General features: G+C 44.7%; 42 protein-coding genes. 15 read left to right on the forward strand and 27 right to left on the reverse strand.

Annotation, left to right across the window (positions count from 1 at the left end):
• Both B2P60_RS08350 and B2P60_RS08355 read right to left on the reverse strand, forming a co-directional pair.
• On the reverse strand, positions 1-898 hold an 898-nt coding region (locus tag B2P60_RS08350), incomplete at its 3' end, for a DUF4910 domain-containing protein (protein WP_286740664.1).
• A gap of 1 nt (position 899) precedes the next feature.
• Positions 900-1673, reverse strand: a complete 774-nt coding sequence (locus B2P60_RS08355) for an AAC(3) family N-acetyltransferase (protein WP_286740667.1) — start codon at positions 1671-1673, stop codon at positions 900-902.
• A 453-nt stretch (positions 1674-2126) separates the two neighbouring features.
• Here B2P60_RS08355 and B2P60_RS08360 point away from each other — a divergent pair, with 453 nt between their 5' ends.
• From B2P60_RS08360 to B2P60_RS08375, 4 genes are all read left to right on the forward strand, one after another.
• Positions 2127-4415 carry a primosomal protein N' gene (locus tag B2P60_RS08360; RefSeq protein ID WP_286740670.1) on the forward strand — a complete coding sequence of 763 codons (2289 nt, stop codon included), beginning with the start codon at positions 2127-2129 and terminating at the stop codon, positions 4413-4415.
• A gap of 182 nt (positions 4416-4597) precedes the next feature.
• Positions 4598-5761, forward strand: a complete 1164-nt coding sequence (locus B2P60_RS08365) for a cation diffusion facilitator family transporter (RefSeq protein ID WP_198333897.1) — start codon at positions 4598-4600, stop codon at positions 5759-5761.
• Between the two features lie 144 nt (positions 5762-5905).
• On the forward strand, positions 5906-6610 hold the full coding sequence (locus tag B2P60_RS08370; RefSeq protein WP_193004763.1) for a hypothetical protein: 705 nt from the start codon (positions 5906-5908) through the stop codon (positions 6608-6610).
• 76 nt (positions 6611-6686) lie between these two features.
• Positions 6687-8579 (forward strand): monovalent cation:proton antiporter-2 (CPA2) family protein, encoded by a 1893-nt coding sequence (locus tag B2P60_RS08375; protein ID WP_286740674.1) that lies wholly within the window; start codon positions 6687-6689, stop codon positions 8577-8579.
• A gap of 3 nt (positions 8580-8582) precedes the next feature.
• Here the strand turns inward: B2P60_RS08375 and B2P60_RS08380 are convergent, their stop codons facing one another.
• On the reverse strand, positions 8583-9518 hold the full coding sequence (locus tag B2P60_RS08380) for a DUF2628 domain-containing protein (protein WP_286740761.1): 936 nt from the start codon (positions 9516-9518) through the stop codon (positions 8583-8585).
• A 195-nt stretch (positions 9519-9713) separates the two neighbouring features.
• Here B2P60_RS08380 and trmB point away from each other — a divergent pair, with 195 nt between their 5' ends.
• The 3 genes from trmB (at position 9714) to B2P60_RS08395 (ending at position 13804) form a co-directional block, all read left to right on the forward strand.
• A complete protein-coding gene (gene trmB / locus B2P60_RS08385; protein ID WP_286740677.1) occupies positions 9714-10553 on the forward strand; it encodes a tRNA (guanosine(46)-N7)-methyltransferase TrmB in 840 nt (279 codons plus the stop codon).
• Positions 10554-11598: 1045 nt separating this feature from the next.
• The gene (gene recA, locus B2P60_RS08390; RefSeq protein ID WP_193004766.1) at positions 11599-12666 is read left to right on the forward strand and encodes a recombinase RecA; all 1068 of its coding nucleotides are present in this window, start codon (positions 11599-11601) and stop codon (positions 12664-12666) included.
• 40 nt (positions 12667-12706) lie between these two features.
• A complete protein-coding gene (locus B2P60_RS08395) occupies positions 12707-13804 on the forward strand; it encodes a regulatory protein RecX (protein ID WP_193004767.1) in 1098 nt (365 codons plus the stop codon).
• 52 nt (positions 13805-13856) lie between these two features.
• On the opposite strand, the gene B2P60_RS08400 is transcribed toward B2P60_RS08395, so the two are convergent.
• The 7 genes from B2P60_RS08400 to B2P60_RS08430 form a co-directional block, all read right to left on the reverse strand.
• A complete protein-coding gene (locus B2P60_RS08400; protein ID WP_193004768.1) occupies positions 13857-15314 on the reverse strand; it encodes an anion permease in 1458 nt (485 codons plus the stop codon).
• A gap of 314 nt (positions 15315-15628) precedes the next feature.
• A complete protein-coding gene (locus B2P60_RS08405; RefSeq protein WP_286740681.1) occupies positions 15629-16345 on the reverse strand; it encodes a YidB family protein in 717 nt (238 codons plus the stop codon).
• A 229-nt stretch (positions 16346-16574) separates the two neighbouring features.
• Positions 16575-17033 (reverse strand): hypothetical protein, encoded by a 459-nt coding sequence (locus tag B2P60_RS08410; RefSeq protein WP_230710869.1) that lies wholly within the window; start codon positions 17031-17033, stop codon positions 16575-16577.
• Positions 17034-17066: 33 nt separating this feature from the next.
• A complete protein-coding gene (locus B2P60_RS08415; RefSeq protein ID WP_230710868.1) occupies positions 17067-17345 on the reverse strand; it encodes a succinate dehydrogenase assembly factor 2 in 279 nt (92 codons plus the stop codon).
• A gap of 140 nt (positions 17346-17485) precedes the next feature.
• Positions 17486-18382 carry a dihydropteroate synthase gene (gene folP / locus B2P60_RS08420; protein WP_198333895.1) on the reverse strand — a complete coding sequence of 299 codons (897 nt, stop codon included), beginning with the start codon at positions 18380-18382 and terminating at the stop codon, positions 17486-17488.
• Positions 18383-18539: 157 nt separating this feature from the next.
• Positions 18540-20435 (reverse strand): ATP-dependent zinc metalloprotease FtsH, encoded by a 1896-nt coding sequence (gene ftsH, locus B2P60_RS08425; RefSeq protein WP_286740686.1) that lies wholly within the window; start codon positions 20433-20435, stop codon positions 18540-18542.
• 365 nt (positions 20436-20800) lie between these two features.
• Positions 20801-21433, reverse strand: coding sequence for an RlmE family RNA methyltransferase (locus tag B2P60_RS08430; RefSeq protein ID WP_193004774.1), 633 nt, complete (start codon positions 21431-21433; stop codon positions 20801-20803).
• 343 nt (positions 21434-21776) lie between these two features.
• Here B2P60_RS08430 and B2P60_RS08435 point away from each other — a divergent pair, with 343 nt between their 5' ends.
• Together B2P60_RS08435 and B2P60_RS08440 are read left to right on the forward strand one after the other, a co-directional pair.
• Entirely contained in the window at positions 21777-22088 is a 312-nt protein-coding gene (locus B2P60_RS08435; protein ID WP_193004775.1) for a YhbY family RNA-binding protein, read from the forward strand.
• Between the two features lie 203 nt (positions 22089-22291).
• Complete coding sequence (locus B2P60_RS08440) at positions 22292-22999, forward strand: hypothetical protein (RefSeq protein WP_286740689.1); 708 nt, start codon at positions 22292-22294, stop codon at positions 22997-22999.
• 174 nt (positions 23000-23173) lie between these two features.
• Here B2P60_RS08440 and B2P60_RS08445 read toward each other — a convergent pair whose 3' ends face one another.
• Entirely contained in the window at positions 23174-23902 is a 729-nt protein-coding gene (locus B2P60_RS08445; protein WP_193004777.1) for a CHAP domain-containing protein, read from the reverse strand.
• A 249-nt stretch (positions 23903-24151) separates the two neighbouring features.
• Here B2P60_RS08445 and B2P60_RS08450 point away from each other — a divergent pair, with 249 nt between their 5' ends.
• Complete coding sequence (locus B2P60_RS08450; protein ID WP_286740702.1) at positions 24152-24667, forward strand: hypothetical protein; 516 nt, start codon at positions 24152-24154, stop codon at positions 24665-24667.
• A 298-nt stretch (positions 24668-24965) separates the two neighbouring features.
• Here B2P60_RS08450 and lpxC read toward each other — a convergent pair whose 3' ends face one another.
• From lpxC to B2P60_RS08515, 13 genes are all read right to left on the reverse strand, one after another.
• Positions 24966-25883 (reverse strand): UDP-3-O-acyl-N-acetylglucosamine deacetylase, encoded by a 918-nt coding sequence (gene lpxC, locus B2P60_RS08455; protein ID WP_193004779.1) that lies wholly within the window; start codon positions 25881-25883, stop codon positions 24966-24968.
• A gap of 198 nt (positions 25884-26081) precedes the next feature.
• A complete protein-coding gene (locus B2P60_RS08460) occupies positions 26082-26210 on the reverse strand; it encodes a hypothetical protein (protein ID WP_265088170.1) in 129 nt (42 codons plus the stop codon).
• Positions 26211-26229: 19 nt separating this feature from the next.
• On the reverse strand, positions 26230-27429 hold the full coding sequence (gene ftsZ / locus B2P60_RS08465) for a cell division protein FtsZ (protein WP_193005334.1): 1200 nt from the start codon (positions 27427-27429) through the stop codon (positions 26230-26232).
• A 287-nt stretch (positions 27430-27716) separates the two neighbouring features.
• The gene (gene ftsA / locus B2P60_RS08470; RefSeq protein WP_286740706.1) at positions 27717-29009 is read right to left on the reverse strand and encodes a cell division protein FtsA; all 1293 of its coding nucleotides are present in this window, start codon (positions 29007-29009) and stop codon (positions 27717-27719) included.
• A 170-nt stretch (positions 29010-29179) separates the two neighbouring features.
• Positions 29180-29971, reverse strand: a complete 792-nt coding sequence (locus B2P60_RS08475; protein ID WP_286740709.1) for a cell division protein FtsQ/DivIB — start codon at positions 29969-29971, stop codon at positions 29180-29182.
• A gap of 618 nt (positions 29972-30589) precedes the next feature.
• Positions 30590-31558, reverse strand: a complete 969-nt coding sequence (locus B2P60_RS08480) for a D-alanine--D-alanine ligase (RefSeq protein ID WP_286740716.1) — start codon at positions 31556-31558, stop codon at positions 30590-30592.
• Between the two features lie 27 nt (positions 31559-31585).
• Positions 31586-33025 carry a UDP-N-acetylmuramate--L-alanine ligase gene (gene murC, locus B2P60_RS08485; protein ID WP_193005330.1) on the reverse strand — a complete coding sequence of 480 codons (1440 nt, stop codon included), beginning with the start codon at positions 33023-33025 and terminating at the stop codon, positions 31586-31588.
• A gap of 106 nt (positions 33026-33131) precedes the next feature.
• Positions 33132-34217: an undecaprenyldiphospho-muramoylpentapeptide beta-N-acetylglucosaminyltransferase gene (gene murG, locus B2P60_RS08490; RefSeq protein ID WP_286740730.1), complete on the reverse strand. Its 1086-nt coding sequence runs from the start codon at positions 34215-34217 to the stop codon at positions 33132-33134.
• Positions 34218-34547: 330 nt separating this feature from the next.
• Entirely contained in the window at positions 34548-35519 is a 972-nt protein-coding gene (gene gshB / locus B2P60_RS08495) for a glutathione synthase (RefSeq protein WP_198333888.1), read from the reverse strand.
• A gap of 111 nt (positions 35520-35630) precedes the next feature.
• On the reverse strand, positions 35631-36335 hold the full coding sequence (pyrE, locus tag B2P60_RS08500; RefSeq protein WP_286740745.1) for an orotate phosphoribosyltransferase: 705 nt from the start codon (positions 36333-36335) through the stop codon (positions 35631-35633).
• Positions 36336-36396: 61 nt separating this feature from the next.
• The gene (locus tag B2P60_RS08505; protein WP_286740748.1) at positions 36397-37395 is read right to left on the reverse strand and encodes a hypothetical protein; all 999 of its coding nucleotides are present in this window, start codon (positions 37393-37395) and stop codon (positions 36397-36399) included.
• Positions 37396-37428: 33 nt separating this feature from the next.
• A complete protein-coding gene (locus B2P60_RS08510; RefSeq protein WP_286740749.1) occupies positions 37429-38286 on the reverse strand; it encodes an SDR family oxidoreductase in 858 nt (285 codons plus the stop codon).
• Positions 38287-38327: 41 nt separating this feature from the next.
• Positions 38328-40496 (reverse strand): DUF4105 domain-containing protein, encoded by a 2169-nt coding sequence (locus B2P60_RS08515; protein WP_286740752.1) that lies wholly within the window; start codon positions 40494-40496, stop codon positions 38328-38330.
• 215 nt (positions 40497-40711) lie between these two features.
• Here B2P60_RS08515 and ampD point away from each other — a divergent pair, with 215 nt between their 5' ends.
• The 4 genes from ampD (at position 40712) to B2P60_RS08535 (ending at position 44323) form a co-directional block, all read left to right on the forward strand.
• On the forward strand, positions 40712-41299 hold the full coding sequence (gene ampD, locus B2P60_RS08520; RefSeq protein ID WP_286740754.1) for a 1,6-anhydro-N-acetylmuramyl-L-alanine amidase AmpD: 588 nt from the start codon (positions 40712-40714) through the stop codon (positions 41297-41299).
• A 45-nt stretch (positions 41300-41344) separates the two neighbouring features.
• Positions 41345-41863: a hypothetical protein gene (locus B2P60_RS08525; RefSeq protein WP_286740756.1), complete on the forward strand. Its 519-nt coding sequence runs from the start codon at positions 41345-41347 to the stop codon at positions 41861-41863.
• A gap of 176 nt (positions 41864-42039) precedes the next feature.
• Positions 42040-43590, forward strand: a complete 1551-nt coding sequence (gene murJ / locus B2P60_RS08530) for a murein biosynthesis integral membrane protein MurJ (RefSeq protein WP_286740758.1) — start codon at positions 42040-42042, stop codon at positions 43588-43590.
• 121 nt (positions 43591-43711) lie between these two features.
• Entirely contained in the window at positions 43712-44323 is a 612-nt protein-coding gene (locus B2P60_RS08535; RefSeq protein WP_286740760.1) for a hypothetical protein, read from the forward strand.
• On the opposite strand, the gene B2P60_RS08540 is transcribed toward B2P60_RS08535, so the two are convergent.
• Positions 44320-44937 (reverse strand): GNAT family N-acetyltransferase, encoded by a 618-nt coding sequence (locus B2P60_RS08540; RefSeq protein ID WP_193005320.1) that lies wholly within the window; start codon positions 44935-44937, stop codon positions 44320-44322. The genes B2P60_RS08535 and B2P60_RS08540 overlap by 4 nt on opposite strands.
• Before the next feature lie 259 nt (positions 44938-45196).
• Between B2P60_RS08540 and ribF the strand changes: the two genes are divergently transcribed.
• Positions 45197-46240: a riboflavin biosynthesis protein RibF gene (gene ribF / locus B2P60_RS08545; RefSeq protein ID WP_414706640.1), complete on the forward strand. Its 1044-nt coding sequence runs from the start codon at positions 45197-45199 to the stop codon at positions 46238-46240.
• Positions 46241-46316: 76 nt separating this feature from the next.
• Here ribF and B2P60_RS08550 read toward each other — a convergent pair whose 3' ends face one another.
• Positions 46317-46562 (reverse strand): DUF2789 domain-containing protein, encoded by a 246-nt coding sequence (locus tag B2P60_RS08550; RefSeq protein WP_193005318.1) that lies wholly within the window; start codon positions 46560-46562, stop codon positions 46317-46319.
• Between the two features lie 222 nt (positions 46563-46784).
• Positions 46785-46885 (reverse strand): IS3 family transposase (locus B2P60_RS08555; protein WP_286740765.1); only part of this gene is annotated, 101 nt, incomplete at its 5' end.

Raw genomic sequence — 46885 nt, forward strand, 5'->3', positions numbered from 1 at the left:
GTCGCCAATGTTCAACACGCCCTAAGAACGAATATCTAACAAAGTCTGGATGAGAGTATTTTAAAACATGAGTTGCTACTAAATCTGCAAGGGTGTCACCTTCTTTAGAAGGTAAATAAGAGTAAGCTCTATCATCGCCAATGCATGACACATTAAAGCCTGCGATAACGTTTTCTTTCATCTGTTTATAGTTGCGACTGAGATAAGTAATTGAGCCTATGGTCTCTGGAATGATAACAATCCGGTAAGTGTACTTTCTAGACGTTAAGCTTAGAAGCCACTTTGCTAAAAAACCCGTTACCACAGGACCCGACAGTTCGTTGTTTGCCATCGAAGGATGACATAAGTAGGTCGATATAAATATCTCTTCTTTGGTTTTACCTGGAATAATTAACTCTCCGTAGGTAAGACTACCGTCCTTTAATTCACTATCTATATAAACCTTATACTGACCAGGAACCAGTTTATCTCTCTCATTTTGAGAGAGACAAAAACCCCAACGTTCTTTATAGTAAGAGGTAATATAAGGTATGGCCGTCGGCTGATCTGGCAGAGAATAAAGATGCTCTTGCAACTCTTCAAGAGAAACCTCTTTATCTATGGGTATGGAATAGTTGAGTACATGAAGGTTAGAGACCTTAAAATCACATATTTTACTCCCATCTGGGGCAATGACATAAGCGTCTTGAATATTCCACTCTTTTGGAACTTCCCAATCAAAACATTTAGTCCCTGTTGGTACCTCAAAAGCTTCTAATTTTTGTAAATCTAGGTCGGTTTTTATAATGTTTAAAGACTTGCGAAAGCCATCTCCCGTTATACTGCGGCAAATAGGAAAAAGCTTGGTACAAAGGTTGTGCATATCGACACCAAGGTCTTCTATACTTAAATTTTCCATTTTATTCTTCACCTTCGATACGATATAGGTTACCTTTAGCTTTACCAGAATTTATAATATTTGCAGTAAACTCATAAGCTTTTTGCGCTGGTATGACTCTTAATCCAGAGCCTTCGCCCGGTCTAAACCCACTATATAGACCTGCGTCCCACATCAGTTCGCCTGTGGGGTTAACATGAGTTTCGACACCTTTTTCAACATTCCTAACAAATAGTCCGTAGTCCTTTGGTGTAGTCTTACCTATGGTATCTGTGTAGGTATTATTAAATACTTTGTGATAACGATAATCCACCTCATGCATCTCTTCTACATGATGATAAAAGGTCATGCTGTCTTGATCCGGTAAATCTAATACAGCTATTTTGCCCCCCATCTCACGTAATACGGCAAATGGAGAATCAGCACCGTACCCACTAAAATTATTAATATCTTTAAACTTATCAGATTGCGCGCCGATGACTGCAAAAGAATATATTGGATGACCAGTTCTTATAGAATTAGGATGTTTCCTTGCGGCTTCAGTCAATGCGCCCATGTGTGAAGGTGTACTATTGATATCGAAACCTTTAGTCGCAAAATCAAAGTTGAACAAAGGCAATAATAAAGTCCCAGATTCTCCAACCGCTTCTAACAACGAATCTAGAATATCTACTGGCGTTAATTTGATTCCTTTTTCTAAATATCTCCTGAAAGTTCTTCTGGTGCTGCTATGAACCAGTACAATATCCCCCTCTTCAATACCAGACTCTCTCCATTCACGCGCTAGATCTTTCATAATAAATTCCTCATATTTTCTGTAAAATGATAATTTTGTTTCTCTATATTATATGGATTGTACCAGACAACATTTTTACCTTGTTAACTCTTACACATTTAAAGACAAAAGTGTAGTGGTCAACAAATTTAAGACGGCTGATAAGAGATTTTTATTGAAGTAAATCCTTTCCTTTTCTGCTAGTGGTAAATAGTCATTAAAGCGGCGCGGTCTCACGTTTGGATAACAGTACGAAATATAATCAATAATGGCCCTCCTAGCTTCAGCAATATTCTCGTAACCACTCTTTACTCTCGTCTTCGGATTTCTTAACAGTAGCAAATAGGCTTATGATATTATATTGTATTTATTCAAACTGTTTTTTACTGAGTTTGGCGTTGTAACTTTACTAGACCCTGATTACTTTTTGTAATTCAACTCCACTTTAAATCAATACGGTTGCAAGCTTCATTTATGTTGGTACAAGTTGCGCTGCCTGTGCCCCTTTATCGGGTGTTTGACTATAGCCTACCGGCAGAAACAAGCGTCTCGCCACATGTGCTGTTACCGCAAATTGGTAGCCGCGTCGAGGTATCGTTTGGTCGCCAAACCTTAATCGGTATTGTCGTTACTCATGTCTCTGAAGCCGACAGTAGCGTACCACTCAATAAGCTTAAGCCCGTTAGTAAATGTCTAGACGCTGAGCCTATTTTAGATGACCGTATGCTAAAACTGGCCGATTGGCTTGCGCGTTATTACCACTACCCACTTGGTGACGTCTTAGCGGTCATCTTGCCAAGCTTGGTTCGTCAAGGCAAACCGTTAGATTTGCTGATTACGCACTGGCGAATTTTGCCACATGTCACTGATGATGACTTTCGCGCCAACGCAAAAAAGCAAAAACAGCAATTTGACATGCTAAAACTACATGGCGAACATGGCGCTAGTGAAGATGTACTGCTGTTAGAAGGCATGGAGCGCAATTTTTTAAAAACGCTTGAAGACAAAGGCCTGATCGAGCGTTATATTCAACCAAAACAAGCGTCCTCGCCTGTGACGTTAGCAAAAATGCCCCTAGATCTCAATGATGAGCAGCAGCTTGCGGTTAACGCTATTGTTGCTGCCCATGACGCTAAACGCTACGCGGGGTTTTTATTAAATGGCATTACCGGCAGTGGTAAGACCGAAGTCTATCTACAAGCGATGCAAGCCGTATTAGAAGCTGGCAAACAAGTGCTGATCTTAGTGCCCGAGATTGGCCTTACACCGCAGACGCGGGCGCGCTTTGCCAGTCGATTTGCCGCCCATATCGTCTTGTTACATTCGGGAATGAACAATACCCATCGCTTACAAGGGTGGCAAGATTGCCGCACTGGACATGCCCAAATCATCATCGGTACACGATCAGCCGTGCTATACCCCTTCGCAGATTTGGGCCTTATCATTGTTGATGAAGCGCATGATGGTTCTTATAAGCAACAAGACACATTGCGCTATCATGCTGCTGATGTCGCCCTTTATCGCGGCTCGCAGTACCGTATTCCTGTCGTGCTAGGTACGGCCACCCCCTCTCTTGAGCATTTAAAGTTAGTCGATGACGGCAAGCTCGTTGAGTACCAACTGCAAACTCGTCCTGGTAATGCTAAGCCTGCATCCATGCAGCTCATTGACGCCCGTCTACAAAGCACCCATCAACAAACCACGAACGATGGCACACGCTATGACACAGGACTGACAGATGCGCTAATCGGAGCAATACGGCAAACGCTCGAGGCAGGCGACCAAGTATTAATTTTCTTAAACCGTCGCGGTTATGCGCCTGTTCTATTATGCGAAGCGTGCGGTTGGCAGGCAGATTGTCCGCGCTGTGATGCTCATCTAACGGTACACTACAACAGCCAAGCGCAGCATCGCCACTACGCAAACAACGCCTATTTAAAATGCCACCATTGCGACTGGCAAGCCTATATTCCGACTGTCTGCCCAGACTGCGGCAGTCAAAATTTAGACGCTAAAGGGATGGGCACCACAAGGCTGAGTGAAAACTTACACGCGATTTTTGCCAATCCGCAAACCAGTAAGGTGCTTTACCCCATTATTCAAATCGATCGCGATACGACAAGGCGTAAAGACAGCTGGGAAAACATTTATCAGCGTATCAATGAAGGCAAGCCTGCGATACTGGTCGGCACGCAAATGGTTGCCAAAGGTCATCACTTTCCCAATGTCACCCTCGTCTGCCTACCCAATGCCGATCGTGGATTTTTATCCGCAGACTTTCGCTCGCCCGAGCATACCGCCCAGCTGATGATTCAGGTGGCAGGCCGCGCGGGCCGCGGTGACAAGGCCGGACGCGTGCTGATTCAAACCTTGCAACCTGACAACGAGCTGTTACTAAAACTGGTCAAAGATGGCTATTTATCCTTTGCTCGTGAGTTGCTGCAAGAACGCAAAATGATGGGCTTACCCCCGCATAGTCATGCCGCGCTGATACGCTGTGAAGGCAAAACGCTTGCGGCCACCACGCAAGCGCTCAAAGATGCGATTGCCATTTTACCAAACGCCCATAAACTGGCCGTACTGGGGCCTATCGATGCGCCTATGAGTAAAAAGAACAGCCGCTACCATGTACAGCTACTGCTCTTAGGCAAAGATCGTCGCCACTTACATCATGTACTCAGCCAATGGTGGCAACCCGTACTTGCCCTGCCAAGCGCTAAATACCTCAAGCTTACTTTGGATATTGACCCTGTGGGTTGGTAGTTAAAGCACTGTAAAGTAATCATCGGGCGCCGCGGTGTTATTTTTACTTCGGGGTAACAGTTTCTCATACTCGACTGTGTTAAATTTATAACAGCTGTTTGGCCTGCTTGATTAGCAGATAGCTTCCGTGTGCCGTACAAGTATGGATTATTTAATGTAACGTCAGAAACTTGAGTGTTGTTATGAAATCAGAAAATTCAAACCCGAGGCAAAATAATCCTGCTCATCAGGGTGCTACTGATACGCACACACATCAAGATAGTGAGTACCCTAACTATACGCATGCAGGGCAAGACAATCATGATCACGATGCCCATTTAGAACAGACAACAGCCCCGAGAGACACTAAAGGCTATCAACGAACGTTACTGATTAGCTTTCTTATCATTACTGGCTACATGTTTATCGAAGCCATCGGTGGCTGGCTCACAGGCAGCTTGGCGCTATTATCAGATGCCGGTCACATGCTAAGCGATGCGATAGCCCTTGGTGCCACCCTAATGGCGTTTAAGATTGGCGAAAAATCAGCCACTCACCAAAAGACCTTTGGTTATAAGCGCTTTGAGATTTTAGTCGCTACCTTAAATGGTGCTACGCTGGTTATCATCGCTCTAATGATTTTTTATGAAGCGATCAAACGTTTCAATTCACCCCCTGAAATTGCGACGCAAGGTATGCTGATCGTTGCGACTATCGGTATGTTGGTCAACATTTTGGTGGCGTGGTTCATGCATCGAGGTAGCCGCAGTAGTAACGCTCACGGGCACAGTCATGGGACAAATGATAGCCAGTCAGCTGACAATAAAGAGCCGGTTAATCTCAACATGCAGAGTGCTTACTTGCACGTATTGAGTGATTTACTAGGGTCAGTCGCCGCTATCATCGCAGCCTTACTGATGATGGGATTTGGTTGGGTATGGGCGGATGCGGTAGCCTCGGTAGTGGTTGCCATCCTGATATTAGTGAGCGGTTACCGTGTGGTCCGTGACTCAGTGCACATCTTAATGGAAGGCACGCCTGCTCATATATCGTTAGTCGATGTCGAACAAAAACTGCTTACTCACCCTCAGGTAAATGCCGTCCACGACCTTCATGTTTGGAGCATTACTAGCGGCTTAAACGCCTTATCTTGTCACATCGTTGTCGACGGCGACATGAGTATTCATAAATCAAGCGTGTTGATTGCCAGTCTAGAACAAAGCTTACTCGATCTTGGTATCCATCACGCCACCATTCAGGTCGAAAGCTTGTCGCACCCACAAACCGAAACACATAGTGATGCCTTAGTTTGTGATATCTCAAAGCAGCCCGCTGACAGTAACAAACACATAGGGCACAATCACTAAGCCATAAAAAAAACGAAAATTAAGCGAGATTATGTGGTTATAATAAAGACTGATTAGTAATAACAAGCAATCAAGCGGAACGTCGTTTGACTTAAGCCACCACATTTATTAGCATTTTTACCTATCTATTGATGATGTATCACTATGTCTAAACGCTCAGCGCCCTTTGTCGCCCCAGATCATATCGAAGACCCTACGTCAAAGGATGGCAAAAAACACGCCAAAGTTTTGCTCTCAACGCTGCAAGAAGACATTGCCAGCTTTCGTAATGAACAGTTTCCGCCGGATATTTTGCGGCAAATTCGTGACATGCCGATTTATGAAGGTAACTTAGCCGAGGTCCAAGCTTATCAACAGCGCTGGCAGCCTTTGCTGGCGCGTGCACTGGCTTTTTATCCGGCTGCCAATCTACCACCTGACTATCTGCCGCTACCTGCCAGCCTTGAGATTCCGCAGTTTATTTATCATGTGCAACGCTTGCATCTGACCAAGACCCGTGCCAAAGAATCCAAAAGCTTTGGCTCGGTAGGCGCGCTTACTGATAAATGTGGTGATTACACGGTTGACGAAGTTGCCCGTATGGCAGCCGTGTTTGATAGTGATGATGAAGCGCGTTTGGTCGCGCACCGTGAATTTATTGATTTACGTGCTTATGTTTTTTGCCGTGATAGTAAAGGCGAGATGCTAGAGCCTGAACGGGTGCGCTTTTATCGTACTGGCCTGATTGTCCATGCCTTGCCTGACTTTAAAATCGTAGACAGTCGGCAGACTCCGCGTAAGCGTCGTAATGATGCGTATAACAACCCAATCGCAGACAACGGCATTTGGAAAATTTACCGCAAAAAATAGTTTACGTCGTCGCCATATCGTTTTTGCTACCACCGCTTTATATTGCTCACTTGATTGCCACCATTAAGGATACAAGATGTTCGCTGCCGCCGCCGGCTCACCAAACTTAATGTTACAAGCTACGATTTTCTTGGGGGCAGCATTACTTTTTGTACCCTTGGGCAAACGCTTTGGGATTGCTACTGTGTTGGGCTATCTCATCACAGGGCTTATATTGGGCCCAAGTGGCTTAGATGTGGCGGGCGATGCAGAGAGCTTATTGCACTTTTCTGAATTTGGCGTGGTCATGCTGCTGTTTATCATCGGGCTTGAGCTACAGCCTTCACGGCTTTGGGCATTACGGCGCTCGATATTCGTGCTAGGTGGCCTACAAGTTGGTCTTACCGGCGCATTATTGATGTGGCTGTTAATACAGTTTTTTACTTTACCACTAGATACGGCTTTTATTGTCGGCTTCGGTCTTGCCCTCTCTTCCACTGCTTTTGTGCTCCAAATACTGACCGAAAAACAGCAGCTTTCAAGCACCCACGGCCGAGAAGCGTTTACGATTTTGTTGTTCCAAGATATTGCAGTTATCCCCCTTCTAGCGGTCATTCCATTCCTATCAGGGGTGCGTGAACAAAGCTACGACTTGATTTACTTTGGTAAGGTTTTTGCTGTTTTTGCCGGCCTCATTTTTGCTAGTCGTTATATTATCCGGCCGTTTTTTAAATTTGTCGCGTCAAGTGGGGCATCTGAATTATTGACTGCCGTGGCACTGTTTATCGTCATGGGTGTGTCTATTTTGATGGGCCAGATTGGTCTGTCGATGGCGCTAGGGGCATTTTTAACAGGCGTGTTGCTGGCCGATTCTGAGTATCGCCATGAGTTAGAAGCCAGTATCGAGCCTTTTAAAGGGTTGCTACTAGGGTTGTTCTTTATGTCGGTCGGTATGCTGACCGATGTCAAACTCATCTTGGCACAACCTCTCTTTATTATTGGCTGTGCGGTGGCATTGATGTTTATCAAATTCGGTGTCATCGCGGCGATTGCAAAAATATCTGGCAATCGCTGGCCGACCAGTATCAGACTAGGCGTCACGCTAGCCCAAGGCGGTGAATTCGCCTTTGTCTTATTCAGTGTCGCGACCGCCCAAAATGTCTTACGACCCGAGCTTGCAAACACGCTTAACCTTATCGTAACCATCTCGATGGCACTCACACCACTGGCATTTTTATTGTTAGAAAAAGTGGGTGAGCCTTTATTTGCCAAAAGCAAACCAAGCCGCGAATACGACACCATTCCAGATCATGAACATCAGGTCATTATTGCCGGTTTTGGCCGCGTCGGACAAATCATCGGTCGTGTGCTGCGTATGCATAATATCGAGTTTACCGCCATTGAGCGCTCGGCAAATCGCGTCGATTTTGTCCGTAAGTTTGGTAACCAAGTCTATTATGGGGATCCAAAAAACCCAGAAATATTACGCGCCGCGGGTATTAAAAAAGCCCGTGTGTTCATTCTTGCTATTGATGATTTAGAGCGTTCTATCACAACGGCGCAGTACTTGCGTAAAAACTATCCTGAGATGATTGTGTTAGCGCGCGCGCGTGACCGCCAGCACTATTACCGTTTACGTGAGGTTGGGGTGCGTCACATCTGGCGTGAGACATATTTGTCTTCTTTAGACATGTCGCGAGAGTCACTACAGCTGCTGGGTATCTCACCCGAAAAAGCTCGCGAAACGGTACAAACATTCCGTGACTACGATGATGACTTGATTGAACGTCAGCAAGCTATTTATGACGATGAAGCCAGCATGATCGAATCAGCACAGTCAGCAATGGCAGAGCTTGAGAGTTTGTTTGATGAAGATATCGATAAAGCTCGAAAGATGGATTTGAGCGATTTTTATGATGCCCTAAAAAGCCAAGCGACACCCGTTGATGATAAAGAGGACATCGCCACTGATTCTAAAAACTCACTGTAATGGCTAGGGCATGTCCTCATTGCAGCTCTTCGGTGCTAGCTTTTTATTCAATGAACTCATGCAGTCCCAGCTATCACCCTCTGGTAGATGATAAAAAACGAGTGTCTGATCATTGAGGTAGCGTATAGGAAACTTGACGTTTCGTATCGTGGCAATCACCGCACAGTCGGTTTCTGCTACGCCAGCCGCTTTGTTATCGATCTCAATGCGTATCTGCTGAGTCTCGGTATTAAGCGGCAGATTCACTGGACACCGTCCTGTTTTCTGATACATCAGTGCCACACGGTTTTGTGTCGTTTTGGCGACATCATAGGTGTCAAACAATACCTCATTGGCTTTTGGCTTAGCGATAATAGGTAAAAACTGCACCTTGATGACCATTAAAGCAAAGGCAAAAAAACCAAATCCTAACGCCAACCCAAATAAACTCACCCCACCCTCTCGGCGTAGATGTGCTTGTTGCGCGGCCTCATCTCGCGGATAGTCATTGATAGCGTCAGCAATCTCACGCCTTGCCATGCGATAATAATAAGCGTCCGTCCAGCGAGCCACCATAAATGACCAAAATAGCCAAATAATGGCCGCAATGCCTATACGTGTCGCCATCTGGTACGCATCAGGAATATAAGACATCGCCGCAAACTCAAATGCCACCAATACAATGGCCACGTTAAGCTGGATAAAAGACCACCCTGCCACACTATAGACAATGGCATCCATGTAACGCTTACGATATAGCAGCCAAGGAAAGGTAATAAAAAATGCAGCCCAGTGCCATTTTGGCGACAGATAACCTTGCTGATCGAATTGCTCAAAGCGTTTAAGATAGTAACGCTGGCTACGATGGCCAATAAACCACTTGTCTAGCTGTTGGCGCTTCGTAGGCGTTAGCTGTTCTTGATAAAACGGTGGCGGCGAATCCGTCTCGATAAATAGCATGGCAGTACACTCTGTTGGACTCAAAAATGACTCTATCAACGACTATTATATGATAATGTCAAAACTCGTGTATAGCATAGAGCAACCATGGAAGTCAGCCAAAAGCCTGCTAAAACAAGATTGTACGTTCACAGTTGTACCGATTTGACTTATAATGAACCAACCTCACCCACCTAACGAAGCCTTATTAATCCTATGAGTCAACATCCTGATATCAACGATAACATCACTAGTAGTAATACAACTGATGAGCAAGCCCTTAATAGCACTGAGCAACATACCCATATCGACAGCAGTGCCGATAGTGAAACAGAGCCAGCCACTGACAAACACCTACGTATTGTCAACACGTTTATGAAGCGGCGTACGCACATGAATAAAAACGCTGAACTGGCACTGACTGCGCCAGAGTTTGCCGATTATCTGGTCAATAACAGTTTCGGTGACGGCAATCTCGATGGTATTGATAACTTGCGTTCACTATTTACCGACAGCCCCAACGGCAGTGAAGCGCCGCTTACGCTAGAGATTGGTTTTGGACTGGGTGATTCTTTCATCGAGATGGCAGCAGCCGAACCGACCCGTAATTTCGTTGGTGTCGAAGTACATGAGCCTGGCATTGGTAAATGCGCTTACATGGCAGGGACTCAAGGTTTGACCAATGTGAAAATTATCAACGGTGATGCCATTCAACTGCTCAAACAATTGCCAGAAAATCATATCGATCGTATTCAACTGTACTTCCCTGATCCATGGCAAAAGAAACGTCATTACAAGCGTCGTTTCGTCAGTCCTGAACGTATGACCATTGTCACTCGTAGCTTAAAACAAGGCGGCTGGTTCCATACCGCCACTGACTGGGAGCACTACGCTTTTTGGATGGTTGACGTTTTAGATAACTTTGCCGGATTAACCAATCAAGCAGGTGCGGGCAATTTCACTGACCGTCCTGACTTTCGTCCAATGACCAAGTTCGAGCGTCGTGGTTTAGAGCGTGGACATGGGGTGTGGGACTTAATCTATATTAAAGATTAACGCGAACGGCTTATCCTCAATAGATTTTCACTCTAGCGGCTAAATTATCTAGCCGCTTTTTTGTACTTGTTCGCCCGCTCTCTACTAAATTACATAAGATTATTGCCTCATTTCTTGGCCATATCCCTTAAACCACCGAGCATAAGAATATTTAGGGAGAAAAATTCATAAAAATGTCATATGTGAAACATCACGACTAGCAGTCCATATATCGATAAAAATACATTTGCATTCGTATAAAAAAATATTATAGACTTATTGCCCTATGTTAATTATCTGCGCAAACATTGGTACTATAAGGGATTCATGAGTTCTCCCCATAAGCTGTGGATAACCCTGTGTATAAGTCACCCCTTGACAGAGACATCCCTAGATAACATAAAGGACAAGGTAAAATCGTTCATTTTTTATACAATAAAAAAATCATTAAAAATCAGATACTTAAATCCAGCGTTTACTCATAAAAAATTATTTTAAATATTTTTAAAAAAAATTTTATAGTCAATAATGTTTCACAACAGGGAAATCTGAGCGTTTTATTTACTGTGGACAACTCATAAAACTATTGACAAACCACCCCCTTTTCCTGTCCAAAACTTCTACTTTCTTCTCAGTCATCTCAAAAATTATAGACCAAACAGTAGCCTTAAGTCATGCGACAGTTATTGTCGTTTAGCGTCGTCTGACCCTCTATGTAATCCTTGGATTTTGTTATAATTGCCATATCTAACCAGTAGCGCTACCGATCTGCGTTAAAAATTAATGCGCATAATGTGACTTAACCTACACTATGACCGCTACTTTTCATGAACTTATTTTTACTTTTCTCGTGATTTAATTTTACTGTATAGTAGAGTGATACATCAGATACGACTGACGACATCACCACTATTATTCCCTATTTATTCTAGCTAGAGCTGGTCGCCTCTTATTGTCTAAGTAGCAATCAGCCCTATTGAACCATCATTTTGAGTAGTACGTATATTTTATAGATAGCATCAAAATTGATCGTTTCACATTCATTATTGCAAACAAGGAATCCAGTATGGACGACAATAAAGCCAAAGCCCTCAAAGCGGCATTAGGTCAAATTGAAAAGCAGTTTGGTAAAAATACCATTATGCAACTAGGTGACGACTCAGCCATTCTTGATGCTGATGTGGTCTCAACAGGCTCTCTTGGTCTCGATATTGCGCTTGGTATCGGCGGTCTGCCTAAAGGGCGTATCGTTGAAATCTATGGTCCTGAAAGCTCAGGTAAAACCACCATGACATTGCAAGCCATTGCCGAATGTCAAAAACAAGGCGGCACTTGTGCCTTTATTGATGCTGAGCATGCCCTCGATCCTGTCTATGCACGCAAGCTTGGCGTGAATACTGACGATTTGTTGCTCTCCCAGCCTGATAATGGTGAACAAGCGCTTGAAATCACCGACATGCTAGTACGGTCAGGAGCGATCGATATGATCGTTATTGACTCGGTTGCTGCCTTAACGCCGCGTGCAGAGATTGAAGGCGAGATGGGCGACTCGCATATGGGACTACAAGCTCGCTTGATGAGCCAAGCATTACGTAAAATCACCGGTAACGCCAAACGTTCTAACTGTATGGTGGTCTTTATTAACCAAATCCGTATGAAAATTGGTGTGATGTTCGGTAGCCCTGAGACGACGACAGGTGGTAATGCACTCAAATTCTATGCCTCAGTACGTATGGACATCCGCCGTATCGGTGCGGTCAAAAACGGTGATGAAATCATCGGTAACCAAACCCGTGTCAAAGTCATCAAAAACAAAATGGCCCCGCCATTCCGCCAAGCTGAGTTTGAGATTACTTACGGTGAAGGAACCAATCACTTAGCCGAAGTCATTGATTTGGGTGTCGAGATTGGTGCGGTCGGAAAAGCGGGCTCTTGGTACAGCTATGGCGACGAAAAAATCGGTCAAGGTAAAGCCAATTCTGTGTTGTTCTTAAAAGAGAACCCTGCCATTGCTAAAGAGATCGAAGACAAAATTCGTGCCGAAAAGCTTGGGGTGAAAAACGACAGTAAAGCCGCAGACAGTGACAAAGCTAATGAAGCCAACGAAGAATTGGTCTCTGACCCTGTACAATAATGGTTTCATCATTAATTGTTAACAGTTCCCATGGTTTATAATGAACATTAAAACCTTAGCTGACATACTCGCTGAATCGGACACCGACTCAGCGAGTACTCCTCGTACCCCGCAAAAAAAGCCTTCTCACTCCTCTAGATCTGTTAAACGTACCGATAAAGACCAACCCATACAGACAGCTAAAGCGAGTAAGCGCTCAATCCATTCGGACAAAAAGCCATCTTTGCCCAGCGATTCTAGTTTTGATGTAGACACTATCGAGACACCCTCCTCGACGGATCAAAAACCCTCCAAATCCAAAAGACGTAAAAAACACTTTCATCCAGCGGCTAACTTTACCCCTGAGCCTAGCGATGCGCCTACTTATCAGCCACCTAAAGCACAGAGCATCAAAGAGATGCTGGCAGAAGTTAAGCATAATGTTCATGGCAATAACGACGATAGTGCCGCCACTACTGACGACCAGCCATATGTAGACAGCTCGCAACACCTACCTGCGCTAACAGCGACTGATGATCGTGCAGCGGACAACCAAACCGACAATCTACCAGCTGCACTAAAAGCCTACTTGCGCACACCCGAACAACGACAGGCCGATATTGATGCCATCAAAGCTGAAAGCCGTTTGCGTTGGTTGGCTTTTTATTATTTGTCGCGCCGTGAGTATGGTAAGGCTGAGCTTAAACAAAAACTGATCGATAAAGAACAAGATCCAGAAAAGGTAGATGCTCTGCTCGATGAGTTTGCAGAAAAAGGCTATCAAAGTGATTACCGTACCACACTGATGCTAATACGTGAAAATATTCGTAAAGGTCGTGGACGCGGACGTATCAAGCAAGAATTTTATCGTAAGAAAATCGCTATGCCAGGCAATATCGATGAGCTCATTGATCTGGCAAATGCAGAGTCTGATGAGTTTAGCGAATTTGTAGAGGATAGCGCGGATACGCCGGTTGACGGGGTCGATTGGCTAAAACTGGCTGTCATAGCGCGTACCAAAAAGTACGGTGCTGACATTCCTACTGAGCAAAAAGACAAAGCACGCCAGCTACGGTTTTTGCAATATAGAGGGTTTAAGACCGATATCTGCTTTGCTGCGCTCAACTATACCTTAGAGACGTTAGATGAGCGCTTTTAGCGGATTGTCTTTAAACTTTTTTATTTTCAGTTACTTAGGGCGTGGTTCTTTATTAATAATAGCCGAGTACTTTCCACCAAATCAAACCGGCACCGATCCAAATAACTAGGTTGACCACACTCATAATCGCACCAATACTCCACCATTCTTTTAACGTCACATAGCCAGAGTTAAAGATAACCGGCGCAGTACCAGTCGCATAATGAGTCAGCGTCATCATAATATTACCTGCTGCGGCCAAAATGAGCGCATACAACATCGGCGGTGCCCCTAAAGTTAGCCCTACTGCATAAAAGGCGGCGAACAGTGCTGTGATATGGGCAGTGGTACTCGCGAAAAAGTAATGTATGTATAAGTATACTAAGGTCAAGATCGTCACCGCCCCTATCCAACCTACGCCAGTTGTGCCAATCAAAGATTCAATATTACCTGAGAACCAGCTGATCAAGCCGAGCTCGTTAAGATAAGCCGCCATCATAATGAGCGCACCAAACCAGACAATGGTATCCCATGCCGATTTCTCTTTTAGAATATCTTCCCAAGTCAGGACGCCAGTCAGTATCAAGGTCGTCAAGCCGATAAAAGCCGTTGTAGTCGCGTCAACGCTATACGGCTCACCTAAAATCAATGCAGGTATGTTCGCCCATAACAGCAGCATTAGACCAAATACACCAAGCATGATTTTTTCTTGAGTATTTATTTGACCCATTTCTGCTAAATTGTCTTTTGCAAAACCTTTGGCATCAGGTGTTACTTTGACATCAGGTGGATAGATCATATAAATGACTAATGGCATAACAACCAGACACAGCATACCTGGCACAAACATCGCCACCGCCCACGTCGTCCATGACAACTGAATGTCACCACCTGTGATTTTATTAACTAAGTCCACGACTAAAGGGTTGGGGGCAGTAGCAGTAATAAACATGCCAGAGGTAATGGGATTGGCGTGGTAGTTAACCATCGCCAAATAGCGACCCATTTTGTTTTGAGTGCCCTCCTCTGGCGTTGAATGAAAGCTGTGCGCAATGGAATTCATAATGGGATGAATAATCCCACCCCCACGAGCCGTATTAGAAGGCGTAATGGGTGCTATCATCAACTCAGCTGCTGTCAAAGAGTAAGCCACGCCAATGGTTTTTTTGCCAAAAATAGAGATAAAATAATAAGCAATACGTCGACCTAAGCCAGTCTTTATCAAGCCACGCGATATCATAACCGCGATACCAATTAGCCAAATCAGTGGACTTGAGTAGCTTGATAATGCGTCGCTAATGGCTTGTTTGGGGCTATCACTTGTCACGCCTGTGAGCGCCACGAGTGTGACTGCAATGATAGCGATCGCACCAATGGGTAGCACTTTACCGATGATGGCGACAATGGTACCAATGAACAATGCCAGCATATGCCACGCGTCAGGTGTAACGCCAGTAGGAACGGGAATAACAAACCAGATAATCAAACCAACTAAGATGGCAATAGCTGCTTGAATAGGTTTAAATGGCATGAGGAAATATCCTTAAAATGTGTTTTTACCCTCAGACAGTTATATTTTACAAACTACCCTTAAGGGTACAAACGTTATAAAACGGCGTTGGATCAATCATACTGAGTGAATAGTACAACCATCTTATAAGATTTATATAACCGTTTTATTATTGTTCACCATTTTTAACATATCTTTTTAGATAATAAGGTAGATAGGCAGCAATAATGCTGTGGAAATGGCTCTGCTGTATTGGCAATAAAAAAAGAGCACGTCATCAGACGCACTCTTTTTAACGAATTTTCGAGCATACGGGCGCTTGTTAAAATAAAAAGTTATTTTAAAGTATTTAGTCGACTAGACAATTGACCCATGATCTGGTCAATCTCTACATTGGCCTCTCTTTCATTATCTAAGTTGCCATTCGGTGTGAGCTGATTCATGACTTCAGGCAGCAATTCAGCCAGCCCCTGACGCACCTCTGCCTCATTCGCACCCGTGTGAGCAGCAACTTGCTGAATCTCACTGTCATCAAACAAACGACTGACCTCATTTGGATCAAGGTTGTCATTATCTTCTTGGTTACTCATCCAAGAGCGGGCTTGTTTTTCATAACCCATGCCAGTAATCTTGGATAACGCTCCGCTGAGGCCGCCGTTACGTTTGATCCAGCTTAACACCATGGGCATAAGGGCCGCGATTAGCATGCCTTTACCACCACCAAATCCACCTCTTGTGCGTTGACCACCCAGTACACCGCCTAAGATATCTCCTAAGCCACCAGCGCCTGAGCTTACACCGCCGCGTTGATTGCCGCCAGCGAGACCACCTATAATATCGTCTAGACCAAAACCACTATCGGGTTGGCGATCATACTGTCTTGGATTGTAGCCCCCTGCTTGACTGCCGCCGCCTAACACACTACCCAATACATCTCCAAGACCACCAGTCCGACGTGGGGTGGTACGTTGGTTCACCGGGTTACGCTGTGCGTCTTCTGGATCCATAGCACTACGCGCCACTTGGCTCACCAAACTTCCTAATAAACTCATAACGCACTCCTTTTTTGTCATATTGTTGGTTATTGTCATCAGCCACTGTTTCTTTCTAACCACACTGATCACTAATCAGCACATGATGAAAAAGACGGTTGGCTGATACGCTTTATCGTTATCTTGCAATATAACAAATCTCTATAACCACCGAGATAGGTGTTTTGTTATGACATGTAGGCATGCGTAAGCTTATAGAGGCAATCGACTATCGGAAAAAAGTCGGTGTTTACCCTGTTTTATCAGCGCTCACACTGGCTAAAACATTCAGCTCTCTCCACTGATCCGCACCCACTTGATCGCGAAACACTGTCACTGATAAAGGCCGCCTATAAGGTTCTACTATAGTAAACTCAAAGCTCATCGCCCACTGATAGCGATGCACATTGATTAGTTGTGCCTGCCATAGCTCATCACCACGTCCAGTACGCATCAGGAGTTGCCACTGTCTGTCGACACGCTGACTAAGCGGTGGCTGACTAAAGTGCAACAGTATCGGTCGTGAGAATGTCAGATAGATAGTCACAGCGGCAGCAACTATTAAGATGACCACATACTGCCACAGAACTAAAGAAGCAAGCCATGCAAGTACAACCATAACGCTGGTTAACCCAATATACAGCACTAAACGTAAGTAGCTGGCCGGCTGGATAGCCGTATCAATACGCAATGGGGCTGTTGAAGTCATGTATGAGCACCAAAGAAAACGTTAACCATTACATTACGTCAAATCTTTGGTATGACGCCACGTTTTAATTTTATTGACCAACGTCCATATTGCTTCATCTTCTGGACGATTTTGATTGGTAAAATAATCCAACAAATCAGGATCTTCATGAGTCAGCATTTGCGCAAACGTTTCTTGCTCGGCAGGATCTGCTGTTAGATACAGCTCTTTGACATAAGGGTCGATATAAAAATCCAATTCCTTTAGTCCGCGACGCGCCTGATAAATAATGCGGCGCTGCTCATTGGTAGGTTCAGGCTGAGTGATATTCATAGAGAGATTCTCGTTCATTTAGAGGGATTCTGTTAGTGTATTTACTGCGGTTGTGAAAACTGATCTTAGTTTTGGATCGGGCTGATACATAGTGATAGCATGAGACAGTAACCTCAAGTGCCAAGCACCGCAAAGCGCTACTAACGACCGTGATAGGTAGATAACTGATGCCACAACGCCACTGCTTGCTGCATCATCGCCACGTTATGGGTACGAATGATACTGGCCCCCTGCTGTAGCGCAAATATGCCAGCAGCAGTCCCGACTGCATCGCGCTCTACTGCTTGAGTGTTAGCGACTGCTTTTACGTCACTTTTACTAAGCACTTCCGCTAAAAAACGCTTACGTGAAATACCAAACATCATTGGTAAACCAAGTACTTTTAACTGTTCAAGTTGACTTAACAAGGCACAATGGTGGTCATAGTTTTTGGCAAAACCAAAGCCTGGGTCAATGATGATTTTCTCCTGCTTGACCCCAAGACTCGTTACCTCCTGAATACGCGCCAAAAGCTCTGTCGTCACGTCACTAACCACCTCATCATACTGCGCAAGATCGTTCATCGTCGTTGGCTCACCGCGCATATGCATGAGCATCACAGGTATATCAAGCTCAGCCGCTACTGCTGTCGCGCCCTCACGTTTTAGGGCACGTACATCGTTCCAAATGTCAGCTCCCGCCTCAAAAGCTGCCTGCATCACGGCTGGATTACTGGTATCAATAGACAACCAGATATCATTCCCGCACTGCTGCCTGATTGCTTGAACCACGGGTACGACACGCTGTATCTCATCATTAGTGGCCACAGTATCCGCATTTGGACGAGTAGATTCGCCGCCAATATCAATAATACTAGCGCCTTCTTCTATCATTTTTTGACAGTGCGTCACCGCCTTATCTACGGCATTAAACTGCCCACCATCCGAGAAAGAATCTGGCGTTACATTCAGAATACCCATAACATGTGGCGACGATAAATCTAAGGTTTTATCACGACTTACTATCTTGTAAGGGGGTAAAGGTTGAAACAAGGACATAATCCATCCATCACAAGTAAATTTTTAAGAAATTTCGGTTTGTTACTATTTTATCTATGATACCAGTAAATCCTACTCTGTCCTAAACCCTTCATAAATGAGACCCACAAAAAAAGCCCTTTATTAAAAAGGGCTTTTTCTATCAACTATCGATTCATTACATCGCTGGTAACGGTGGCGGTGTTGAACCAGACGTCTTGATATCATTTTTTGATAAGTTTACTTCGTTATGCTGATAAACTCTTGGTGGCCGAGGGTCTTCACCTGCTAGGATATCTTGCAGTTGATCTCGATCAATGGTTTCCCACTTCATCAAGGCATCAACCATCGCATGCATTTTTTCTTGATTGCCTTCGATCAATTCACGGGCAATATCATACTGCTCTTCTAGCATACGGCGTACTTCTTCATCGACCTTTTGTTGAGTGGCTTCTGAAATCGTACGGCTACTAGAACCAAAGTAACCTTGCGAGCTGTCATCATCCTCATACACCATGATACCAAGCGCATCTGACATCCCATATTTAGTGACCATTGCGCGTGCCATTTTAGTCGCACGTTCAAAGTCATTAGAGGCACCCGTTGACATTTGATTGATAAAGACCTCTTCAGCAATACGACCGCCAAACAAAATAGCGATATCGCTCAGCATTTTTGTCTTATACATGCTTGTTTGGTCGTGTTCTGGCAGCTGCCAGGTGACACCAAGGGCAAAACCACGAGGCATAATCGTGACTTTATGCACAGGATCTGTACCCGGTAGCAACTCAGCCACTAAGGCATGACCGGCTTCATGATAAGCGGTTGCACGGCGCTCTTCTTCGCGTATCACCATAGATTTACGCTCAGGACCCATATACAGCTTATCTTTCGCATCTTCAAAGTCATTCATATCGACGCTAGTCTTGTTACGACGGGCAGCAAACAGCGCCGCTTCGTTGACCAAGTTAGCAAGCTGGGCACCACTAAAGCCAGGCGTACCACGGGCAAGAGAGCCTGCATCGACAGCAATGGTATTTGGCAGTTTTTTCAAATGCACTTTTAAGATCTGCTCGCGACCTTTGATATCTGGCAAACCCACTTGTACCTGACGGTCAAAACGACCTGGACGTAACAACGCCTTATCAAGCACGTCAGCACGGTTGGTGGCAGCAATAACGATCACCCCTTCATTGCCTTCAAAACCATCCATTTCCACCAACAACTGGTTCAAGGTCTGCTCACGCTCATCATTACCGCCGCCCATACCAGAACCACGGTGACGTCCGACCGCATCAATCTCATCAATAAAGATGATGCAAGGCGCGCTTTTCTTCGCTTGTTCAAACATGTCACGGACACGTGAGGCACCGACACCAACGAACATCTCAACAAAGTCAGAACCTGAGATTGAGAAGAAAGGCACCTTAGCTTCACCCGCAATGGCTCTTGCCAATAGCGTTTTACCTGTACCCGGTGGACCGACCATCAAGATACCGCGAGGAATCGTTGCCCCAAGTTTGGTAAACTTATCTGGGTCGCGTAAGAAATCGACCACTTCGACCACTTCTTCTTTGGCTTCTTCACAGCCAGCCACGTCTTCAAAATTGACGTTGATTTGATCTTCAGTTAGCATTTTGGCTTTTGATTTACCAAAGCTCATAGGGCCGCCGCCTTTACCGCCAGCACCACCTTGCATATTACGCATAAAGAATAAAAACAAACCAATAATCAAGAGTATTGGGAAACTGGCTATCAGTAATTGCATCAATACGCTTTGACGCTTTGGTGCAGTCCCTTGGACTTCGACTTGGTTCTCACGCAGCATTGGCATCAGCTCATCATCTGACACAGCTGGTCTAATGGTCTCAAAAGAGGAGCCATTTTTCTTCTCGCCGGTGATCTGCTCGCCATCGATTTCAACACTGGCTACTTGGTTTTCTGACACAGCGGTCACAAACTCAGAGTAGTTAAGGCTATCCGGCTCAGATGACTGATCAAAACCGCTAAACACCAGCACTAAAACGCCGATTACCACCAGCCACAATAAGGTATTTTTTACCATGTCGCTCACTAGTTATTCCCATCCCTTACTTATTGGTGTGTTTACTAAACACGTGACGTCTATAAACGCATTGCTCATCTTACTAAATATCCTGATATCAAAACTTCTGACTCAGACTTGTACAACAAAAATGTTGCAATAGATCTAACTTAATAAAAAACGAGCACATTAAGCGGTTATTATCAGACGACTTTGCCTAAAACGTATGCTTAAACAAAGTTAATATACCATGATATGTGGTGCTGACCTGCATAATTCAAGCAAGTTTCGCTTTTATTCAGTTAACGATTGTAGCGCTTTTCATTTTCTAATTAGGGTACTGTATGGTGGTTCAATATTGCACTTGCAAGACCAGTAACTCATTGATGTTAAAACTATTTAATAGCAATCCAAAACATCTCTTTCGAACGTGGCCGTGACGCGCCAGGTTTAATACTACGAATTTTACTAAAATCATGCTGCATCTGCTTGCGTAATTCTTGCGTACCTTCCCCTTGAAACACTTTCATAATAAGCGCGCCACCTTCTGGTAAGGTTGCCAAAGCAAAGTCCACTGCCAGCTCGCACAAGTACATCATGCGTGGCTGATCGATAGCGCTATTGCCCGCTGTATTGGGCGCCATGTCGGAGAGCACCACATCGACTTGTCTGTCGCCAACCTCGGCCATAATCGACTCAAACACTTCTGTTTCGCGAAAATCGCCTTGAATAAAGGTGACATCGGCAAGCGCATCCATAGGTAGGATATCAGAAGCAATCAAAATCCCTTTTTCACCCACCAGTTGGCTGGCTACTTGCGACCAACTACCGGGAGCGCTGCCTAAATCTACGACCGTCATGCCTTTTTTGATAAGATTGGTTTTTTCATTAATTTCTAATAGCTTATAAGCCGCACGAGCACGGTAGCCGTCTTTTTGGGCCTTTTGCACATAATGATCGTCAATATGCTCTTTCATCCAAGCACTACTGCTTTTTGACAATTTTTTGTTTTCAATACGCGTGGCCAAAATACCTGCTCCTCTCACTTTGCAAAACACGAATACACACCTGTTAAATCGCTACTACACTTTAGAAATATTTTCCCTATGAGTGCGATTCTTGTAGATAGGTGTTCAATCAGGCTATTAATTTGTTTTATGGTCTTAAACTGACCAAATCTATTGGTTAAAACACTGTTTTATAAGACAGTAGCGTTTATAATGTGACTAAACATTCAGTTTAACATTTTCATCACGTAAAATCGTGCAAAATCCTGCTGATCTCATGCAAGATGACCACAGATTATCTATAATGGTCATTAACTGCTCTCAATAGCACTGTCTTTTATTTTTATCAACACTTAGGAATTCTATGGAACTCGATAACGCTACAATTAAACGCCTAAGAGGCATTGGTCACGAGCTAAAACCGATTGTCATGATTGGCAACAAAGGCGTGACCCCAACCATCATTGAGGAGATTGATCGTGCTTTATCAGATCATGAACTCATCAAAGTGAAGCTGCCTGCGGGCACAAAAGAAGAGCGTGATGTCATCGGTGCTGAGCTTGCTGCGGCTGCAAATGCCTCTTTGGTTCATTCTATTGGCCGCATGGCACTCTTGCTGCGTCAAAACCCAAACGCCAATCCAAAGCTGTCTAACTTAGCACGTCACGCGCAGTAGTTCGTAGTGATAAGCGTATTGTTAATCACGGTAGCTGCTTATATCATAAGCAAATAGTGATGATAAAACCTAAAAGCCGCGATGCAACTTGCTCGCGGCTTTTATATTGCCTACTTGTCATGGACTGCCTTGTTTTTTAGTATTGAATCACATGACAAGTAACCTTTTCTCTCGTTATTGTTATCTTTGAGTCTTATCCGCTTATGAGCCAAATCTTTCCCCTCTGCATCGCCACTGAGACGATAGGCAGTGATGCCCAACAGCTGGGGTCATCCATAGAGGACTTAAAACGTATCTGTGTTCGGGTCAGTGCTCATGTTGTGCGACAGCCCGCATTACATTTACAGCTAACCTATCACGTCACCCTACCAAGCCAGTCTTTGGCCAATCAACTCACCTGGCCGATATGGCAAGCCGCAAAAGTCGGCTTTTTTGACTACTTATGGGAAGACACCTGCCTTGAGTGCTTTATCGCGGGTAGCTTACTGGGCAACGACGGCGTTGCTTGTGCTGTCAGTACAGAGTCTTACATTGAAATGAACGCCAGCCCAGATGGACGTTATGCCCTTTATCAGTTTGAGCGCTATCGTCACCCTGCGGCCTTACCGCCAACACCTTTGTATCAAACAGATGGCCGCACGCTTGCACGTATTGATTGGATCGACGACGTTGAATTGCCTTTATATAGCGAACCACCAACCGCCTCTAAGCTTGTAAGCTACAAGCGACGTATTGGTCTGCCTTTGACCCAACTACCCAATCAACAGTACGCTATCGCAAATACTACAATTGAGCACATACATCCTTGCGTAATCTTGAAATTTGGTAAGACAACTTTGTATTTTGCCCCAAGCCATGCCTCGCCGCCTGACTTTCACAATCGCCAGCACTGGTCAAAATTTAAGCTATAACCTCATGGGGTGACATACCTGCTCTAAATAATGACCAAAACGAAGCACATGAGCCAATCAAAGCCCTTTTTTTGATGAAATCTCAAAATCTAGCACACAAAAAAAACCAGCAATGTCATAAAGAGCATTACTGGGTTTGGAGAAAACTGTTCGCTTAGTTTTTCTAACGGATGTTTATTTATCCGCCATTGCAAGGTAGATACCACGGTCTGAGGCATCATCTACGTACTGCGAATCACGCCACGTGGTGTAACTATGTACCCCACTGTACGGGCTAATGCTGTTTTGACGGAAGTCAGATACCCAGCCATTACCATCAAAGATTTGAATGTGACCATGTGGACGGTTTGAGCTACGATCATAAACCACAACGTCACCCACTTGAGGGGCCATATCATTACTAATTTTAGTAAAGCCTGCTTGGGCAAGGGTGCCGCGCGAGGCGTACTGGTAAGCTGAAGGATTAGGAGTAAACTCGTAACCGGCTGATTGTAGCGCTTTACGGACATAGCGGGCACAGTAGCCAGAGCTTCTAGACAGCGCCACTCGTGAGGCACGTGCTGCTGCAATAGCAGGCGCAGAGTTACTATCAGGCACACGGCTGGCTTGCTGCTGACGTTGCTCATAAGATAAGCGACTGGTTAGTGACGCAAGCTGATATTCTTTTTGCTTGGCGTGGGCGCTTAAATTGTCAATGGCTTGACTGATCTCATCGTTACTATATACATGAGCGCCACTGTTGGTGCTATAGATGTTGCGACTAGAACCGTAGTTCGCAGAAGTAGAAATATTTGTGATGGTATGACTCAAGGTATTATTTGGTTGTAAAGTCGTTTCGGCAGCACCACTCGTCTGTGCGATACCCATTCCCAATACTGACAAAATTAATAAAGCTTGTTTCATAAATTTACTACCTATTGTTAATACAAGAGCGCTCGTCATCCATGACAAAGCATCAATTAATTTAGAGGATATAATCATCAAACAAACATGATAAAATCCTTGTTACAACAGTTCGCTCTCTCTACAGAGTGACTAGTGCCAGTATCATCGTGCGTCTAGTCAACTGCCCCATAAATCGTTTGCTATATGTCGCTTTTCGCATGCCTGTTCTAAGTATCGAGTTTGTCACCTATTAGATGAGTCATTACGATGTCAAAAAAACAGCCTAATCGGCTTGCCCAGCTTATAGATCATCAAGCTTTTGCTGGTAGCGCACTACCTCAAACACTTGCTGATAACATGCGGCTATATATAGAAGCGACCAATGAAGTAAAAGAGCTATTGGTAGATTGTCTACCTGAGGAAATCCTCAATACCTGTTGGGTCGTAGGCTTAACCTCTGAGCAGTTAACACTCAGTGTCGGTTCGATGACTGCTGCGAATCACATCCGCTATTTACAAAGCGCTTATTTGCAAGTGTTAACAGAGCACTCAATTACATTTAAACAACTCAAGCAAATTCGCGTCGTAGTAGCGAGAACATCGGCTGATAATTATTCATCTAAACAATCAACAGCGTTATCAGCAAGCTTATCGAAGCCTTGTAAAGCCAATGAAAATCAGGCCCTTAGCCAAAACACAAAGCGGACTATATCACAGGCCGCAGAGCATGTCACCACTGACGAAAACCTCAAAAAAGCCCTTTTGCGCTTGGTCAATCATTAGAAAACTTCGTATTACTATGTAAAGTTATGTAATTAAAAACCCAAAATGGCGCTACCAACGCTGGGTTTTTGTAATAGCGCAAACAAAAAAAATCATCTGTGGGTGCCATTCATATCATGAACAGCACCCACAGATGATTTATAAATCGCCTATAGCTTTTGCACTCTCTACCCTAACGCATGATGGTTAAGATTAACTAAACAATATATTCATAATATTGAATATTATGAGAATGTAATTATCGCCTGATTATGTAATATTGCGTAAATGTTTCGATACTTCCTGTATATTCCTGTATTTATCCCTCAACAGCCAAACCTTCCATAGGCAAATACTGAATCGGACAGGTTACATTGTCATCAAAAGTTACAATTTCAAAATTATCAGGGTCAGATAATATCTCACGCACCAATAAATTATTTAAGGCATGTCCAGATTTGTAAGCGTTAAAACGGCCTAAAATTGGATAACCAATCAGATATAAATCTCCTAGCGCATCTAAAATTTTATGACGAACGAACTCATCGTTGAAACGCAAGCCCTCTTCGTTAAGAATATTGGCTTCATCGATGACGATAGCATTGTCCATACTGCCACCTAACGCTAAATTATTCTGACGTAAGGCTTCAATATCGCGTAAAAAACCGAAAGTACGAGCGGAACTCAACTGTTCAATGAAATTTTGCGTCGAGAACTGTAATTGGGCGTGTTGAAAGTTTTTATCGATGGCCGGATGATTAAAATCAATTTCGAAATTCAACTCAAACCCTTCGTAAGGGCGCAGTTCTGCCCATTTATCCTCTACTTTTACACGTACTGGTCGTACAATTTTTATAAACTTTTTTAAGGCATCCTGTTCACAGAACCCTGCGTCAAGTAACAGCGCAACAAACGGTGCAGCACTACCATCCATAATAGGGATCTCTGACGCCGATACTCGAATCAAGAGGTTGTCTACTCCAAGTCCGGCAATTGCACTGAGTAGATGCTCAACCGTACCAACACGTGTGCCGCCAAACACTAGGTTTGATGACATCATAGTGTCTTGTACTAAAAAGGCACTGGCTGGAATAGGCTTACTGCCTTCGATATCGGAGCGCTCGAAGACAATACCCGTATCAACGGGCTGCGGATGAAACTCTAAGTCAACAGGCTGACCACTATGAAGACCAATACCTGTAACAGCTATCGCAGTTTTTATGGTTCTTTGGTTCATGGCTGTTTTCTCACATATTTTGTTACAATTGCCATAGTGTACCATTACCTACCCTTAGTTCGCCATAGTTAAAACTCAATAATTTTCTTATCTCCTTGATTGATAACACTTATCGCCTATAACCCTTGATATTTTTTACCTTTTATTAACCTAATAATCGCTATGTAAACGGCTAAATTTACGCAAATATTTACAATTCTAAGTTGCCTTACCCCATGACTTGTTACAAGTGGCAGTAGCGCCGCCTACATAACCAAACGCCTTGTCAGTATAAAACGGATCGATCGGGCACAAAAAAGCCAGCGACTCAGCGCTGGCTTTTTGCATGCAAAAACACCTCAAACCATTATTTATTCTGTTGGCGCTTGAGATAGTCTTGAATACTGTTGGTTTTCGTTTTAGGCTGCTCTTGAGGCGCACTTGGGCGTACCGTACTGTCTTGATACATCTGCGCTTGCGACTGCTTTTGACTGTTTAGCGCACTGGTATGCACATTCGGATCGACAGGCTGAGTACTGTTTACAGAAGGAACTGGCTGCTCCACTACTTCAGGCTCTTGACCCGCATTTTCATCTAACGTCAAACCAGTTGCGATCACGGTTACATGCAAGTCGTCACCCATTTTTTCATCGATCACAGAACCATAGAAAATATGAGCTTCATCGATATCAGTGATTTCTTCCACTATTGCACTGATTTTACTCATCTCATCCAATGATAAAGATTCAGAAGAAATCACGTTGACCAATAAGCCTTTAGCATTTTCTAAACGTAAATCGTCCAGTAGTGGTGATCTAATGGCTTTTTCAGTTGCTTGACGCGCACGATCATCACCGCTAGCACGACCAATACCCATCATTGCATGACCTTTGGCTGTCATCGCGGTACGAATGTCGTTAAAATCGATATTGATCATACCTTCACTGGCGATCGTCTCAGCAATGCCCTGAACGGCATGTAGCAACACATCATCTGCCTTTTTAAAAGCATCTTGCATAGAGATGTTGCCGTAGACACTCATTAATTTATCATTTGGAATAGTAATGATAGAGTCCACGAAGTTGGTCAACTGCTCGATACCAGCTTTAGCCGCCTTGATACGTTTACCACCTTCAAACTTAAATGGAGTGGTGACGACCGCGACTGTCAGTACTTCCATTTCTTTGGCAATACGAGCAACCACTGGCGCTGCACCCGTACCCGTGCCACCGCCCATGCCAGCAGTAATGAACACCATGTCAGAGTGTTCAAGCAGGGCGCGAATGGCTTCTTCTTCGCTTTCTGCTGCTTCACGTCCAACTTCTGGATTAGCACCTGCACCTAGACCACGATTTGTTTTTGCGCCAAGTTGTAGTTTATGCGGAGCGGTTAAACGATCAAGCGCTTGTTTATCCGTGTTAGCACAGACGAACGTTACACCTCTAATTCCTTGTTGTACCATATGTTCAACCGCATTACCGCCGCCACCACCCACACCGAATACAGTGAAGCTCGCTTGGCCGTTATTTTGAAGCTGGTTATCATCTGGCATGGTGTATTTTGACATAAAAAAGATTCTCCAGTTGCAGATAGCGTAATGGTCGATACGTGGTAACGCACACATACGGCGCGCTATCGACACACTATATATAAATGTATTTAAATAAAACAGGACTATGGCTTAAATGATTCAGTGTAGACAAAATCTGTCGTCACCAATCAGGGTATTACTTCGAATGTTACTTAATTTTTTGCGCAAACCATTTGAGCGTACCTTGCAAGATACGATCTTTTTCAAGATTTACCTTTCTCAAGATTTACGTCCTAAAGACTTAGGTATCTAATGCCGCAAAACTACAGTATCTTTTTTAGCACGCTTGCAAACCGCTGTCCTGCACTTTGAAAAACACCCGTGACTCGATTTTTTTGAATCGCTTCAGGTTCACTTTTTTCACTACGGCGGAACTGCTCGCTTTGGCTGTATAATAGTGTACCAAATGCTGTCTGATAAGCGCGATCATTGACCTGAATATTCAGCTGCTTAAATGACTCGTCATTGTCAAAGTGGTTATAAGCACTGATTGCAGGGTGAGTATTGGTTAGTACCACGGGCATTTTGAGCAATTTTTTAGCAAAAGGTATCATGCCTTTGATGACGCTACCGCCGCCAGTAAGCACGATACCTTTATCAATGTATCCTATCAGATCAGCGTCATGCAATTGACGGGCAACTTCCGTAAATATCTGGATATAACGGGCTTCAATAATACGTGCTAGATTATAGACGCCAATATTGATCTCATCATTTGTACCTTGGGGCCTAAATATAAAAAACGAGCTGGGATCAACACTGTTGACATCGACAGTGCCATGCGTCTTTTTCAGCTTTTCAGCTTCGATCATTGAGATACCAAAGTCGGCTGAGATATCCATCGTCACTTCATGGCTACCCGTCGCTATACAATGGGTAAAAATCAGCTTATTTTCTTTATAAACGCAAATACTGGTGGTACTGGCACCAATGTCTACCAAACAAACCCCTTGCTGGCGCTCGTCGCTCATTAAACTGTACTCGGCACTGGTCACCGCATCAAACACGATATGATCAATGCCAACATCACAGCTTTGCAATAGTTTTTGGATGTTTTGGCGGCTGGAGACAGGCATCATCATCATGTGATACATCACAGTGATATTATGCGCCATCATCTCGATCGCATCATCCACCATAAAGTCTTGCTCATCGACATAGATACCTTGCTGGCAACAGTGCATCAAATAGTAATCAGATGACAGGTCACGTGACTTGGCATTGGACAACGCCTGCACCATGTCTTTGGCACGTACAACGTCATCTTCTACTCGCACGTCGCCTGCACTGTTTTTGCTCGATAATTCAGGTGTTGCTAAGGTCAACCACACACTGTGGACGCGACAATTAGCCGTATCTTCTGCTTCTTGGATGGCTTGTTTGATAGCACCTTGCAGACGTTCACGATGTTTTATTTGACCTTGGTAAAAATCGCTGTTTTTAACTTGCCCTACGCCCAAAATACGAATGTCTTTTGCAGAGACAACGTTGCCAATGACGACATAAACTGCCGTGGCACTTAGATGGACAACAACCAGATTTTCAGTATTTTTCATGGTACCAGACAAATTATTGCTAAACAGGAAGTCCGAAGAGCTCCCCATTAGATCATTAAAAAAAGCGCTATCAATACGCTATGATGTTGTACATTCACTATTGTGTGCTATCAAAACTGCGCCATCTAAAGTCAACGCTCATCAGTTTTGTGAGCTACTACCCATCGCCATCATGATTCATCACTCTGTGGCTGAGTCATATCCCAAGCGATCGTAAAGCCGTTCTTATAACGCAAATCGACAGATTGTATCTCGTCCCGACGCTCTTTCAATTGGTTACCTAGCAACTGACTTAAACTCAAGAGCTTTTGCGCCGTGTTTTCATTATCGACAATGACCCGTAAGCCATTATCGAAACGAATCAGCCACGTCATTCTTGGCGACAAAATAATGTCTTCAACTTGTACACCAAGTGGCGCGTACCAATCATTGACTTGCTGCATTTGCTGCATAATAACGGGTGCTTGCGTAATCTCCCCTTGCAAGGTAGCAAAGCGTTCTTGCGTTAGATCTTCACTGTCAGCTGGAACAAAAACGTTACCTTTTGCATCAACCAAACGCTCCGTCCCAAAATTAGCAACTGCTTGCTTGGGTAGTGCAGTCACCACGATACCGCGTTGCCAGTCACGAGAGACGCTCACTTGATCAACCCAAGCCAGTCCAGTCGTAATATCTCTTAATGCTTGCAAATCAGAGGTAAAAAAACTGCTTACCTTCTGCTGATCCATAACCTGTTGTAATGAGCGATATTGAGTCACTGTCAAGCCTTGATTGCTGACATGAATGGCGGCTGGAGGCGCGTCACGTAACGCTTTACCACCCATTATCAATATTAACACTAACAACCCTAACACCAGTACCATAAAAAAATATTTGACCGAAGTCGGTACTTGCAGCTTAGGGTTTGGGCGACGGGTTTTATCACTCATCAAGTCAGTTACTTCGTTGACAGTTTGAGCCATAACGACCTTTGTCCCTGTATTTGCATAGAAATAATCATGCTATTTATTGATGTAAGTCTGCATATCTTGCAGAGGCCTATTAAATCTAGAGCGTTAAAACGTTTTAAAAACAAGGCGGTGCTGCTGGTTTGGCCTGTTTGTGGCTTGGTCATAGCTGCAAACCGTCTCTAATCATTGATATTCATCGTACCTATTGACCGTACCTATTGAATAGGAAACGCGATTAGAACACGATGACCAACGTATCGCCTTAATATGGCTATATATTAGCAAAATCGTTAGATAAAACGATTTATTTCGTGTCATTACTCTCATTTAAACGTAACATTTTTCTTAATTAACACAGCACACATAAGCTGTAGCGATAGAAACTATACATATCACGAGCATAGACCAATAATTACAATATTAACGTATTTTATGGTCAAACAATAGCCTAACCCTGCCTAGTGACAATGAATTTACACAAGTTTACACGACGCTGTGGTATAGCAGCCCTAGTGACACATTGCCCTGCTCTTACTCATTGTGATTTACCCGCTATCAACATAGCTTGGCGGTGAGTATTTGACTATCTACTAATGTGCTGCTTATTAATGGACTGCATGTAGAAAACCACTATAATGTCTGCGCTAAAATGTGCCAGCACAACGCATCAAAATCCATACCTCGAGCCTTAGCCGCCATCGGTACTAGGCTATGACTGGTCATACCGGGTACCGTGTTGATTTCGAGTAACCAAAAATTGCCTGCTTCATCTTGCATGGCGTCAATACGCCCCCATCCTTTTGCATCAACGGCTCGGAAGGCTGCAAGGCTTAACGCCTGCAAATGTTTTTCATCAGCATCACTCAACCCGCACGGGATATAGTAGCTGGTATCGTTACGATTGTATTTGGCTTCAAAATCATAAAAATTTGTGATGTCAGCAGGCTCAAGACGGATGATGGGGTACGCCTCATCATCGATAATCACAATCGTAAACTCACGGCCAGTTATCCAGCGCTCCGCCATCACTTCATCACCGCACTGCACTGCAGTGGCATAGGCAGCAGGAAGCTCGTCGAGATTGTTAACCTTCGTCATGCCAATGCTAGACCCTTCATGTACAGGCTTAATGATCAGCGGCAGCCCTAGCATATTGACCACTTGCTGCCAGTCAGTATCAGCCGTTAGCAACGAAAATGGTGCCGTTGCTAAGCCGCAACCTTGCCATAGCTGCTTGGTGCGGACTTTGTCCATGCCAAGTGCTGATGCCAAAATACCTGAACCGGTCTGCGGAATCTCGAACCATTGCAGGACACCCTGTAACAAACCGTCTTCGCCGCCACGACCATGTAAGACATTAAACACGCGATCATACGCCCGTAGCTCAGTAATATCTTGGTGCTTAGGATCGAAATGCGTCGCATCGACGCCTTGGTTTTGTAGTGCTTGCAATACTGCCGCCCCACTGTCTAAAGACACACTACGCTCATTACTACTACCGCCATAGACGACAGCTACTTTACCAAAGCAGCTAGCATCCTTTACGTGACTGCTCGTGTTATCTAACTTTGTATTTTCTTGCGCGTTATTCGTCGTCATGAGGATCGTTCCTAAAAGTTTTTTAACTTACTGGATATAAAGGTTGTTAGCAGCCAAATCGACAGCGATTTGCCCCACATTCCCCGCACCTTGGGTGATAAGCATGTCATTGGCTTTTAATAATCGCTGCATAACAGGTGCCAGATTGTTTTTATCAATAATCGTTGGTTCAACTTCACCGCGCAAACGAATACTACGGGCTAGTGATTTGGTATCCGCGCCTGTAATCGGACTTTCTCCTGCTGAATATACCTCTAATAGTAATAGCTCATCAACGCTAGAAAGCACCTCAACAAAATCATCATAGCAATCACGCGTACGGCTGTAACGATGGGGCTGAAACAGCATGACTAAACGACGATCAGGGAAGCTCTGGCGCGCCGCCTTGATGGTGGCAGCGACTTCTTTTGGATGATGACCATAATCATCAATTAACAAAACGTTGCCATCATCAATATCTACAGACGCATGCTGCTCAAAGCGGCGGCCAACCCCTTCAAATTTTTGCAGAGCGCGTTTAATCGCCTCATCATCTACCCCTTCATCGGTCGCCATGGTGATAGCAGCAAGGGCATTATAGACATTGTGAGTCCCTGGTATGTTTAGCGTCAAACGTAAGGGATCACGGTCACGGCGCAATACCGTAAAGTGCGTCTTAGTACCTTCCGTGACCAAATCGACGGCTTGGACATCATTGAACGGCTCAAGTCCAAAAGTGAGGACTGGGCGGCCAATATCATCAATCATCGCATATAATTCTGGATCATCACCGCACACGACTGCCAAGCCATAAAACGGCATATTGTGTAAAAACTGAATGTAAGCCGCTTTTAATTTCTCAAAGCTGTTGCCATAAGTTTCCATATGGTCTTGATCGATGTTGGTCACAATCGCTGCCATCGGACGCAGCGATAAAAAAGATGCGTCAGATTCATCCGCTTCTGCCACCAAAAAACGACTACTACCCAGCGCGGCATTTTTGCCAGAGGCGTTCAACTTACCGCCAATCACATACGTCGGATCAAGCTGCCCTTCTGCCATCATCGTGGTCAGCAAACTGGTCGTTGTGGTCTTACCATGCGCACCAGCAATTGCAATACCATGACGATAGCGCATCAACTCACCCAGCATATCCGCGCGGCGTACCACTGGCAGGCGTGCCTCAAGTGCGGCTTTTACTTCTGGGTTGCTACGATCAATCGCTGACGATACAACAATGACATCCGCATGGGCGATGTTTTTAGAGTCGTGACCAATCGATATTTTAATGCCAATCTGCTGTAGACGCTGAGTAACCAAGCTGTCAGCGATGTCAGAACCACTTACTTGATAGCCTTGGTTGTTCATGACTTCCGCGATACCGCACATCCCCGATCCACCAATACCGATAAAATGCAGATGCTGAATACGGCGCATCTCTGGTATTTCAATTAAACGCTTGGGTAGAGCTTTCGCAGAGGTAGACATAGAATTTCTCGTTATTAAAGACGAATAAGTTAAAGGCAAATAAAATTTAGTGCATCAAAATAATGTGTTATGTGAGCTATAGGAATCACCAGCTCTAAAATATAAGCTAAAGAGTTTGCCAAATAATATCAGCAACTTGCATACTGGCACGCCGATTAGCAAGGGCATGACCTTTTTTTGCCATTTCTAAACAAGTACGGCGATCAAGTGCAGCAAGCTCCTGACTTAAGCGCTGAGCTGTCAACTCTGATTGCGGTAATAAAGTCGCCGCCTCGTGCGACGTTAAAGTGCGAGCGTTGGCGGTTTGATGGTCATCAACCGCATGCGGCAGTGGTACAAAAATAGCGGCAATCCCCACATTTTGGATTTCGGTGACCGTCAACGCGCCAGCTCGGCAAACAATAACATCAGCCCAATTATAAGCCGCAGCCATATCATCAATAAATGGCTGTACAGTGAACTGATGAGCACTTAAATCTTCAGCAGCATAAGCCGCTTGCGTCGCTGTCTCATTATTGCGTCCACACTGATGGCGCACGTCAAAAGGTCGTTCTAACAGCGCCAGCGCTTTTGGGACAGTATCATTTAATACTCGCGCACCAAGTGATCCACCCACGACTAGTAGCTTAAGTGGTGAGTCATCATTCATATCATAGCGTGCCACAGGCTCGACCACACCAGTAATGGCATTGCGCACGGGGTTTCCTACTGTTTCCAGCTTTGCGCCTTGCTCACTGCTGTCAAAGGTATGCTCAAAAGCTTGCAACACCTTGGTTGCAATTTTGGATAGATAGCGATTACTCATCCCAGCGATGGCATTTTGCTCATGAATAACAAGCGGGGTTTTTGTCAAACGTGCCGCAATGCCGCCAGGTGCTGTTACATAACCACCAAAGCCAACGACCCCATCGATCTGATTGCTGCGAATAATTTTGATGGTCGCCATCGCAGCCGACAACAAAGTCACCGGCAATTTTAGCAAGCGCCCTACGCCTTTACCACGCAGCCCTTGCATATCAATAGCATGAAACTCATAGCCAGTCGGTTTAACCAGCCCGTTTTCCATGCCACTTGGCGTCCCTAACCAATGGATAACCGCACCGCGCTGAGTCAATTCTTCAGCAACTGCTAGGGCTGGAAATACATGCCCGCCTGTACCAGCAGCCATCATTAGTATATGCGGTGTTTTCATGAACGTCTGCCTATCTTTTCTTTATGTATATGAAGGACTTATTATCCTATAACCCGCTCAGTTATCGTCGGATAAGGACCCTGTAAAAGCCCGCATAGTATAGTGTAAATCGAGGGGCGATATATAGCACTTTATGCATCGTCAATAACAAAAATCCAAGCCGTGAGCAATCGCGGCTTGGCTTTAGTGAATACTGCAAAACAACCATCCCCACGTCATTTTCTAACAACGTTTTAAGAGGCGCGTTTTAACGATGTATCTTAGCACAACTGTTTTTTGCGCATTGTGTTCATACCTTAGGGATAAATTACTCTAGTATTGCAGCTTGGCTCAAATCGCCAATTTATTCTCAATGGCCATGATAAAATCTGTCGCAATGTTTGTACCGCATTGATCGTCAATTTCACGTACACAAGTCGGACTGGTGACATTAATCTCAGTAATCCGGCCGCCGATTAGATCCAGACCAACAAACATCAGACCTTTCTCTTTTACAATGGGTGCGACCACTTCTGCCACTTGACGTTCGATGTCGGTCAATGGCATGGCCACGCCGCTACCACCAGCGGCAAGATTGCCACGCGTCTCGCCTTTGCTGGGAATACGCGCCAAGCTATAATCAATCACGACGCCATCGACAATTAACACGCGCTTATCGCCTTCTTTGATCTCAGGCAAATAACGCTGTGCCATAATTGGTAGCGTCTCAAGCTCCGTCAAAATCTCAAGTGTCACGCCGATATTGGGGCTATCAGCCGTTAAACGGAAGATACCTGTACCGCCCATACCATCTAGTGGCTTGACAATAACGTCCTGCTGCTCCTCGATAAACTGGCGAATGTGCGCCTGTTTACTGGTGACAATCGTCGGGCTCATATAATCGCTAAACCAAGTAGCAAATAGCTTCTCGTTGCAATCTCGTATCGCTTGTGGATCATTAACCACAAGCACACCTGCCGCTTTGGCGTGGTCAAGCAGGTAGGTTGCATAAATAAAACGCATGTCAAAGGGCGGATCTTTACGCATTAAAATCACGTCATAGTCGCTGACCGGACCTGTTGATACGTCGCCTAACGTATAAAAATATTGAGGATCACGCCTTACCGTAACAGGTTGCGTATCAACCATCAATTGGCCACGATCCAACCATAAATCATGAACCTGACAATAACCTAGCTGGTGTCCGCGATCTTGAGCGGCCCACATCATTGCAAGGCTAGTATCTTTTTTATAATTAACCCGCTCAATTGGGTCCATAATAATGAGGATGTTTAAGGATTTTTTTTGATTTTCTGCGCTCATGGTAAGGCTCACTTACGTTGTCCTATAAATAGATAAATACAAGCGACGCTATCGCAGCGTCTCGTTCTCTTAGCCAATAAAAGTATCGCCTATAAAACGTTCTATAACAAACTATACGCCATACTGCTCACGATAGTGCTGCATTTTTGCCAGCTGGGTAGCATCTTTATATTGACTGTTTTTATCTGCCAAATAGCTGATTAAATCATCGATATCGACTAAGGCGCGTACAGGAACTTGTAGTGTTGCAGCAAGCTCTTGAATAGCAGAATGCTCCGCCTGACCTTTTTCTTTACGGTCAAGGGCAACGATGATACCAGCAATGCTTGCCCCCGCTTGTTCTAAAATCTCGACCACTTCACGCATGGCCGTGCCTGCTGTAATAACATCATCAAGCACCCAAACCGCTTTGCCACTGACATCCGCCCCCACTAAATTACCGCCTTCACCATGGGTTTTGGCTTCTTTGCGATTGTAACCCCATTTGGCATTGATACCATGGTGAAGCCATAGTGCCTGCGCCGTTGCTGCCACAAATGGTATGCCCTTGTAAGCTGCGCCAAAGACAACCAGCTCTTGCTCATTACTGTCGCCATTTGTCGCCCTTATTTGCTCAGCTAGGGCATCCGCATAACCGCGCGCCAATAGCGATAACATCTCACCTGTGGCAAGCAGGCCTGCATTAAAAAAGTATGGGCTGATACGGCCAGACTTGAGTAAAAACTCGCCAAACTTCAGCACTTGATTGTCCAAAGCCAGCTGAATAAAAGCATGAGAGGAAAAAGATGGGTTTTGAGCATGTTGAACGTTAGGCATTGTGGCTTTCCTATTAGCAAAAAGAAGGGCAAAAAATTTGCATTATTGTACGCATTACAGGTCAGCTTGACCAACCATTGATGTCATAATCTTGCATATTAGGATAACGAGTCAACAAACCACTGCGTGATGACACATTAAAATAACACTCTCCATCAGCCCGCACTTGTATGTCCCAGCCTAGATGATAAGCAGCCACAATAATATGTCCTGCAAAAACCCGTATCTGACGGTACGCATGGCGCTGTGATGGCTCAAGACCGATCTGACCGAGCAGATAGCTGCGTACGTGCTGACAGAGCTGCGCCGCGCTATAGCGCTCATTGATACTTTTACGCGTACTACACTGCTTTAGCGCATGTACGGCGACGCTACACGCCATAATATCGGTAGCCAAGCTGCCTTCCCCTGTCTCAAACTGCTGCGGCTGCAATATTACTTGCCAGTCATCTGCATACAGACTACTAAGTAGCTCGTCAGGATTATAACGTTTGGTCAAGGCGCGCAGAGAAGTCGCCATGTTTTTAGTATTGATACCCGCACTGTCGATTGGTTTTACTGGACTATCGTTCCCAGTAAAACCATAACGATGCAGTGTTGGATAAGCGCGAATCGCTGGTTGGATGTCTGACATGTCCAACAAGTTCATGTGGTTTAATGCCGATAATAGCGACTGCTCGCTATTATTATGATAAAAGCTGGCTGGCAGTTCGACAAGCTTTGCTGCCCTTAACAGTGACAAATGCTCAGCCAAAGCTTCTGACGCAATCAATCCCCATTTAGACAAGCTGTCATCACAAGGCTGATAAAACCGCACTGAATGGCCATAGAGCCTACGCAATTGGCCATTTAGCCGCCGCGTTGGCTCTGGAATATCAGACAAAGACCTCGCTGGGTCTACAGGAGACTGATTGGGGTCAAAATTAGGATGTACAATTGCAGGCTGCTTATTATCAGACAAAATAGACGACTGCTTAGCACTGCCTTCTATAGGCTTACTCTCTACTGAGGTAAAGTCAGCACTGGGTAAGCGGTTATCAGAAGTAGAAGGCTGGGTCATGAAATCTCCATAGGCTATCAAATATAAAACCGATTAAATCGAACTGTCATCTGACTGCTGGTGACGCAAAATATCAGCGTAACCGACTTGCCAATCAGGATAATCCAGCCAAGCTAATGGAATGTTGCTGTGTAAACGCTTTCCTGTCACTGCTGTTTTTTTATGATCAATCTCAGGAGGCAGCTCGCCAACTTGCTTACTGAGCCAAGCTGTCAGCTCAAAAGTCGTGACTGGCATGTAGTCCGTGGCCAGATAAATAGGTTTTGGTGCATCGCAAGTCAATACATTGATAATGATGTTGACCAAATCACAATCCATAATACGATTGCTCCAATGCGCGGCTGCCACTGGCTCTTTTTTTGGTTCTTTGACTTTACGCAAACGCATGAGGCGATCCGGTCCATAAATTCCACTCGGACGAATGACGATCGCTTTATCACCGAACCCTTGTTGCAAGGCTTGCTCTGCTTGTAGTATGACTTTTGAGGCCTCGCGTTCTGGTGTCATCGGCGCGGTATATTCATCAATCCATTCCCCATTATTTTGACCATAAACCCCCGTTGAGGAAATAAAAATAACACGCTCAAGCTGGGTCAGTTTATCGGCATATTTGGCAACATGTTGAGTGATGGCCAAATAGCTATTGTGATACCCACTGGTAGAATACTCATCAGGGGTCACAATGATCGCAATGTGCGTAAAATCTTGCAATTGCTCAGCCTTGAGTGTCACCGCATCGGCCTGCATAAAAGCGGCTTTGTCACTCACAGCGTACTGATGACGCTCACCTCGTGCCAGTCCCGTGACGTTTAAGCCATTCTGCGCAAGCTTATTGGTCACCGGTAAGCCGATGTCACCTTGTCCAATAATCAGGAATTTTTGAGTGCTCATAGTCCATCCTACCCTTTGCCAAACTTGTAAAAGCCAAACATCTAAAAATATCGTCTATAAGACAGCTGTATATCGTCATTAGTGGCGAGGCGCTCTTGCCAATCGTAGGTGGTATTAATACGCAAGGCTTGTTTTTTATCAATATCGTATTGCAGCCCTAAAGCCGATATCGGCTGCCAATAATGACCACGGACATCGGGTGCATCACTGCTGCCATGATACCAATATGGCAGTTGCAATTCAGCCTGCACGCGTAACTGATTGTTAATCTGATAACGACAACCTAGGTTTACCCCTGCTCCTACACGATAGCCTTTATTGAGACCACGTCCAACTTGCGTCGTCCCTGATAACAAGGTATAGCATAGCTGTGGCGGCATCTCACCCGTGTTTTTTCTAGGCGTACCAAAAGCCCATGACCAACCCGTCTCATAACCCAAACTGCCCACTAAATGGTCGGTGGCATCTTGCTGCGAGCCGTCATCAACGCGCGTGGCCTCGATGGTTGCCCCCCACGTTTTGCCTTTTTTGGCAGAATTAACGGGGTTAAAAGAGCGACCACGCACCAAAGTAAGATTCTGCAAGACCACACTGTCTGGTTGATAATCCCTATTGTGGACGCTGTTGCCATCTTTGTCATACAGACGCACAGTGACAGCGGCGCCTTCTAAATCGAAAAACTGGGGAAACCCTGCGGGACGGTCGAGAAAATCATGGTAGCCTGCCCGTACCCCAACATCGATATAATTATTATCGCCACGTTGGCCGATACCGACATGACCAAGTTGCAGCGGATGCCTGTCGATTGGATTGTTGTCCGATACCGCAATACGGCGCTGCAGTAAGGTTTGCCTATCGCTTGACATACTTGAAATAGGATTAAGCCGCGCCGATTTGATTTCATGAAAAGTCTGCTCAGCACTATTGTGATAGCCTAACTGCTCACGCTGTTGTTTCACTTCATTAAGCTGGGCTTGGCGTAACGTGCTATCAGCAGGCGTATAGTTGGTGCGGGCGAGCAGACCTTCGTTATCGAGTAACTGCACGACATCTGATGGAATGACGACATAAGGCAGTTGGCTCAACAGATGTTGCTGCGGGCGGACCACGTCAATTAAGCGTAAAATCTCAGAGGCACAGTTATCAGTGGCAAAATAATAGGGCATCTCTAGACCTTTGGTTTCCCAAACATGACGCATGATTTGTTGCACCTCACTTGGGGACAAATCCAACTGATACGTCCACGCATCACGCTCGTCATCTTGTAGATACTTGGCGAGCTTTTCTGGGTACGGATCGATCTCGATGGCGTTATCATAGCTGCCAATCATAGATTTGATGGCATACACTACAAAGCTATCTGCTGGATCACCGCCCACTGTGTAGTTAAGGGCATAAGCATGATGAATTTGACTCGGATCAGCCGCGCTTGCTTTTGAGTCGATACGTAATAACGTATGAGCGAAAGCAGAGGTAGGATTGTCCAAATACTCTTGCGCAAACATAATAGACAGCTGCTCAGGGGCAAGCTTCTTAATCCATTGATCAAACTCAGGACAGTCAGCCATCAGATCGCTCTCAGCAATATTCAAAGTTTCGCTCAGCCAATGTACGCGCGCTGGAAAACGGCACAGTACCGAACTGCTATTTTGAGAGTGACTGTTTAGAGAGCTACTATCATGTGTTTGAGCCGTGTTGTGCGCCGTGATTGTCAGCTCGTCCGCAAGGGCAACAAGCATCGCATCAAGCTCTGCGCCTGAATCTTGCTGACCATTTTTACTTAAAAAAAAGTTAGCGTCATCAACGACACTGACACCTTTATTTTTACCCAAGAAGCCTTTTTGGTCATCAAAGAAATACAATAAACGCCGCCACGTTGTATGCTGTGCCAGATTTTCTGTTTTTACCTGTTCACGCCAGTTGGCCAATAACTCTTCAGCCTGACTTTGTTGTCTGGCTTGAGCGTTTTGCCCCTCTGAAATCTCTGTTTGGACACGAGGATATGCTGCGGTATTAGCCGTCTCATCTACCACAGCACTATTTGACATAGGTGCTAATTCCCCTGTTGTCACTAGCGATAGCGGCGTCGGCAAAAAAGCCTGCGTTTGGGCCGAGAGGAGTAGTCCTGCAATAGCAAATGGTAAACGTGCTCGCTGGCGAATTGTCGTTAAGGTACAATCGATAGGTAGAGTAATAGGCTTTATAGACATGGGGGCAAAACCTCGCACGTTATAGTTCACACGCCGATAGCGTCATTATTGGCTGATGAATAGTGTCTGCTGATATCATCATTTAAACCATCTACAGAATATCTACGACTGCGATTGGTTCAGCGTTTAGCTCGTGTTTACAACTGTTTTATAAGCAATCATTAGATAAAGGTTTAAGCTGCGTACTTGTTAACACCTTTTTAAAAGAGAAGATTATGTCCATATCATCACCAATGACCATTAACGCTGGTCGATTATCAGCAGCGACATGGCTTGCGTCACCTAACTGCAATGGGCGACCAGCAGACTCAAGCGTTGATACCATCGTCATTCATAATATCAGCTTACCACCCAATGAGTTTGGCGTGTGCGGTACTGACGGCGTCCACTATGTTAAGGCCTTGTTTACCAATCAGTTAGATTGGCACGCCCATCCTTATTTTGAGACCATTCAAGGCGCAGAAGTGTCGGCGCACTTATTTATCGAGCGTGATGGGAGCATCACTCAGTTTGTAAACTTTGACGAACGGGCGTGGCATGCCGGACGCTCTAGCTACTTGGGTCGCCCTGAATGTAACGATTATAGCATTGGCATTGAGCTTGAAGGGTCAGATTTTGTGTCCTTTAGCACCGCACAATATGACACGCTTGCTCAAGTTATCACTGCTATCTATGATGCTTATCCGAAAACACGCCGACATTTAACGGGTCACAGTGATATTGCGCCGGGTCGTAAAACCGACCCTGGAGACTATTTTGAGTGGGTCAAGTTGCGTGAAAGTATTGCCGTCTTATTAAAATAACGCGTTCTTAATTTTAGTAGTTATTATTCATCGACTGGAAAAACTATGACTTGGATTGAAGTTGTTGACTCAGCAGTGAAGATTGGTTTGGGAGCACTTATAACAGGTATTATTGCTTTTGTTCTATCTACAACCCAGCATCGTAACGATCGAAAAAAATCCAAAGTTGCACGCGAATTTGAGATGCTAAAAGAAGTTGCAGAGAAAGTAGAGTCTTTTAATCACGTTGCTTTAAAGTACTGGGCACTTGCTACTGATTGGCGACGTAAACTAGAACTAGACAGATCTCTTGTGAAACCAAAAAGTTTATTAGATGCCCAAAAAGATTTGTTTAATAGTTTCAGTGAACTAACTAATGCAGAGTCTTTATTGCTCTTATTTGGCTACGAAGATGCTCAAATTGCTTTAAGAGACTATGGTGAGTCGGTTGTAACTTTTAGAAAAAAAGTACTGTCTGTGGATACAAATTTTGACGAAAACGATGCAGCCAGCTATAGAGAATCTATGATTTATAGACGTGCTAAGTTATTCAAATTACTAAACGATATCTATAAAACGATTTAGTGCGCTTTCACTCTACTCTAAATCGAAATGCAAATAATAAATTTCAGTTTGTAATATCTCATACTCCACATTCAATTTATTTATCTCTGTTATGAAAGTGCTATAATTCGTCAGTTTTTCGACCCCCATAAATCAGTACACAACCATTAGTAAACAACTTGGCACAATAGGTTCTCATGGCAAAAAGTCGGTTATTTCGTTCAACCATGGTGGTCAGTAGCATGACCATGCTGTCTCGTATCTTAGGTCTGGTACGCGATGTCGTATTGTTAGGTGTCTTTGGCGCTGGTGGTCTGATGGATGCCTTTTTGGTCGCCTTTAAGATACCCAATTTTTTGCGGCGTCTGTTTGCAGAAGGCGCATTTAGCCAAGCATTTGTACCGGTACTATCTGAGTATAAAGAAAAATACAGCTTACAGCAGGTACAGATTTTAGTCAGTCGTACCTCAGGGGCGCTGTTACTGGTTCTCTCCATGCTCACCGTGGTGGTCATCTTGATCGCGCCTTGGGTCGTGACTTTGTTTGCACCAGGATTTGCCGATCAACCCGATAAGTTCGCCATCACCGCTGAGTTGCTGCGCTTAACCTTCCCTTATTTACTGTTTATTTCCATGACGGCTTTTGCTAGTGGTATCCTGCAAAGTTACGGCCGTTTTGCCGCTCCTGCCTTTGCTCCGGTTCTATTAAACTTATGTATGATTGGCGGCGCGCTGATTTTTGCTCCGATGTTCAATACCCCCATCATGGCCCTTGGCTATGCCGTCGCGATCGCTGGACTGCTGCAATTTTTGATACAACTGCCCCAGCTATGGCAACAAAAATTGCTGGTCGCCCCAAAAGTGGATTTTCAACATGAAGGCGTTCGCCGTATTTTAAAGCTCATGCTCCCTGCTATTTTTGGTGTCTCTGTCACCCAGATTAACTTGCTGCTCAATACTGTTTTTGCCTCATTGATGATTGGCGGCTCGGTATCTTGGCTGTATGCGGCAGAGCGTATGAGTGAGCTACCGTTAGGACTAATTGGTGTCGCAATCGGTACCGTTATTTTGCCAAGCTTATCGAAAAGCGAAGCCCAAAAAGACGATGTCAGCTTCAAAAAGACCATCGATTGGGCCGCACGCTTGATTATTTTGGTGGGCGTTCCTGCATCGGCCGCCCTATTTATACTGGCAGACGTACTAATGCAAGCACTGTTTTTGCGGGGTGAGTTCACCTTGCGCGATGCGCAAATGAGCTCGCTGGCGCTGCGTAGTATGGCTGGTGGCATCTTAGGGTTTATGCTCATAAAAATATTTGCGCCGGCATTTTTTGCGCGTCAAGATACCAGAACGCCCGTAAAAATCGGTATTATTTCCGTTTTTGCCAACATGGTTTTTAGTGTCATTTTTATTGGCATATTTTATTTATTAGAGATACCCCTGCATGGCGGTCTGGCATTAGCAACCACTGGGGCCGCATTTGTAAACGCAGGCTTGTTATATTATTTCTTGCACAAGCGTGACATCTTCCGATTTGGCAACCACTGGAAAAAGCTATTTGCCCAGTTCGCGGTCTCTACGGGGGCGATGGTTGGTGCTCTTTATCTCATATTGCCCTACTTCCCAACCGATGATGCCCAGTGGCGACGCATCGTGGCCCTACTTATCATGTGTGCGCTAGGGGCACTGGTTTATGGCGCGGTGTTATTGGCAACAGGTTTCCGTCCCCGCCACTTAAAACACGGGTAAAAGGTCAAATAAGAGACTGGCTTACGAAACCCAAACAAGCTTAGTATGAGAATTGATAGTTAACGCGGCCAATAGTTGCCATAATTGACTCCTAATGAATAACTGAACATTGAGGTTCTATATGACAACCAAACCGCTCTCATTGCCACGCTTACCAATCATACTTGCTACTGGGGTCTTAAGCACGAGTCTACTTTTAAGTGGTTGTAGCAATAATGATACGGTAGAACCAGAGGTCGATACTGAAAATACGGCAGCCGTCACTGCAAACAATACCGACACCGACAATCAAGCGCCGACAGTGAGTGCGGATAACACCGTTGAAAATGAGACAATAGCTGATCCTGTGACAGATGAAGCCATCATTGATAATGATGACTTAAGCCCAGTCGCTTCCTCAACCGAGCAAAAAAGCCTAGTCACCAATCCGACCCAGTCTGGTACTCCTGAAGACACCGTGAAGCAAGCCCTAGACAGCTTATACTACGGCGATGCAAAAAAAGCCGCAGAATACTACAAAGTCGATATGGCAAACTTCGAAGAAGAGCTTGCCAAAACTCAATCTGCTTTTAGGCAAACAGTTGATGGCGTCACCATCACGGATACCAAATATAACGAAGATAAGACCCGTGCTACCATTGTAGGTGAACTAATGCTAAAAGGCCAAAGTGAGCCTGCACCGCTGACTTACGAGCTACAAAAGATCGCGGGACAATGGAAAATTTTAGGCTAAAGCGCCTCGCTATCCGTATCTGACTCCACGGCTTTGCCAAGCATCACCACATCAGCGATAAAACCTTGCATGTCACAAACTTTTGGCATGTACCCCCACTGCACAAACCCAAGCTTACGGAATAGACCTAAGCTTGGCTGGTTGTGAGCAAAGACCAGTGCGACGATATTGTGTATCCCGAGGCTTGGCGCTTGCGCGAGCATCCAGCGTGTCAATAAGCTACCTAACCCTTGCCCGTGATATTCTTTATGTAGATAAATACTGATCTCAGTACTGATATGATAAGCCGTACGCGCATATAAATCACTAAAGCTCCCCCACGCTACGATGGGCAATGTCGCTACTGGTGCCATAGTTTCAGCGGCTGTGACCCTGGCTCGAACTGTGTAAATAGGACGCGTTGGACTGTTTAAATGCTCAGTAAACCACTCGCCCCGTTCCTCGCAAGTGACTGGGACGAGATTGGCCGTTGCTTGTTTGCCCGCGATGCTTTGGTTATAAATAGCCAAGATTTCGGGTAAATCCTCTTTACTGGCACGCTGTACAATAAACTGATCGTTGAGCTTGTCTGTCGATAACACAGACGGTACAGCATTCAAAGCGACCTCGGACATAGAACCTCCAAAATTAATGTCATTCTTTATCATCATTTGTTGACCACCCGCACTGTATAACCCCAATCATTACATCCAAACGAGGTAGTCCAACGTTATTTGAAGATCGCGAGACGGATGGTGTCATACTTGTACGATGAGCAGACTATGGGATGTTAGTATGGTCATTTTACTTTATAATGGCTGGTTTTAGACACATCGATTTTTAATATGGTTGTGTTTTTTCTTTTTTATCTGGTCTTAGCATAGCTGAAAATTTATGAACACCTATTTTCTTGAGCAACTGATGGCGTCACCAAGCGCTTTGCCGACAAGCACTAGCCAAGTAGAGTTAGCGCCCTGTGTGCTTACTATTGGCAATTTCGATGGTGTCCATCTCGGTCATCAAGCGATGTTAGACCAAGTTCTTGACATTGCCCACGCGCAAAATCTTGGCTCAGCCGTCATGATATTTGAGCCACAACCCCGTGAGTTTTTTGCGCCCGCCACTGCCCCTGCCCGCCTAACCAATCTGGCAGAAAAGCAAGCGTTGTTAGCAGAGCACGGAATAGAGACCTTAATTGTCGCAGGGTTTGATACTGATTTTCGCTCGCTATCAGCACAGGCATTTGCAGACATTTTAGCCAAGCGCTTAAATGTCAAAGCATTAGTATTGGGCGATGACTTTCGCTTCGGCCATGACCGAACAGGCGACAGTCAGTTCCTGCGGGATTATGGCTTACACGTGACCAACCTCCATACCGTCACAGATGACAGTAATAAAGCTGCCCGTATTAGCTCTACGCGCATTCGTGATCTGTTATTGGCAGGGGACATTGACGCTGCTAACGCGCTACTTGGGCGCGGTTATGCCATAACAGGCGTGGTCGTTGGGGGAGATAAAATTGGGCGTACGCTGGACTTTCCTACGGCCAATATTGACTTAAATCGCCTCAAACCAGCGTTACACGGTATCTTTGCCGTTGATGTCGTAAGCCTTGATAAAGATGGGAAGGTAATCCCTAATGGCTTAGTAGCTCTTGCGGCAGATGGGAAAACAGGCATGACAGGGTTACGTCCAGACAGCTTATTTGGTACCGCTAATATTGGTACGAGACCCTCTGTGGATAAAGCACACAGTTGGCGCCTAGAAATACACTTTCCAGAGTTGCAAGCGGACTTATACGGCTTGACGTTACACGTACGTTTTTTACACTATTTGCATGGTGAAAGACACTATGACGGCCTAGAAGCCCTCAAAGCTGGAATCCACCAAGATGTGTTAGATTTACTCGAATGGCGAGCCAAGCAGTCATTTATTTAGCAACTAACGCTCACTTATTAATAAAAAACCCACATCAGACACGGTTGTGGGTTTTTAACTAACTATTTACTAACTTTTAAACGTCATCATGGGGATGCATACGCACGTTGAGCTCATCAATGGTTTCGACCCATGCCGCATCTTTGTACCACTCTTCTTGCAAAAAAGCACGTTGGTTATCATTCCAAATAGGAGACTCGGTGAGCTTCTCTTCTTTTGCCATTTGATTCTTTTCAATAAAGCTATTAATTGCTTCGTCAGAACTCTCCAGTCCTAACTGTGCAAACAACTCATTCATACTATATTCAGGTTCACCCAACATACGCTTTCTCCTTAGATGGTGTAGGTTTCATTGTGCTTATTATTTAAACTAACACATTTATTGTAGCAGTGTTTATGCTAAAAGCTGTTAGCCAACGTTAATCTAACGTTATCAATTATGTTAACAGCTAAAAATAAATGGTGGGGAGTGAAAACAGAATGTCCTAGACACAAAAAAGCCCTCCTATTTATGAACTGACCCCCAAAACTTGGACGGTTTAGTTTAACCCAAGGTCTGAGTTCTGTATTGCACTGGGCTCAGTCCTTTTAGTTTCAATTGAATACGCTCATGGTTGTAATAATGAATGTACTCATGGATTTGTT

The organism is Psychrobacter sp. UBA3068, assembly GCF_002366815.1.
GTDB lineage: Bacteria > Pseudomonadota > Gammaproteobacteria > Pseudomonadales > Moraxellaceae > Psychrobacter > Psychrobacter namhaensis.

Excerpts from the sequence above, each read along its gene's own strand:
- B2P60_RS08440 (WP_286740689.1), top strand. The coding sequence starts at position 22,292 with ATGAGCCAAATCTTTCCCCTCTGCATCGCCACTGAGACGATAGGCAGT.
- B2P60_RS08380 (WP_286740761.1), bottom strand. The coding sequence starts at position 9,518 with ATGCTATTTATCGAGACGGATTCGCCGCCACCGTTTTATCAAGAACAG.
- ftsA (WP_286740706.1), bottom strand. The coding sequence starts at position 29,009 with ATGAAAAATACTGAAAATCTGGTTGTTGTCCATCTAAGTGCCACGGCA.
- B2P60_RS08510 (WP_286740749.1), bottom strand. The coding sequence starts at position 38,286 with ATGAGCACTCAAAAATTCCTGATTATTGGACAAGGTGACATCGGCTTA.
- B2P60_RS08410 (WP_230710869.1), bottom strand. The coding sequence starts at position 17,033 with ATGACTTCAACAGCCCCATTGCGTATTGATACGGCTATCCAGCCGGCC.
- ftsZ (WP_193005334.1), bottom strand. The coding sequence starts at position 27,429 with ATGTCAAAATACACCATGCCAGATGATAACCAGCTTCAAAATAACGGC.
- B2P60_RS08505 (WP_286740748.1), bottom strand. The coding sequence starts at position 37,395 with ATGACCCAGCCTTCTACTTCTGATAACCGCTTACCCAGTGCTGACTTT.
- folP (WP_198333895.1), bottom strand. The coding sequence starts at position 18,382 with ATGTCCTTGTTTCAACCTTTACCCCCTTACAAGATAGTAAGTCGTGAT.
- B2P60_RS08435 (WP_193004775.1), top strand. The coding sequence starts at position 21,777 with ATGGAACTCGATAACGCTACAATTAAACGCCTAAGAGGCATTGGTCAC.
- B2P60_RS08550 (WP_193005318.1), bottom strand. The coding sequence starts at position 46,562 with ATGTTGGGTGAACCTGAATATAGTATGAATGAGTTGTTTGCACAGTTA.
- recA (WP_193004766.1), top strand. The coding sequence starts at position 11,599 with ATGGACGACAATAAAGCCAAAGCCCTCAAAGCGGCATTAGGTCAAATT.
- B2P60_RS08360 (WP_286740670.1), top strand. The coding sequence starts at position 2,127 with ATGTTGGTACAAGTTGCGCTGCCTGTGCCCCTTTATCGGGTGTTTGAC.
- B2P60_RS08370 (WP_193004763.1), top strand. The coding sequence starts at position 5,906 with ATGTCTAAACGCTCAGCGCCCTTTGTCGCCCCAGATCATATCGAAGAC.
- B2P60_RS08395 (WP_193004767.1), top strand. The coding sequence starts at position 12,707 with ATGAACATTAAAACCTTAGCTGACATACTCGCTGAATCGGACACCGAC.
- B2P60_RS08525 (WP_286740756.1), top strand. The coding sequence starts at position 41,345 with ATGACTTGGATTGAAGTTGTTGACTCAGCAGTGAAGATTGGTTTGGGA.
- B2P60_RS08355 (WP_286740667.1), bottom strand. The coding sequence starts at position 1,673 with ATGAAAGATCTAGCGCGTGAATGGAGAGAGTCTGGTATTGAAGAGGGG.
- gshB (WP_198333888.1), bottom strand. The coding sequence starts at position 35,519 with ATGAGCGCAGAAAATCAAAAAAAATCCTTAAACATCCTCATTATTATG.
- B2P60_RS08415 (WP_230710868.1), bottom strand. The coding sequence starts at position 17,345 with ATGAATATCACTCAGCCTGAACCTACCAATGAGCAGCGCCGCATTATT.
- murC (WP_193005330.1), bottom strand. The coding sequence starts at position 33,025 with ATGTCTACCTCTGCGAAAGCTCTACCCAAGCGTTTAATTGAAATACCA.
- B2P60_RS08475 (WP_286740709.1), bottom strand. The coding sequence starts at position 29,971 with ATGGCTCAAACTGTCAACGAAGTAACTGACTTGATGAGTGATAAAACC.
- B2P60_RS08535 (WP_286740760.1), top strand. The coding sequence starts at position 43,712 with ATGACAACCAAACCGCTCTCATTGCCACGCTTACCAATCATACTTGCT.
- ribF (WP_414706640.1), top strand. The coding sequence starts at position 45,197 with ATGAACACCTATTTTCTTGAGCAACTGATGGCGTCACCAAGCGCTTTG.
- trmB (WP_286740677.1), top strand. The coding sequence starts at position 9,714 with ATGAGTCAACATCCTGATATCAACGATAACATCACTAGTAGTAATACA.
- B2P60_RS08540 (WP_193005320.1), bottom strand. The coding sequence starts at position 44,937 with ATGTCCGAGGTCGCTTTGAATGCTGTACCGTCTGTGTTATCGACAGAC.
- B2P60_RS08460 (WP_265088170.1), bottom strand. The coding sequence starts at position 26,210 with ATGCAAAAAGCCAGCGCTGAGTCGCTGGCTTTTTTGTGCCCGATCGAT.
- ampD (WP_286740754.1), top strand. The coding sequence starts at position 40,712 with ATGTCCATATCATCACCAATGACCATTAACGCTGGTCGATTATCAGCA.
- murJ (WP_286740758.1), top strand. The coding sequence starts at position 42,040 with ATGGCAAAAAGTCGGTTATTTCGTTCAACCATGGTGGTCAGTAGCATG.
- B2P60_RS08515 (WP_286740752.1), bottom strand. The coding sequence starts at position 40,496 with ATGTCTATAAAGCCTATTACTCTACCTATCGATTGTACCTTAACGACA.
- B2P60_RS08375 (WP_286740674.1), top strand. The coding sequence starts at position 6,687 with ATGTTCGCTGCCGCCGCCGGCTCACCAAACTTAATGTTACAAGCTACG.
- murG (WP_286740730.1), bottom strand. The coding sequence starts at position 34,217 with ATGAAAACACCGCATATACTAATGATGGCTGCTGGTACAGGCGGGCAT.
- B2P60_RS08400 (WP_193004768.1), bottom strand. The coding sequence starts at position 15,314 with ATGCCATTTAAACCTATTCAAGCAGCTATTGCCATCTTAGTTGGTTTG.
- pyrE (WP_286740745.1), bottom strand. The coding sequence starts at position 36,335 with ATGCCTAACGTTCAACATGCTCAAAACCCATCTTTTTCCTCTCATGCT.
- B2P60_RS08445 (WP_193004777.1), bottom strand. The coding sequence starts at position 23,902 with ATGAAACAAGCTTTATTAATTTTGTCAGTATTGGGAATGGGTATCGCA.
- lpxC (WP_193004779.1), bottom strand. The coding sequence starts at position 25,883 with ATGAACCAAAGAACCATAAAAACTGCGATAGCTGTTACAGGTATTGGT.
- B2P60_RS08365 (WP_198333897.1), top strand. The coding sequence starts at position 4,598 with ATGAAATCAGAAAATTCAAACCCGAGGCAAAATAATCCTGCTCATCAG.
- B2P60_RS08480 (WP_286740716.1), bottom strand. The coding sequence starts at position 31,558 with ATGACGACGAATAACGCGCAAGAAAATACAAAGTTAGATAACACGAGC.
- B2P60_RS08450 (WP_286740702.1), top strand. The coding sequence starts at position 24,152 with ATGTCAAAAAAACAGCCTAATCGGCTTGCCCAGCTTATAGATCATCAA.
- B2P60_RS08405 (WP_286740681.1), bottom strand. The coding sequence starts at position 16,345 with ATGAGTTTATTAGGAAGTTTGGTGAGCCAAGTGGCGCGTAGTGCTATG.